This window comes from Streptomyces sp. SID12501, assembly GCF_010550245.1.
Classification (GTDB): Bacteria; Actinomycetota; Actinomycetes; order Streptomycetales; family Streptomycetaceae; genus Streptomyces.
The window spans coordinates 55,659-113,329 of the sequence record NZ_JAAGLU010000013.1; the positions used below are offsets into that span (position 1 = coordinate 55,659).

Annotated in this window: 50 protein-coding genes and 1 pseudogene (2 of these 51 cut by a window edge); 24 read left to right on the forward strand and 27 right to left on the reverse strand. The window is 70.0% G+C overall.

Annotated features, from left to right (window positions below; all coding sequences use genetic code 11):
• The 5 genes in view from G3I71_RS17235 to G3I71_RS17255 are tightly spaced (at most 32 nt apart) and all read left to right on the forward strand, a layout consistent with a single transcriptional unit that may run on beyond the window.
• Positions 1–615 carry the 3' end of an ABC transporter substrate-binding protein gene (locus G3I71_RS17235; RefSeq protein ID WP_164315664.1) on the forward strand. It extends 1,239 nt beyond the left edge of the window, so 615 of the gene's 1,854 nt are visible here — the last part of the coding sequence; its start codon lies beyond the left edge, outside the window; it ends in the stop codon at positions 613–615.
• Positions 616–647: 32 nt separating this feature from the next.
• The gene (locus G3I71_RS17240; RefSeq protein WP_164315665.1) at positions 648–1,715 is read left to right on the forward strand and encodes an ABC transporter permease; all 1,068 of its coding nucleotides are present in this window, start codon (positions 648–650) and stop codon (positions 1,713–1,715) included.
• A complete protein-coding gene (locus G3I71_RS17245; RefSeq protein WP_164315666.1) occupies positions 1,712–2,641 on the forward strand; it encodes an ABC transporter permease in 930 nt (309 codons plus the stop codon). The genes G3I71_RS17240 and G3I71_RS17245 overlap by 4 nt, the downstream gene beginning before the upstream one ends.
• Complete coding sequence (locus G3I71_RS17250) at positions 2,638–3,645, forward strand: ABC transporter ATP-binding protein (RefSeq protein ID WP_164315667.1); 1,008 nt, start codon at positions 2,638–2,640, stop codon at positions 3,643–3,645. The genes G3I71_RS17245 and G3I71_RS17250 overlap by 4 nt, the downstream gene beginning before the upstream one ends.
• 17 nt (positions 3,646–3,662) lie before the next feature.
• Complete coding sequence (locus G3I71_RS17255) at positions 3,663–4,682, forward strand: ABC transporter ATP-binding protein (protein ID WP_203730647.1); 1,020 nt, start codon at positions 3,663–3,665, stop codon at positions 4,680–4,682.
• Here the strand turns inward: G3I71_RS17255 and G3I71_RS17260 are convergent.
• From G3I71_RS17260 to G3I71_RS17300, 9 genes are all read right to left on the reverse strand, one after another.
• A complete protein-coding gene (locus tag G3I71_RS17260; protein WP_164315669.1) occupies positions 4,672–5,070 on the reverse strand; it encodes a VOC family protein in 399 nt (132 codons plus the stop codon). The two genes, G3I71_RS17255 and G3I71_RS17260, sit on opposite strands and share 11 nt — an antisense overlap.
• 88 nt (positions 5,071–5,158) lie before the next feature.
• A complete protein-coding gene (locus G3I71_RS17265; protein ID WP_164315670.1) occupies positions 5,159–6,307 on the reverse strand; it encodes an ABC transporter ATP-binding protein in 1,149 nt (382 codons plus the stop codon).
• Complete coding sequence (locus G3I71_RS17270) at positions 6,300–7,352, reverse strand: ABC transporter ATP-binding protein (RefSeq protein ID WP_164315671.1); 1,053 nt, start codon at positions 7,350–7,352, stop codon at positions 6,300–6,302. Before G3I71_RS17270 ends, G3I71_RS17265 begins: the two co-directional genes overlap by 8 nt.
• Before the next feature lie 11 nt (positions 7,353–7,363).
• Positions 7,364–8,305 (reverse strand): ABC transporter permease, encoded by a 942-nt coding sequence (locus tag G3I71_RS17275; protein WP_164315672.1) that lies wholly within the window; start codon positions 8,303–8,305, stop codon positions 7,364–7,366.
• Entirely contained in the window at positions 8,298–9,230 is a 933-nt protein-coding gene (locus G3I71_RS17280) for an ABC transporter permease (RefSeq protein ID WP_164315818.1), read from the reverse strand. Before G3I71_RS17280 ends, G3I71_RS17275 begins: the two co-directional genes overlap by 8 nt.
• Before the next feature lie 145 nt (positions 9,231–9,375).
• Entirely contained in the window at positions 9,376–11,013 is a 1,638-nt protein-coding gene (locus tag G3I71_RS17285) for an ABC transporter substrate-binding protein (RefSeq protein ID WP_164315673.1), read from the reverse strand.
• A gap of 723 nt (positions 11,014–11,736) precedes the next feature.
• Positions 11,737–13,644 carry a translational GTPase TypA gene (gene typA / locus G3I71_RS17290; protein WP_164315674.1) on the reverse strand — a complete coding sequence of 636 codons (1,908 nt, stop codon included), beginning with the start codon at positions 13,642–13,644 and terminating at the stop codon, positions 11,737–11,739.
• Between the two features lie 156 nt (positions 13,645–13,800).
• Complete coding sequence (locus G3I71_RS17295; RefSeq protein WP_164315675.1) at positions 13,801–14,541, reverse strand: hypothetical protein; 741 nt, start codon at positions 14,539–14,541, stop codon at positions 13,801–13,803.
• 76 nt (positions 14,542–14,617) lie between these two features.
• Positions 14,618–16,909 (reverse strand): ABC transporter family substrate-binding protein, encoded by a 2,292-nt coding sequence (locus G3I71_RS17300; RefSeq protein WP_164315676.1) that lies wholly within the window; start codon positions 16,907–16,909, stop codon positions 14,618–14,620.
• A gap of 409 nt (positions 16,910–17,318) precedes the next feature.
• Here G3I71_RS17300 and G3I71_RS17305 point away from each other — a divergent pair, with 409 nt between their 5' ends.
• Genes G3I71_RS17305 through G3I71_RS17320 form a run of 4 tightly spaced genes read left to right on the forward strand, consistent with a single transcriptional unit; the run spans position 17,319 to position 21,222 of the window.
• Positions 17,319–17,609 (forward strand): hypothetical protein, encoded by a 291-nt coding sequence (locus tag G3I71_RS17305; RefSeq protein WP_164315677.1) that lies wholly within the window; start codon positions 17,319–17,321, stop codon positions 17,607–17,609.
• A gap of 21 nt (positions 17,610–17,630) precedes the next feature.
• Complete coding sequence (locus G3I71_RS17310; protein ID WP_164315678.1) at positions 17,631–18,494, forward strand: hypothetical protein; 864 nt, start codon at positions 17,631–17,633, stop codon at positions 18,492–18,494.
• Positions 18,494–20,434 (forward strand): fumarate reductase/succinate dehydrogenase flavoprotein subunit, encoded by a 1,941-nt coding sequence (locus tag G3I71_RS17315; protein ID WP_164315679.1) that lies wholly within the window; start codon positions 18,494–18,496, stop codon positions 20,432–20,434. Before G3I71_RS17310 ends, G3I71_RS17315 begins: the two co-directional genes overlap by 1 nt.
• On the forward strand, positions 20,431–21,222 hold the full coding sequence (locus G3I71_RS17320) for a succinate dehydrogenase/fumarate reductase iron-sulfur subunit (RefSeq protein ID WP_343240152.1): 792 nt from the start codon (positions 20,431–20,433) through the stop codon (positions 21,220–21,222). The genes G3I71_RS17315 and G3I71_RS17320 overlap by 4 nt, the downstream gene beginning before the upstream one ends.
• A gap of 55 nt (positions 21,223–21,277) precedes the next feature.
• Here the strand turns inward: G3I71_RS17320 and G3I71_RS17325 are convergent, their stop codons facing one another.
• Positions 21,278–21,589: a hypothetical protein gene (locus G3I71_RS17325; RefSeq protein WP_164315680.1), complete on the reverse strand. Its 312-nt coding sequence runs from the start codon at positions 21,587–21,589 to the stop codon at positions 21,278–21,280.
• Positions 21,590–21,699: 110 nt separating this feature from the next.
• On the opposite strand from G3I71_RS17325, the gene G3I71_RS17330 reads away from it, so the two are divergent.
• Positions 21,700–23,328, forward strand: coding sequence for a hypothetical protein (locus G3I71_RS17330; RefSeq protein ID WP_164315681.1), 1,629 nt, complete (start codon positions 21,700–21,702; stop codon positions 23,326–23,328).
• A 143-nt stretch (positions 23,329–23,471) separates the two neighbouring features.
• Here G3I71_RS17330 and G3I71_RS17335 read toward each other — a convergent pair whose 3' ends face one another.
• From G3I71_RS17335 to G3I71_RS17360, 6 genes are all read right to left on the reverse strand, one after another.
• Positions 23,472–26,210 (reverse strand): SpoIIE family protein phosphatase, encoded by a 2,739-nt coding sequence (locus G3I71_RS17335; RefSeq protein ID WP_164315682.1) that lies wholly within the window; start codon positions 26,208–26,210, stop codon positions 23,472–23,474.
• Between the two features lie 310 nt (positions 26,211–26,520).
• Positions 26,521–26,952 (reverse strand): ATP-binding protein, encoded by a 432-nt coding sequence (locus G3I71_RS17340; RefSeq protein WP_164315683.1) that lies wholly within the window; start codon positions 26,950–26,952, stop codon positions 26,521–26,523.
• 147 nt (positions 26,953–27,099) lie between these two features.
• Entirely contained in the window at positions 27,100–27,549 is a 450-nt protein-coding gene (locus G3I71_RS17345; RefSeq protein WP_164315684.1) for a (deoxy)nucleoside triphosphate pyrophosphohydrolase, read from the reverse strand.
• A gap of 38 nt (positions 27,550–27,587) precedes the next feature.
• Positions 27,588–27,779 carry an SPOR domain-containing protein gene (locus G3I71_RS17350; protein WP_164315685.1) on the reverse strand — a complete coding sequence of 64 codons (192 nt, stop codon included), beginning with the start codon at positions 27,777–27,779 and terminating at the stop codon, positions 27,588–27,590.
• Between the two features lie 349 nt (positions 27,780–28,128).
• A complete protein-coding gene (locus tag G3I71_RS17355) occupies positions 28,129–28,881 on the reverse strand; it encodes a GntR family transcriptional regulator (RefSeq protein WP_164315686.1) in 753 nt (250 codons plus the stop codon).
• A 194-nt stretch (positions 28,882–29,075) separates the two neighbouring features.
• Positions 29,076–30,278 (reverse strand): DUF4190 domain-containing protein, encoded by a 1,203-nt coding sequence (locus tag G3I71_RS17360; protein ID WP_164315687.1) that lies wholly within the window; start codon positions 30,276–30,278, stop codon positions 29,076–29,078.
• Positions 30,279–30,427: 149 nt separating this feature from the next.
• Between G3I71_RS17360 and G3I71_RS17365 the strand changes: the two genes are divergently transcribed.
• On the forward strand, positions 30,428–31,543 hold the full coding sequence (locus G3I71_RS17365; RefSeq protein WP_164315688.1) for a threonine synthase: 1,116 nt from the start codon (positions 30,428–30,430) through the stop codon (positions 31,541–31,543).
• Positions 31,544–31,631: 88 nt separating this feature from the next.
• On the opposite strand, the gene G3I71_RS17370 is transcribed toward G3I71_RS17365, so the two are convergent.
• From G3I71_RS17370 to G3I71_RS17375, 3 genes are all read right to left on the reverse strand, one after another.
• Positions 31,632–32,468, reverse strand: a complete 837-nt coding sequence (locus tag G3I71_RS17370; protein WP_164315689.1) for an oxidoreductase — start codon at positions 32,466–32,468, stop codon at positions 31,632–31,634.
• A 151-nt stretch (positions 32,469–32,619) separates the two neighbouring features.
• A complete protein-coding gene (locus G3I71_RS50355) occupies positions 32,620–32,796 on the reverse strand; it encodes a hypothetical protein (protein WP_203730694.1) in 177 nt (58 codons plus the stop codon).
• Positions 32,797–32,942: 146 nt separating this feature from the next.
• The gene (locus G3I71_RS17375; protein WP_164315690.1) at positions 32,943–33,173 is read right to left on the reverse strand and encodes a DUF5133 domain-containing protein; all 231 of its coding nucleotides are present in this window, start codon (positions 33,171–33,173) and stop codon (positions 32,943–32,945) included.
• A gap of 207 nt (positions 33,174–33,380) precedes the next feature.
• Between G3I71_RS17375 and G3I71_RS17380 the strand changes: the two genes are divergently transcribed.
• Both G3I71_RS17380 and G3I71_RS17385 read left to right on the forward strand, forming a co-directional pair.
• Positions 33,381–33,674, forward strand: a complete 294-nt coding sequence (locus G3I71_RS17380) for a hypothetical protein (RefSeq protein ID WP_164315691.1) — start codon at positions 33,381–33,383, stop codon at positions 33,672–33,674.
• 311 nt (positions 33,675–33,985) lie between these two features.
• Positions 33,986–34,534 carry a hypothetical protein gene (locus G3I71_RS17385; RefSeq protein WP_164315692.1) on the forward strand — a complete coding sequence of 183 codons (549 nt, stop codon included), beginning with the start codon at positions 33,986–33,988 and terminating at the stop codon, positions 34,532–34,534.
• A gap of 39 nt (positions 34,535–34,573) precedes the next feature.
• Here the strand turns inward: G3I71_RS17385 and G3I71_RS17390 are convergent, their stop codons facing one another.
• The gene (locus G3I71_RS17390) at positions 34,574–35,986 is read right to left on the reverse strand and encodes a DUF6351 family protein (protein ID WP_164315693.1); all 1,413 of its coding nucleotides are present in this window, start codon (positions 35,984–35,986) and stop codon (positions 34,574–34,576) included.
• 332 nt (positions 35,987–36,318) lie between these two features.
• On the opposite strand from G3I71_RS17390, the pseudogene G3I71_RS17395 reads away from it, so the two are divergent.
• Positions 36,319–37,461 (forward strand): annotated as a pseudogene (locus G3I71_RS17395) (glycoside hydrolase family 3 C-terminal domain-containing protein); the annotation flags it as partial.
• A 111-nt stretch (positions 37,462–37,572) separates the two neighbouring features.
• Here G3I71_RS17395 and G3I71_RS17400 read toward each other — a convergent pair.
• Entirely contained in the window at positions 37,573–39,732 is a 2,160-nt protein-coding gene (locus G3I71_RS17400) for a DEAD/DEAH box helicase (RefSeq protein WP_343242984.1), read from the reverse strand.
• 706 nt (positions 39,733–40,438) lie between these two features.
• Here G3I71_RS17400 and fxsA point away from each other — a divergent pair.
• The 5 genes from fxsA to G3I71_RS52710 all read left to right on the forward strand — a co-directional run bounded on the left by fxsA (position 40,439) and on the right by G3I71_RS52710 (position 49,107).
• Positions 40,439–40,567: an FxSxx-COOH cyclophane-containing RiPP peptide gene (gene fxsA / locus G3I71_RS51130; RefSeq protein ID WP_343242985.1), complete on the forward strand. Its 129-nt coding sequence runs from the start codon at positions 40,439–40,441 to the stop codon at positions 40,565–40,567.
• Positions 40,568–40,728: 161 nt separating this feature from the next.
• Positions 40,729–42,030, forward strand: a complete 1,302-nt coding sequence (locus G3I71_RS17410; RefSeq protein ID WP_164315695.1) for a TIR-like protein FxsC — start codon at positions 40,729–40,731, stop codon at positions 42,028–42,030.
• Positions 42,020–45,988, forward strand: a complete 3,969-nt coding sequence (gene fxsT, locus G3I71_RS17415; RefSeq protein WP_164315696.1) for an FxSxx-COOH system tetratricopeptide repeat protein — start codon at positions 42,020–42,022, stop codon at positions 45,986–45,988. The genes G3I71_RS17410 and fxsT overlap by 11 nt, the downstream gene beginning before the upstream one ends.
• A 156-nt stretch (positions 45,989–46,144) precedes the next feature.
• Positions 46,145–47,350: an FxsB family cyclophane-forming radical SAM/SPASM peptide maturase gene (locus G3I71_RS17420; protein WP_343242986.1), complete on the forward strand. Its 1,206-nt coding sequence runs from the start codon at positions 46,145–46,147 to the stop codon at positions 47,348–47,350.
• Positions 47,347–49,107: an AAC(3) family N-acetyltransferase gene (locus G3I71_RS52710; protein ID WP_164315698.1), complete on the forward strand. Its 1,761-nt coding sequence runs from the start codon at positions 47,347–47,349 to the stop codon at positions 49,105–49,107. Before G3I71_RS17420 ends, G3I71_RS52710 begins: the two co-directional genes overlap by 4 nt.
• A 47-nt stretch (positions 49,108–49,154) precedes the next feature.
• Here the strand turns inward: G3I71_RS52710 and G3I71_RS17430 are convergent, their stop codons facing one another.
• Together G3I71_RS17430 and ychF are read right to left on the reverse strand one after the other, a co-directional pair.
• The gene (locus tag G3I71_RS17430; protein WP_164315699.1) at positions 49,155–49,352 is read right to left on the reverse strand and encodes a hypothetical protein; all 198 of its coding nucleotides are present in this window, start codon (positions 49,350–49,352) and stop codon (positions 49,155–49,157) included.
• A gap of 95 nt (positions 49,353–49,447) precedes the next feature.
• A complete protein-coding gene (gene ychF / locus G3I71_RS17435) occupies positions 49,448–50,536 on the reverse strand; it encodes a redox-regulated ATPase YchF (RefSeq protein ID WP_164315700.1) in 1,089 nt (362 codons plus the stop codon).
• A gap of 217 nt (positions 50,537–50,753) precedes the next feature.
• On the opposite strand from ychF, the gene G3I71_RS17440 reads away from it, so the two are divergent.
• Positions 50,754–51,323, forward strand: coding sequence for a DUF6542 domain-containing protein (locus G3I71_RS17440; RefSeq protein ID WP_343242987.1), 570 nt, complete (start codon positions 50,754–50,756; stop codon positions 51,321–51,323).
• Positions 51,324–51,390: 67 nt separating this feature from the next.
• On the opposite strand, the gene ppgK is transcribed toward G3I71_RS17440, so the two are convergent.
• Positions 51,391–52,137 (reverse strand): polyphosphate--glucose phosphotransferase, encoded by a 747-nt coding sequence (gene ppgK / locus G3I71_RS17445; RefSeq protein WP_164315701.1) that lies wholly within the window; start codon positions 52,135–52,137, stop codon positions 51,391–51,393.
• A gap of 29 nt (positions 52,138–52,166) precedes the next feature.
• Entirely contained in the window at positions 52,167–53,204 is a 1,038-nt protein-coding gene (locus tag G3I71_RS17450; protein ID WP_164315702.1) for a 4-hydroxy-3-methylbut-2-enyl diphosphate reductase, read from the reverse strand.
• Positions 53,205–53,319: 115 nt separating this feature from the next.
• Here G3I71_RS17450 and xseA point away from each other — a divergent pair, with 115 nt between their 5' ends.
• The 3 genes from xseA to G3I71_RS17465 all read left to right on the forward strand — a co-directional run bounded on the left by xseA (position 53,320) and on the right by G3I71_RS17465 (position 55,512).
• Entirely contained in the window at positions 53,320–54,528 is a 1,209-nt protein-coding gene (gene xseA, locus G3I71_RS17455; RefSeq protein ID WP_164315703.1) for an exodeoxyribonuclease VII large subunit, read from the forward strand.
• Between the two features lie 9 nt (positions 54,529–54,537).
• Entirely contained in the window at positions 54,538–54,777 is a 240-nt protein-coding gene (locus G3I71_RS17460; RefSeq protein WP_164315704.1) for an exodeoxyribonuclease VII small subunit, read from the forward strand.
• Positions 54,778–54,921: 144 nt separating this feature from the next.
• Positions 54,922–55,512: a malonic semialdehyde reductase gene (locus tag G3I71_RS17465; RefSeq protein ID WP_164315705.1), complete on the forward strand. Its 591-nt coding sequence runs from the start codon at positions 54,922–54,924 to the stop codon at positions 55,510–55,512.
• An 80-nt stretch (positions 55,513–55,592) separates the two neighbouring features.
• Here G3I71_RS17465 and G3I71_RS17470 read toward each other — a convergent pair whose 3' ends face one another.
• A complete protein-coding gene (locus G3I71_RS17470) occupies positions 55,593–56,132 on the reverse strand; it encodes a DUF4245 domain-containing protein (protein ID WP_164315706.1) in 540 nt (179 codons plus the stop codon).
• Between the two features lie 119 nt (positions 56,133–56,251).
• Between G3I71_RS17470 and glpX the strand changes: the two genes are divergently transcribed.
• Positions 56,252–57,286, forward strand: coding sequence for a class II fructose-bisphosphatase (gene glpX / locus G3I71_RS17475; RefSeq protein WP_164315707.1), 1,035 nt, complete (start codon positions 56,252–56,254; stop codon positions 57,284–57,286).
• Between the two features lie 106 nt (positions 57,287–57,392).
• On the opposite strand, the gene G3I71_RS17480 is transcribed toward glpX, so the two are convergent.
• On the reverse strand, positions 57,393–57,671 hold the 3' portion of the coding sequence (locus tag G3I71_RS17480) for a WhiB family transcriptional regulator (protein ID WP_164315708.1). 93 nt of this gene lie beyond the right edge of the window; 279 of the gene's 372 nt are visible here — the last part of the coding sequence; the start codon falls outside the window, past its right edge — the gene reads right to left on this strand; the stop codon is at positions 57,393–57,395.

Consider the following 57,671-nt stretch of genomic DNA (forward strand, 5'->3'; position numbering starts at 1 on the left):
CCCAACGACAAGGCCGTCGGCCAGTACCTCCAGGAGTGGTGGGGCGACCTCGGCATCGGTGTGACGCTCGACTGCCTGGACAACGTGAGCGATCCCTGGCTCGCGGGCACCTACGACCTCGCCTTCGACGGCTGGTCCGTCAACCCCGACCCGGACTTCGTCCTGTCGATCCACACCTGCGGGGCCCTGCCCGCCACGCCCAAGGACGTGGGCGCGACCGACAACTTCATCTGCGACAAGCAGTACGACGGCCTGTACACGCGGCAGCTCGCCGAGTACGACCCGGCCGAACGGGCGAACATCGTCAAGCAGATGGAGTCACGGCTGTACGACCTCGGGTACATGAACGTCATGGCGTACCCGAACGCGGTCGAGGCCTACCGCACGGACCAGATCAAGTCGATCACCACCATGCCGGAGAAGGCGGGCAACATCTACGGCCAGGACGGCTACTGGAGTTGGTGGTCGGCGGTTCCCGCCTCCGCCGACAGCTCGTCCGGCGACTCCGGCTCGACGGGGGTCATCGCGGGCACCGCTGGCGTTCTCGCGGTCGTCGTCGGCGCCGTGGTGTTCTTCGTGATGCGCCGCCGGGCCGGTGCAGAGGATCGTGAGTAGCCGATGAACGACCTCGCGCCGAAAGGCTGTTGATGACCGCTGACGGAGTACCGGCGCCGGTCGCGCAGTCCGACGGGACGGCGGCCCTCGCCACCCCCTCGGACCGCGGTCACCGCCGCGACCGGGCCGCCTATCTGCGGTACGGGGCGGGCAAGCTGGGCGGCGCCGTCGTCTCCCTGCTCGCCGTCCTCGTCACCAGTTTCTTCCTCTTCCGGCTGATCCCCGGCGACCCGGTCAGGACCATGACGGGCGGCCGTCAGGTGTCGGCCGCTCAACTTGCCTCCTACCGAAGGGAGTTCGGCCTCGATCTGCCGCTGTGGCATCAGTTCACGGACTACTGCGGCAAGGCCCTCACCGGCGACCTCGGCACGTCGTACCAGTTCCGGGCGCCGGTCATCGACAAGATCACCGAGGCGCTGCCGAACACACTGCTCCTCACCGTCACCGCGTTCGTCCTGTACACCGCGCTCGGCGTCTTCCTGGGCACCCGCGCGGCGTGGCGGAGCGGCGGACCGGGCGACCGGTTCAACACCGGTCTGGCGCTCGCCCTCTACTCGATTCCGTCGTTCTGGCTCGGGCTGCTGCTCATCATCGTCTTCTCGGTGGGCATGGGCCCGATCCCCGGGCTCTTCCCGACCGGCGGCATGGAGTCGGGCGGTGAGACCGGCTTCGCGTACGTCCTCGATGTCGCCCACCATCTCGCCCTGCCGGTGGTGACGCTGGTCGCGGTCGAGTACGGGCAGACCCTGCTCGTCACGCGCTCGGCGCTGCTCGACGAGATGGGCGGCGACTATCTGACGACCGCCCGCGCCAAGGGCCTCAGGGACGACCTGGTCCGGCGTCGGCATGCCGTGCCGAACGCCATGCTGCCGACCATGACGCTGATCTTCGTCAACCTCGGCCGGACCGTCGCGGGAGTGATCCTCGTCGAGACGGTCTTCTCCTGGCCGGGCCTCGGCGGGCTCTTCTACCAGGCGCTGAGCGTGCCCGATCTCCCGTTGGTACAGGGGCTGTTCTTCGTCTTCGCCGCGGCGGTGATCGTGATGAACACGCTGGCCGACCTGCTCTATCCGCTCCTCGATCCCAGGGTGGGCCGATGACCGCCGAAGTCACTCCCCCGGCGGCGCGGGCTCCGGCCGGTCCGCGGCAGCTCGCCCGGCAGCGGCGCCGCGCCTCCGCCGGCCGGTTCTGGAAGCGGTACCGCGGCCACCGCGCCGGCCTCCTGGGCCTGGCTCTGCTCGCCCTCTTCGCGCTGGCCGCGCTGACCGCGCCGCTGACCGTCGGCTCGGACGTCGCGTCCGTGACTCAGGCGCCGGGACAGCCGATGGAGAGCCCGAGCGGGGAGTTCCCGCTGGGCACCGACCGGTTCGGGCGCGATCTGCTGGGCCTGCTCGTCTGGGGCACGCGGGTCTCGCTGCTCATCGGGCTGCTCGCGGCTCTGCTCTCGGTGCTGATCGGCACTCTGGCCGGGGTCACCGCCGGGCACTTCCGTGGGTGGTACGCCACCGTGATGATGCGGGTCACGGACTGGTTCCTGGTGATGCCGACGCTGGTGCTCGCCATCGCGCTGGCCACCGTCATGTCCCGCTCGCTGGGCACGATCGTGCTGGCGATCGGCGTGACGTCCTGGCCGACCACGGCCAGGCTGGTGCGGGCGCAGACGCTGGCGGTGGAGTCCCGGCCGTACATCGAACGCGCGAAGGCTCTCGGCGGCGGGCACTGGCACGTCATGTCCCGGCATGTGCTGCCCAACGTGATGCCGCTGGTGCTGGCACAGGCCACCCTGATCATCTCCTCCTCCATCCTCGCCGAGGCGACCCTCGCCTTCCTCGGGCTCGGCGATCCGACGGTCGTGTCCTGGGGTGGCCTGCTCCAGGAGGCACGCGAGGCGGGCGCGGTCAGCTCCGGCGACTGGTGGTATCTGGTACCGCCGGGCATCGCGATCGCCGTGGTCGCGCTGGCGTTCACGCTGTGCGGGCGCGCGGTGGAGTCCGTACTCAACCCCAGGCTGGGGGTGGCCCGTTGACGCTGCTGGAGGTCCGGGACCTCAAGGTGACCTACGCGACCGGGGCAGCCGCCGTACGCGGCGTGGATCTGTCACTGGAGGCCGGCCAGAAGCTCGGCATCGCGGGCGAGTCGGGCTGCGGCAAGTCGACGCTGGCGCTCGCGCTGCTCAGGCTGCTGCCGGCCGGGACCCGGATCGGCGGGGAGATCCTGCTGGACGGCGAGGACATCCTGACGATGCGGTGGGGGCGGGTGCGGGCGGTCCGCTGGGCAGGCGCCTCGATCGTCTTCCAGGGGGCGATGCACTCGCTCAACGCCGTGCACCGCGTGGGCGACCAGATCGCGGAGCCGATTCTGCTGCACCGCCAGGCGACCACGGCCGCGGCACGGAGGAGGGCCGGTGAACTGCTGGAGCACGTGGGTCTGCCATCGGCGCGGGCTTCGGCGTATCCGCACGAACTCTCCGGCGGCCAGCGCCAGCGCGTCATGATCGCCATGGCGCTGGCCTGCGACCCGAGACTGATCATCGCCGACGAGCCCACGACGGCCCTTGACGTGATGATCCAGGCGCAGATCCTGCGGCTGATCCAACAGCTCGTCACCGAGCAGGACCTGGGCCTGATCATGATCAGTCACGACCTGGCGGTCCTCGCCGACACCTGCGACCGCCTTGCCGTGATGTACGCGGGCCGAGTCGTCGAGGAGGGCCCGGCCCGGGAGGTGCCCGGGGGCGCCCGGCACCCCTACGCGGAGGCCCTGTCGGCGGCGTTCCCCCGCATCGGCGACCCGGCGTCGCGGTTCGCGCCGCGTGGCCTGCCGGGCGATCCACCGGATCCGGCCGCGCTGCCTTCCGGCTGCGCCTTCCACCCGCGCTGCCCGGTGGCACTGGAGTCCTGCGCCGTGCAGGACCAGGAGTTGCGGGAGGCGGGCCCGGGGAGACGGGCCGCGTGCGTGCACGTGGCGGCGGACACGGCGGTACCCGGACAGACACCCGAGGGGGAAGACATGAGGAGCGGAGCGCCGTGACCGAGGACCAGGAGACCCTGCCGGAGGACCGGCACGCGCCGGCCCCCGCGTCCCCGGACACCACCCCGCCGCTGCTGGCCGCCGAGGGCCTCCATGTCGCTTTCCCCGGCCGGCACGGCGCTCCGACCGCCCGTGCCGTCGACGGCGTCGACCTGGACATCCGGCAGGGCGAGATCATCGCGCTGGTCGGTGAGTCCGGCTGCGGCAAGACGACGCTGGCCCGTTCGCTCCTCGGCCTGGTACGGCCGACCGCGGGCCGCGTCAGCTTCGGCGGGAAGCCGCTCGAGTACTCCTCACGGGCGCTGAAGGCGTACCGCGGGCGCGTCCAGCTGGTGTTGCAGGATCCGACCGGATCACTGAACCCGCGGCACACGGTGTACGACGCCGTGGCCGAGGGACTGCGCATCCACGGGTACGCCGGAGACGAGCGGGCGGCGGTCGCGGGGGCCCTTTCCCGGGCGGGCCTGCGACCGCCCGAGCGCTTCTTCCTGAGCTACCCGCACGAGCTGTCCGGAGGCCAGCGTCAGCGCGTGGTCATCGCCGGTGCCCTGGTCCTGGAGCCCGAACTCATCGTCGCCGACGAACCGGTGGCCTCGCTGGACGCCTCCGTGCGCGGCGAGATCCTGGCCCTGCTGCTGCGCCTGCGGGCCGAACTGGGCCTGTCCGCCCTGGTGGTGACCCACGATCTGGGCCTGGCGTGGAACATCGCCGACCGGGTCGCGGTGATGTACCTGGGCCGGATCGTGGAAACGGGGGGCGTCGAACAGGTCCTCTCGGCACCGCGACACCCGTACACCCAGGCCCTGTTGTCGGTCCTCCCGGAGGCGCCGGGCGACCCCGTGGTACTCACCGGCGAGCCCCCCGACCCCTCCCGTGTCCCCACCGGCTGCCGATTCCATGTCCGCTGCCAGATCCTGGCGAGCGGGGAAGCGGAACGCGCGGGCGTCGCGGACGACTGCCGAACCCAGGATCCGGAGGTGCTGGGCGGCGGCAGCGGGGAGCAGGTGGCGTGCCACTGGGCACGGGTCAGGACGTGACATCGGCGTCGGCCGCCACCAACTCGACCTCGAATCCGTCCGAGTTGGCGAGATAGGCCGCGTAGTGCTCAGGGCCACCCGCGTGCGGATACCTCTCCGCGAAGAGCGGCGCCCACCCGTGGCGAGGCGCCTCGGCCGCCAACGCGTCGACCTGGTGGCGGCTTCCGGCGTGGAACGCGAGGTGGTTGAGGCCTGGGCGCATCCGATCGTGGTGACCGCCTGTCATCGCCGACGACTGTTCGACGACGAGATACGCGGTCCCCTGCCGCCAACTGCGGCCGTGCGGCCATTCCTGGTACGAGTCGTAGCCGAGCCGGCCGAGCAGCCAGCCCCATTCGTGTACCGCGCGCCGCAGGTCAGGGACCCAGAGCTCGACGTGGTGCAGCATCTCTTTCTCCCGTGCGAGTTCCCCCGTGCAAACGCCGGTTCCCAGCACCTGAAGCGGTACCGGGAACCGGGAACATGCCTTGGAGACGTCAGGCCGCGTGGACGACGTCCTTCTCCTCGGCGAAGTGGCACGCCGACTCGTGCGCGGCCTCGGAGTCCGAGCCCCTGAAGCGCTCGGGGACCGCCAGCAGCGGCGTCTCCTCGGCGCACTTGTCCTGCGCCTTCCAGCAGCGGGTCCGGAAGCTGCAGCCGGACGGCGGGTTGGCCGGGGACGGCACGTCGCCGGTCAGGATGATCCGCTCCCGGCCCTCACGGGCATCCGGGTCCGGCACCGGGACCGCCGACAACAGCGCCTGGGTGTAGGGGTGCGTCGGATGGTCGTAGATCTGCTCGTCGGTGCCGATCTCGGCCATCCGGCCGAGGTACATCACCCCGACCCGGTCCGAGATGTGCCGGACGATCGACAGGTCGTGGGCGATGAAGATGTAGGAGAGGTTGAACTCGTCCTGCAGTCGCTCCATCAGGTTGATGACCTGCGCCTGGACGGACACGTCGAGGGCCGACACCGGCTCGTCGCAGATGATGATCTCCGGGTTGAGGGCAAGGCCGCGCGCGATACCGATGCGCTGACGCTGACCGCCGGAGAACTGGTGCGGATACCGGTTGATGTACTCGGGGTTGAGACCGACGACGTCGAGCAGCTCCTGCACCTTGCGGCGCCGGTCGCCCTTGGGGGCCACCTCGGGGTGGATGTCGAAGGGCTCCCCGATGATGTCGCCGACCGTCATACGCGGGTTGAGCGAGGTGTACGGGTCCTGGAAGACCATCTGGATGTTGCGCCGTACGGCCTTCAGCGCGCGCCCGGACAGCTTGGTGATGTCCTGGCCCTTGTAGAAGACCTCGCCGGCCGTCGCCCGCTCCAGGTTCATCAGGAGCTTGGCGACGGTGGACTTGCCGCAGCCGGACTCGCCCACGATGCCCAGGGTCTCGCCCTGGTACAGGTCGAAGGAGATGCCGTCGACCGCTTTGACGGCGCCGACATGCTTCTTGAACAGGATGCCCATGGTGAGCGGGAAGTGCTTCACCAGGTTGCGCACCTGGAGGATCGGCTCGCCCCGCTCGACGGGCGCCTCGATCGCGGCGACCGACTCCTCGCCGGACCGGGCGTCGACCACCTCGACGTCGGAGACGTTCGGCGTGACGTCCTGCGGCTCCTCGTTCCTGCTGGGCTCAGCCATGGATCGTCTCCTTCCAGAAGTGGCACGCCGAACCGCGGCCGGCCAGCTCGGTGCCGTCCGGCTCCGTGACCTGCAGCAGGTCGGGGACCTGGGTACGGCAGACGTCCTCGGCCTTGGGGCAGCGCGGGTTGAAGGCGCAACCGGCCGGAACGCGCAGCAGGTTGGGCGGCAGCCCCTTGATCGCGTACAGCTCCTGGCCCTTCTGGTCCAGGCGCGGGATCGAATCCAGCAGGCCGCGGGTGTACGGGTGCGCCGGACGCTTGTACAGCTCGTGGACCGGGGCACGCTCCACGATCCGGCCCGCGTACATCACCGCGATCTTGTCCGCGACGTCGGCGACCACGCCCAGGTCGTGGGTGATCAGGATGAGACCCATGTTGTACTCGCGCTGCAGATCGGCGAGCAGGTCCATGACCTGGGCCTGGACCGTCACGTCGAGGGCCGTGGTGGGCTCGTCGGCGATGATCAGATCCGGCTCCAGGGCCAGCGCCATGGCGATCATGATGCGCTGGCGCATGCCCCCGGAGAACTGGTGCGCGTAGTCGTTCACACGGGCGGCGGCGGCCGGGATCTTCACCCGGTCCATCAGCTCGATCGCCTTGACCTTGGCGTCCTTCTTGGACATGCCGTGGTGGACGCGGAACATCTCGCCCAGCTGGTACCCGACGCTGAGCACCGGGTTGAGCGAGCTGAGCGCGTCCTGGAAGATCATGGCGATGCGCTGACCGCGGATGCGGCGGCGCTGCTCGGCGGACATCTTGAGCATGTCCTGGCCCTGGAAGAGGATCTCCCCCTGGGGGATCCGCGCCGGCGGCATGTCGAGGATGCCCATGATCGCCTGTGCGGTCACCGACTTGCCGGAGCCGGACTCACCGAGCACGGCGAGCGTCTCGCCCGCGTGCACGTTGTAGCTGACACCGTTGACGGCTCGTACGACGCCCTCACGGGTGACGAACTCGACGTGCAGGTCGCGCACTTCGAGCAGGGCGGCGTCCTCGCCGTCGCGGGGCCCCGGTACCGGAGCTACTTCTTCGATGGTGGTCATGAACGCCTCCCTCAGCGTGTCTTGGGGTCAAGGGCGTTGCGGACCGCTTCGCCGAGCATGATGAATGCCAGCACCGTGAGGGTGAGCATGAGCGACGGGTAGAGCATGATCCACTGGGCCACCCGGATCTGGGCGCCGCCGTCGGAGATGTCGTTGCCCCAGGAGACACCGTTCAGGCCGAGGCCCAGGAACGACAGGGTGGCCTCCGCGCCGATGTAGACGCCGAGCGAGATGGTCGCGACGACGATCACCGGAGCCAGGGTGTTCGGCAGGATGTGCCGGAACAGGATGCGCGGGGTACTGGCACCCAGTGCCTTCGCCGCCTGGACGTAGTCGGCCTGCTTGGTGGTGATCACCGCACCGCGCATGACGCGGGCCAGCTGGGTCCAGCCGAAGAAGCCCAGGGCGCCCATGACGACCCAGATCGTCCGGTCCGGGAAGGAGTTGAGGACGACCATGGTGCCCAGCAGGAACGGGATACCGAAGAACACGTCCACGATGCGCGACAGGACGGAGTCGAGGACACCGCCGAAGTAACCGGCGATCATACCGACCAGACCGCCCGTGACCGTCACGATGAGCGTGGTGCCGAAGCCGACGGCTATGGAGGCCCGGGCACCGTAGACGAGCCGGCCGTAGACGCTGCGGCCCTGCTGGTCGTAGCCCAGCCACTCGGCCGTGAAGACCTTTCCGAGCTGCGGCTTCTGCAGGTAGTGCTTGGCCAGGTCGCCGTAGGCCGGGTTGGCGCTGGTGAACAGGCCGGGGAAGAACGTGATCGTCAGCAGCAGCAGGATCAGCACCGACGAGACGATGAAGATCTTGTTGCGGCGCAGGTCCTGCCAGGCGTCGCCCCACAGGCTGCGGGCCTTCTCGGCCTTGACCGGTTGCGGGGCGGGGTCGGGCGCGCTCTCGTCGTCCGGTGCGGCGACGTCGGTTTTGGTCAGGTCAGGCATAGCGAATCCTCGGGTCAAGGACCGCGTAAAGCAGGTCGACAAGGAGGCTGGCAACGAGGTACACGAGCACGAGGATGGTGACCAGGCCCACGAGGGTGGTGCCTTCCCGACGGATGATCGACTGGTAGATCGTGCCGCCGATGCCCTGGATGTTGAAGATGCCCTCGGTGATGACGGCACCGCCGAGCAGGCCGCCGATGTCCGTGCCCAGGTAGGTGACCACGGGGATCATCGAGTTGCGCATCAGGTGGACGGTCACCACCCGGCGCCGGGGCAGACCCTTGGCGATGGCCGTACGGACGTAGTCGGCGCGCATGTTCTCCGCGATCGACGTACGGGTCAGCCGGGACACATAGGCGAGTGACGCCGTGGCCAGCACAATGGCCGGCATCAGCAACTGGCCATAGTTCGTAGGGTCGTTGACGTTCGGTTCCAGCCACTGGAGTTCGTCGGCGAAGATCCACTTGAGGAGGAAGCCGAGGACGAACACCGGGACCGAGATCAGCAGCAGCGTGATCAGCAGCACCGCGGTGTCGGCGGCGCGTCCGGCGTGCAGGCCGGCGAAGACACCGAGGCTGATCCCGACGACGATCTCGATGGCGAAGGCGAAACCACCCAGCCGCAGGGTCACCGGGAAGGCGTCGCCGAGCACGTCGGTGACGGGGCGTCCGCTGGCTATCTGCGTGCCGAAGTCGGCATGCAGGATGATGCCCTTCATGTAATTGAAGTACTGCACAAAGATGTTCTGATCCAGGCCGTACTCGTGCCGCAGCGCGGCGATCACCTGCGGGCTGCCGCCCTTGTCGCCGAACAGCCCTTGGACCGGGTCACCGGGCAGGGCGTAGACCATCAGGAAGATCAGCAGGGTCGTTCCGAAGAACACCGGGATCATCTGGAGCAGTCGTCGTGCGACGTAGCGCCCCATCATGCCTCCAAAAAAAGTCACAGCGGCAGCAGGCGGGCCCTTCCCCCGCGCACCGCTTCGCGATGCGTGTGGAAAGGGCCCCCCGACCGCTGGCGCTGCTGTCCGGGACTCGATGTGGGCGCCCCGGACAACGGGCTGTCTTCGGTTACTTCTTCTTGACCTGGACGCCGGTCAGGATGGGGTCGCCGTCCTGCCCGAACTGGACGCCCGAGACCTTCTCCGAGTAGCCCGCGTTGACCTTGTAGTACCAGAGCGGAATGCTCGGCATGTAGTTCGGGAGCTGCTTCTCGATCTCCTGGTACTTCTTCACCGACTCGTCCAGCGTGGCGGCACCGTCGGCTGCGGCGATCTCCGCGTCGAGCGTCTTGTTGGAGAAGCCGCTCTGGTTACCGTCCGACTTGGTGCCGTACAGGTCGCGGATGAAGTTGGCGTTCATCGGGAAGTCCAGCACCCAGCCCGAGCGGTACAGGGACTTGACTTCCTTCGCCTTACGGGCCTGGAGGTCGGCCTGGAAGTCGGCCTTCGAGTCGCCGGAGCACTTGACACCAGTGGCGTTGGTGATCGAGTTGCAGACCGCCTCCACCCACTCCTTGTGACCGCCGTCGGCGTTGAACTGGATGGTGATGGCGTTACCCGGAACGCCGCCGCCCTCCTTGATGAGCGCCTTGGCCGCGGCCGGGTCGTACTTGGTGGCGTCACCCGCGGCGTCCGGCTCGTAGCCGAGAACACCCTTGGCGACCCAGCCGGTGGCGGGCTCACGGGTGCCCTGGAGCACGGTCTTGGTGATGGTGTCGCGGTCGATCGCCCTCGACAGGCCCTCGATGACCTTCGGGTTGATGTCCTTGAACTGCTTCGAGTAGAAGGCCGGGGCGATGGACTGGATCGCGGAGTAGGCCTGGTCCACAGCGCGGTCGCCGAGGTCCTGCTTGTAGACCGGCAGGTCCTTCGGGGCGATCTGGGTGATGACGTCCAGGTTGCCGGACTTCAGGTCCTCGTACGCCGTCTCGGGGGTGGAGTAGTTCTTGAAGACCACGCCACCATTCTTCGCCGCGTTCGAGCCCTTGTAGTCGGCGTTCTTGGCGACCGTGATCGCCTTCTTGTGGTCCCAGCTGACGAACTTGTACGGGCCGTTGCCGATCGGCTTCTGACCGGCGGCCGCGGGGTCCGCGTAGAAGGACTCGGGAAGCGGGGAGAAGACCTGGTAGCCGAGCTTGTAGACGAAGTACGGTATCGCCTTGGTCAGCTCGATGGTGAACGTGGAGTCGTCCACGACCTTCAGGCCGGACAGCTCCTTGGTCTTGGGGGTGCCCGTCTCGGGAGCGACCGCGTCGTAGCCCTTGATGTCCGAGAACCAGAAGCTGTTGGTCTGCTTGTTCGCCGGCGCTGCGGCCCAGTTCCAGGCCTTGACGTAGGACTCGGCGGTGACCGGGGTGCCGTCGTGGAACTTCCAGCCGGACTTGAGCTTGACCGTGAAGGTCTTGCTGTCCTTGGTGTCCACCGACTCGGCGTTCATGTAGACGATCTTGCCGCTCGAGTCGTAGTCCACCAGGCCGGTGAACAACGAGTTGATCACGATGCTGCCGTAGGACTCCATGGTGTTGGCCGGCTGCAGCGGGTTCTCCGGCTCGCCGGACTCGACCGTGAACGTGCCGTTCGGGTCGATCGCGGACTTGCTGCCGCTGTCGCTGTCACCGTTGCTGTCGCTGCCGCCACCGCAGGCGGTCGCACTCAGTGCCACAACCGCAGCTATCGCGACCCACTTGGCGCTTCTGGCACCGCGCATGGGTTCCTCCTCATGAGTCCATTGGTTCACCGCAAAAAAGAGAGCAGACGACACACCACCGCCACCGTTGCCGGTACCGAGAAAGCCAATGCCCCCCACGCTCGCGAGTCGGCACAGTTTGCTGTGCGTGACCCGTTGATCCGAGCTCTACGCGCCTAACTATCTGCCATGCGACATACCCGAACCACACCCAACAGGTCTCGGTTCGATCACACCTGCCACATACTTCTTCCAAAATCCGGACAAACAGTTTGCCGAAAGATCCCTGCGAAACGGACTTGTTACACATCTATCGGAAACGTCTGTCCGTATTCCGGACATGGTGGAGCAGAAAATGAGTTGCGTATGCCATGTCCACCGTGCGTACTTCCTCGGGTGGCGCCCACAGGCCTTGAACGCGGGGAGTGACATCTGACCCGTCATCAGCGCACTGCCGCGACAGGGTCTCCCGATGGCCGAAGCCTCTTGGGCCCCTCCACCGGTAGGCCGGCGACGGCACAGCGGGTGCACAGACACATGCCCCACGACCGCGGTCGATCCCCATCCAGCAGCAGGGTAGTGCGGGCAGCGCATGCGGGAGAGCCCACGTCTTCAATTGAAGGGTTTTCCCCCTATGCCCCTACGACGACACCGGGCACCCCCGCCGGTGAGCGGGCGTGCCCGGTGCGTTCGGCGAAGGCCCGGCGTCAGCCGCGCTCGCCCGTGGTGGCCGTACCGGCCGTACTAGCCGTTCTTGGCGCGGCTGGCGGAGCGGGCGCGCACGCGGGCGTCCAGGTTCACCTTGCGGATGCGGACCGCCTCCGGGGTGACCTCGACACACTCGTCGTCGCGGCAGAACTCCAGGGACTGCTCCAGGGAGAGCTTGCGCGGCGGGACGATCGCCTCGAACGAGTCGGCCGCGGCCGACCGCATGTTGGTGAGCTTCTTCTCCTTGGTGATGTTCACGTCCATGTCGTCGGAGCGCGAGTTCTCGCCGACGATCATGCCCTCGTACACCTCGGTGCCGGGGTCGGTGAACAGCACACCGCGCTCCTGGAGGTTCGTCATCGCGAAGGCGGTGACGGCACCGGCGCGGTCGGCGACCAGCGAGCCGTTGTTACGGGTCGTCAGCACACCGAACCAGGGCTCGTGGCCCTCGTGGATGGAGTGCGCGATGCCCGTGCCACGGGTACCGGTCAGGAACTCGGTCCGGAAGCCGATGAGCCCGCGCGAAGGCACGACGAACTCCAGGCGCACCCATCCCGAGCCGTGGTTGGACATGTTGTCCATCCGGCCCTTGCGGACGCCCATGAGCTGCGTGACCGCGCCCATGTGCTCCTCGGGCACGTCGATCGTCATGCGCTCGACGGGCTCGTGGACCTTGCCGTCGATCTCCTGGACGACCACCTGCGGCTTGCCGATGGTCAGCTCGAAGCCCTCACGGCGCATCTGCTCGACCAGGATGGCGAGCGCCAGCTCGCCACGGCCCTGGACCTCCCAGGCGTCGGGACGCTCGGTCTCGAGGACACGCAGCGAGACGTTACCGACCAGCTCGCGGTCGAGACGGTCCTTGACCTGGCGGGCGGTGACCTTGCGGTCCTTGACCACGGCCTTGTTCTCGGCACCCTTGCCGGTGCCGCCGCGGCCGACCATCGGCGAGGTGTTCGTACCGATGGTCATGGAGATCGCCGGCTCGTCGACCGTGATGAGCGGCAGCGCGATCGGGTTCTCGGGGTCGGCGAGGGTCTCGCCGATCATGATGTCCGGGATACCGGCGACGGCACAGATGTCACCCGGGCCGGCCATCTCGGCGGGCCTGCGGGTGAGCGCCTCGGTCATCATCAGCTCGGTGATGCGGACGTTGGACATCGTGCCGTCACGCTTGATCCACGTGACGGTCTGGCCCTTGCGCAGCTCGCCCTGCTCGACGCGGAGCAGCGCGATACGGCCGAGGAAGTTGTCGGCGTCCAGGTTGGTGACGTGCGCCTGGAGCGGGGCGGCCTCGTCGAACTCGGGGGCCGGGACGTGGGACAGGATCGTGGAGAAGAAGGGCTCCAGGCTGTCGCTGTCGGCCGGGACCGTGCCGTTCTCCGGCTTGGTCAGCGAGGCGACACCGTCACGCGCACACGCGTAGACGATGGGGAACTCGATCTGCTCCTCGTCCGCGTCCAGGTCCAGGAAGAGGTCGTACGTCTCGTTGACGACCTCGTCGATCCGGGAGTCCGGGCGGTCCGTCTTGTTGATACAGAGGATGACCGGCAGACGCTGCTGGAGCGCCTTGCGCAGCACGAACCGGGTCTGCGGCAACGGCCCCTCGGAGGCGTCGACGAGCAGCACCACGGCGTCCACCATCGACAGACCGCGCTCGACCTCGCCACCGAAGTCGGCGTGGCCCGGGGTGTCGATGATGTTGATGGTGATGACGTCCCCCCCGTCCTTCGGGTGGTACTTCACCGCCGTGTTCTTGGCGAGGATCGTGATGCCCTTCTCACGTTCCAGGTCGTTCGAGTCCATCATGCGGTCGTCGAGCGACTCGGCGGCGTGCGCGGCGAAGGCACCGGCCTGCTTCAGCATGGCGTCGACCAGTGTCGTCTTCCCGTGGTCGACGTGGGCGACGATGGCGACGTTGCGGATGTCGTGGCGCGTGGCCATATTGCGGCGTACTCCCGGCTTGAGTGGATGGCCTGCGCGTACGTCTGTGTTACGCGGACCCTGCCGGGCTGAACATGCCACGGCCTTACCCCATGGTACGGGGCCCCGCAGGAGTCGGCCCCCGCAGGGCCTCGGCAGGCGCCCGGAGCGGTGGGGTCAGGCGGCCTTCGCGGCGGCCGAGTCCGCGCCGCAGGAGAGGCGGGCGGCCTCACGTACGGTGGCGCTTCCGTCCTTGGTACCGCACTCGAGGAGGCCGTCGATCGAAGTGGTCCAACTCTCGGCGTGCCCGGTGCTGGTCCTGCCCCCGGGGCAGGAGTGGCGAAAGTCGGCCTCGACCACACGAACCGCGGCGTACATCACGAACCGCCCCGATCCGTACGGCGCCGCGCTGCCGTCGTTCAGTTCCGGCCCCTTGCCGCCGACCTCCGTGAACCGCCACGACTCGCCTCCGGCGTCCTTCAGGGAAGCGGCATCGGAGTCGATCTCGCCGATCTTCTTGCCCAGAGAGAAGAGGACCTCGTCCGCCGCCGGGGCACCGCTTCCGGCCTGGACCGAGATCTCCACAGTGGCCAGCCGCTTCAGCTTCTTCTTCAGCTCGCCGCCACCCTTGCCCAGGGTCTCCACGTCGGTGACCCCGAGCAGCCGCGTCGGCTTCTCGATGTTGAACCAGGTGTAGGTGCCGTTCGCGCAGGCTGTGTCCGCAGCCGCGGCCGGCGCCCCTTTGGCCCCGGCCGTAGCGCTGTCGCTCTTCTTCGCGGCGTCGCCGGACCCGCTCGAACAGCCCACGGCCCCGGCGAGCAGCGCCGCGAGCACGAACCCCACGGCCGAGATTTGACGCGTTCCCCCGTGCATGGCCACCCCGTCGTCCTCGCATGTACTCGTGAGATCCACCGTCATCAAGAGTGTGTTCACAGTCACGGAGCGCGGCGGGCAAGGCAAGGGATTTGAGGTACCTCAGAGCCTTCCGGCCGGATCAGTTCCCGGTCGACGCACTCGCGCCCTTCTTCAGGAACCCCATGTCTTCGTAGAGAGGTGTCTGGAAACCGAAGGCGCCCAGGTTGGCGACGTTCTTCTTCGCGGCCGTGAGCTGGGGCCGCTGGAAGAGCGGGATGGACCCGCCGGCCGCCCAGATCCGGGCGTCGGCCTTCCGTACCAGGGAGGCCGACCTGTCCTCGTCGAGGGTGGCAAGGGCCTGGTCGAAGAGCTGGTCCACCTGGTCGGTGCCGACGCGGGTGTAGTTCTGCTCGACGTTCAGCGACCCGTCGGCGGCGGGCACCGGCTTGGCGTAGATGGGCCGCGCGTCGGTGGCGGGGAAGGCGGACGCGGGCCATGAGTACAGAGCCAGGTCGTACTGCCCGCTGGCGATGTGGTCCTTGAAATAGCTGTCGTCGGACACCTTGGTCACGGCGGTACGGATACCGACCCGGTCCAGCATCCGCGCGATCCGCTCGCCCACGGCCCGCAGTGTGGCGGAACCCGGCCCCGAGGGGAGCACGAACCTCAAGGTCAGCGGCTTGCCGTCCTTGGCGAGCACCCCGGCTGCGGCGCCGGCGGGAGCAGGGGTGCCCTTGGGCGCGTAGGCACCGGCGGGCGCACCGCCCTGCTCGGGGTGCTTGTGCAGGGACTGCTTGCCGTCCTGGGCGAGGTTCTTCTTGCCGGAACCGTCCCGGTGATCGCGCTGGTCCCGGTGGTCCCGGGGGTTCTGGTGGTCCTCGCGGACGGGCTCCCCGTAAGGCTTGTCATCGTCCCCGACGACATAGGTCCCGTCGTCGTCGCCACTGCCCTTACCGGCCTTGCCGGCCTTGGGGGACGCCTTCGAGGACGCTTTCGGCGCGGCGGACTTGCCGCCGGCCTTCTTCCCCTCACCCCCGGCGACCTTCTCCGCGTCGCCGTCCTTATTCTTCGGCTGCCCGAGCGGACCGCCGTGCACCCACCCGGCGTCGGCGAGGAGCGCCTCGGCCTCGCCGGTGTCCTGGCCGCCGAGCGCGCCGCTGTTGTCGGCGTAGGCGGCCTGCCCGGAGAGCGCGAGATGACTGCCGACGGGTACGGCGGGCAGCCCCAGCGGCTTGAGTACGAGGCCGGCGATCTCCTCGCGGTCCAGCGCACGGGCGACCGCACGGCGGACGCGCTCGTCGGCCAGGGGCCCGTCGGCGCCGTTGAGGGCGAGCTGGGTGTAGGCCGGTTCGAGAGACCTGCGCACCTCGAACGCGCTGAGCGACTGCTGCTGCTCGGCGTACTTGGTGGCCGCCGCGCGCTGCTTGCGCCGGGCGCTGGTCTCCTCCCCGGCGGCCTCGTCGTCGGAACCGTGCGCGAGGGCCCAGGAACGCAGGGCGCGGGCCGGGGTGAGGGCGGCGCCGGGGCCCTGGAGGGGGGTGGACTTGCCGCGCGCCGCGAGGACGATGCGCTCGGCCTCGGCGGGGTCGATCTCGGCGACGTCCACCTTGCCGCCGGCGAGCGCCTCGGCACGCTTGTCGCGCGGTACGGCGTGCAGCACGATCCCGTCGAGCAGGGGGGTACGCCCCCACCAGCGCGGATTGCGTACGAGGACGACATCGCCCTCCGCCTTGGCGACCTTCTTGAGACCGAAGGGCCCGGCGGTGACCTTGAGCTTGCGCCGGGCCCCGTCGTTGAAGGAGTCCGGGGTGCCCATGACGTCCTTGGGATACAGCGGCGAGAACAGCGACTTCCAGTCGGCGTAGGGCCGGCTGAAGGTGACCTTGACCTCAAGATCGTTCGCGCCGCGCTGCACCTTCTCGATGCGGTCGTACCCGGCGTTGCGGGCGGTCCAGTACGCGGAGTCCTTGCCGGACAGGGCGCGCCACTGGGCGGCGAAGTCCGCGGCGCCGATCTCCCGGCCGTCGCTCCAGACGGCCTGCTGGTGCAGCTTGTAGAGGACGACCTGCCTGGGCTCGGTCTCGACGACCTTGGCGGACTCCAGGAAGTCGGCGTTGCGCTGGGGCCGCCCGTTCACATCGAGCCGGAACATCGACGGCAGCACGGCCTGCGCGACACGGGTGGTCGTCGCGTCGGCGTCCGCCTGGAAGGTGTTGAGCGTCTCCGGTACGGAGTCCACGGCCCAGCGCAGAGTGCCGCCGTCCGCGAGCCGGTCGCGGGTGGCGGGCGCGATGTCCTGCCCGGCGAGCGGCTTGCTCTCTTCGTCCTGGTCACCGCCGCACGCCGTGACCAGGGGCACGGCGAGTACGCCGGCGGTGAGGAAGGCGACCGAGCGCGTTACCGCGCGCAGTCCGACGCCGTGGTGGGACATCAGGTCTACCTCCGGTGGCCCGTTAATTGGCTGATCAGATGTACGGCCACTGAAGAGGAAAGGGTTCGGCAGCGGGGGTCGACACGGCGGCGGGGCACGCGAAGCCCAACCGTTTGGCGGAACGGACATTTCCACTCACTCGTCTCGGCCCGATCACCAGCCGACCTTGAGGCTCTGGCACCGGCCCGCGTTTCCAGCCCGTCCGGCGATTGAGGACAAGCGCCTTCAGCGCGGCCGGGGGTTTGGGGGCGGAGCCCCCAAGGACGCGCACCCCAACGCACCCCCCGCGCCCCCCTTCCCTCAGCCAATCCATGCACACCGCTTCCCACCGGCAGGTGTGACGCGCAACACTCTCAGGCGCATGAACGTCTCCACCCAGGGCCCGACCGCCCGGAAGTGAGGTCACGTCATGTCCGTGCACGACGAACTGACGTCAGTACAGCGCTGTCTGGACGACCTGTTGCGTTCGATGGGCCGCCTGGAACAGCAGATCGGCAAGGGCGGCCTGGAAATGCGCCGCCTCCGCAGCGACGCCAACCACCTGCGCGAAAGCCTCGCGCTGCTCCGCGAGGCCGCCCCCGCGCTCGCCCAGCCCCGGCGCCCCGACCTCGTGACGATCCCCGACACCCCGTACGACAACAGCCTGTGGACGGACTCGGACGACGAAGGACTCGGCGCCCACGACCGTCACGCACCCTGAGAATCCGACCGGAGTTCTCCTTTGGCCACTGAAACCGGTACCGACAGCGGTACCGATCCCGATTCCGATTCCGACACGGACTCCCATCCGCAGCGCGGCGGCGTACGGACCCGTACGCGCGCCGCCATCGACGCCCCGCATCTGCGGACCGACCGCTGGTGGCTGGCGCCCGCCGCCACGGCCGCCGGTCTGCTGGCGTTCATCGTGTACTCGACCTGGCGGGCGTTCGCCAACGCCGACTACTACGCGGCCCCGTACGTCTCGCCGTTCTACTCGCCCTGTCTGGCGGACAACTGTGCCCCCATGCGGCACGGCCCCAACGCCGATCTGTTCGGCGGCTGGTGGGGCATCTCCCCCGCGATCATCATCCTGATCTTCCCGCTGGGCTTCCGTCTGACCTGCTACTACTACCGCAAGGCCTACTACCGCGGCTTCTGGGCGTCCCCGCCCGCCTGCGCGGTGGCCGAGCCGCACAAGAAGTACACCGGTGAGACGCGCTTCCCGCTCGTCCTGCAGAACATCCACCGCTACTTCTTCTACGCGGCTCTGCTGGTCGCCTGCATCCTCACCTACGACACGGTGCTCTCCTTCCGCGACGAGCACTACAACTGGGGCCACATGGGCCTCGGTTCCCTGGTCTTCCTGCTCAACATCACGCTGATCTGGGCGTACACGCTCTCCTGCCACTCCTGCCGGCACATCGTCGGTGGCAAGCTCAAACACTTCTCCAAGCATCCCGTGCGGTACCGCGCCTGGCAGTGGGTCGGGAAGCTGAACGCCCGTCACATGCAGCTCGCCTGGGCGTCGTTGGTGAGCGTGGGGCTCGCCGACTTCTACGTGTACCTGGTCGCCTCCGGCGCTTTCGATGATCCGAGGTTCTTCTGATGTCCGTGGTCGACCGGCAGGAATGGGACGTTGTCGTAGTCGGCGCGGGCGGCGCGGGACTGCGCGCCGCCATCGAGGCACGCGAGCGTGGCGCCCGTACGGCGGTGATCTGCAAGTCCCTCTTCGGCAAGGCGCACACCGTGATGGCCGAGGGCGGGATCGCCGCCGCCATGGGCAACGTCAACAGCCACGACAGCTGGCAGGTCCACTTCCGCGACACCATGCGCGGCGGCAAGTTCCTCAACCAGTGGCGGATGGCGGAGCTGCACGCCCAGGAAGCCCCGGACCGGGTCTGGGAGTTGGAGACCTGGGGCGCCCTCTTCGACCGTACGAAGGACGGCCGGATCTCGCAGCGCAACTTCGGCGGCCACGAGTACCCGCGGCTCGCGCACGTCGGCGACCGCACCGGACTCGAACTCATCCGCACCCTGCAGCAGAAGATCGTCTCCCTCCAGCAGCAGGACAAGAAGGAGACCGGCGAGTACGAGTCCCGGCTGAAGGTCTTCCAGGAGTGCACGGTCACCCGCGTGTTGAAGAGCGGCGAGCGGGTCTCCGGTGTCTTCGCCTACGAGCGGGAAACGGGCCGTTTCTTCGTCCTTGAGGCGCCTTCCGTCGTGATCGCGACCGGCGGGATCGGCAAGTCCTTCAAGGTGACGTCGAACTCGTGGGAGTACACCGGCGACGGCCACGCGCTGGCGCTGCTCGCCGGGGCGCCGCTGCTCAACATGGAGTTCGTGCAGTTCCATCCGACGGGCATGGTCTGGCCGCCGTCCGTCAAAGGCATCCTCGTCACGGAGTCGGTGCGGGGCGACGGCGGGGTGCTGCGCAACTCCGAGGGCAAGCGGTTCATGTTCGACTACATCCCGGACGTCTTCAAGGAGAAGTACGCCCAGTCGGAGGCCGAGGGCGACCGCTGGTACGAGGACCCCGACAACAACCTCAGGCCCCCCGAACTGCTCCCCCGGGACGAGGTGGCCCGCGCCATCAACTCCGAGGTCAAGGCGGGCCGCGGCTCCCCGCACGGCGGCGTCTTCCTGGACGTCTCGACGCGGATGCCGTCGGAGGTGATCCGGCGCCGACTGCCCTCCATGTACCACCAGTTCAAGGAGCTGGCGGATGTCGACATCACCGCCGAGGCGATGGAGGTCGGGCCCACCTGCCACTACGTGATGGGCGGCATCGCGGTCGAGTCCGAAACCGCCGCCGCACGCGGGGTACCGGGCCTCTTCGCGGCCGGTGAGGTCGCGGGCGGGATGCACGGCTCCAACCGGCTGGGCGGCAACTCCCTCTCCGACCTGCTGGTGTTCGGCCGCCGCGCGGGCCTGCACGCGGCCGAGTACGCGACCTCGGTCGCCGATCGCCCAGCCGTGGACGAGGACCAGATCGCCACGGCGGCGGCGGAGGCCCTGCGCCCCTTCTCGGCGGAGGAACCGACCCCGGGCGGGGAGAGCAGCCGCCCGGCGGAGAACCCGTACACCCTCCACCAGGAGCTCCAGCAGGCCATGAACGACCTGGTCGGCATCATCCGCCGCGAGGCCGAGATGGAGCAGGCGCTGGAGAAACTGGCCGAGCTGCGGGTACGGGCCCACCGCGCGGGCGTCGAGGGGCACCGCCAGTTCAACCCGGGCTGGCATCTTGCCCTCGACCTGCGGAACATGCTGCTGGTCAGCGAATGCGTGGCCCTGGCGGCGCTGGAGCGCACGGAGTCGCGCGGCGGCCACACCCGCGAGGACCATCCGGTGATGGACCGTCAGTGGCGCAACGTGAACCTGCTGTGCCAACTCTCCGATCCCGCCAGCGGGTTGGCGGCCGCGGACCAGGTGAACGGCCTGATCGCCCTCACCCGCGAGACCACCGAACCCGTCCGCCCCGACCTGCTCGCCCTCTTCGAGAAAGAGGAGCTGGTCAAGTACCTCACCGACGAGGAGCTGTACGAGTGAGCACCAGCGTGAGCAGCAGCTACGAGGCCCGCTTCAAGGTGTGGCGCGGCGATGTGAAGGGCGGCGGGCTCAAGGACTTCGCGGTCGAGGTGAACGAGGGCGAGGTCGTCCTCGACATCATTCACCGGCTCCAGGCGACCCAGGCCCCCGACCTCGCCGTCCGCTGGAACTGCAAGGCGGGCAAGTGCGGTTCGTGTTCGGCGGAGATCAACGGGCGTCCCCGGCTGCTGTGCATGACCCGGATGTCGGTGTTCACCCGCGAGGAGACGATCACGGTGACTCCCCTGCGGGCCTTCCCCGTTGTCCGGGACCTCGTCACCGACGTCGGGTTCAACTACGACAAGGCCCGCGAGGTGCCGTCCTTCGTGCCGCCGGACGGCGTGGGACCCGGCGAGTACCGGATGATGCAGGAGGACGTGGACCGGTCGCAGGAGTTCCGCAAGTGCATCGAGTGCTTCCTGTGTCAGGACACCTGCCATGTGGTCCGCGACCACGAGGAGAACAAGCCCGCGTTCGCCGGCCCGCGCTTCCTGATGCGCGTCGCGGAACTCGACATGCATCCCCTGGACGCGGCGGCGGAGTCCGGCCTGGACCGCAAGCGCACTGCCCAGGACGAACACGGCCTCGGCTACTGCAACATCACCAAGTGCTGCTCGGAGGTGTGCCCGGAGGGCATCCACATCACGGACAACGCCCTGATCCCCTTGAAGGAACGGGCGGTCGACCGCAAGTACGACCCGCTGGTGTGGCTGGGCTCGAAGATCAGGAGGCGCTCGGAGAGTTCATGAGTTCCGTGAACTCGTTTCGCCGGAGCGGTGAGTTCCTCGCGGGGCGTGCCGACGGTCAGCCGTCGACGCGCTCCCGCGTGGCCAGCAGCTGGAACCAGGCGCCCGCGACCAACAGCAGCACGCTGGTGACAAAGACCGCGGTACCGATGGTCTGCGAGTTGTCGAGCTCGTCCACCGCCCCGTACGCCATCTGCAGGAGCAGGCCCGCGCTGCCGAGCATCGCTCCGTAACCCCACAGCTCGGGGCGCAGGGTACGGCGCCGCAGCCACGGGAGCAGCCAGCCGGTTCTGACCGCCACCCCACCGCACGCGCCCACTCCGCTCGTCATCAGCGCAGCCGTCCCCAACAGATACCAGTGCCAGTACATCCCCGGCCCCCTTCGAACACGTCTGCGGGGACCTTACCCATTCCGCCTCTTCCGCCACCCCTGCCCCGTCCCGGTCGCGCGCCCGCGATCACCCCCATACGCTCACAAACGTGACGCCCTCCCTCAGCAGAGGCCGGCCGCGGCGAGCCGCCTCCCACATACCCGTGCGCGTGGCGCACACCGCGCTCGGCGGTGTGATCGGGGTGATGTGGCTGGTGCTGCCCGGGGTGACGGCGGACCACGAGAGGTACGAGGGGTACGAAGTGCCCGCGGTGGCGGTCGGCAGCGTGCCGGCCGTGTCCGACGGCTCCGAAGCCTCGGATGTCGCGGCCCCGGACGAGGAGTCCTCCACCGGCGATCTGGTCCTGCCCCTCGTGGTGGCGGGCACGGCGGTCGCGGTGGCCGCGTACGGCTACGGCCGCCGCAGACGCCGTACCAGGACCCGTACGACTCCCGCCGCCCTGCCTCCGGTCGCGCGGCCCACGACCCCGGAGCTCGACCGGCAGGCCCGCAAGTCGCTGGTCGCGGCCGACGACTGTGTACGCACCAGCCGCGAGGAACTCGGCTTCGTGGCGGGGCTGCTCGGGGCGGAGACGGTCGCGCCGTTCACGGAGGCCGTGCGCTACGCCGAGGCCGAGCTGTCGGCCGCCTTCCAACTGCGCCAGGCGTACGACGACAACCCGACGGACGCCTCCCGGAGCGCCCTCGACGAGATCGTCGCCCGGTGTGTGGACGCGGGGCGGCGGCTGGACGCGGAGGCCGTCGGCTTCGACCGGCTGCGCGCCCTGGAACAGAACCTGACCGGCGCGCTCAGACACGCCGAGGTGCGCTTCCGGGACCTGACCGGCCGTACGGGGGCCGCCGAGGCCACTCTCGCCGACCTCGGCGAGCGGTACGCGCCCGCCGCCTCCCTTTCCGTCGCCGGCCAGGTCGAACAGGCGAAGGACCGGCTGGTGTTCGCCACGACCGGGCTCAACAGGGCCCGTCAGTCCGCCGACCTGGGCGAGCCGGACAGGGCGGTGCTGCATCTGCGTGCCGCCGAGGGCGCGATCGCCCAGGCCGAGGTGTTCGTGGACGGCGTCGACCGCCTCGCGTCCGCACTGGCCGCCGCCGCACAGGCGGTTTTGGACACGCTGGACGAGGTGGAGGCGGCGGTCGTGGAGGCCCGCGGGCGAGTGGCCGAGGGGAAGCGGGCGGGGGTGCCCGACGGCGCGCTGGAGGGGCATGTCCGTCGCGCCCGGGCCGCGCTGGCCGCCGTACGGAAAGAGGCCGCCGCCGGGCCCTACGACCCCCTGGACGCCCTGCGCCGGGTCGCGGTGGTGGCCGCGCCCCTCGGAACGGCGCCCGATGCCGCGCGGGTCGGCGCGCGCCTGGCCACCGACGCCGCTGACGGCTTCGTCGGCACGCACCGGGGCGCGGTGGGCGCCGAGGCCCGGACCCGGCTGGCCGAGGCACGCCGACTGCTCGACGGGGACCCGGCGGAGGCCGACGCCTTCGCGCTGCGGGCCCGCGAACTGGCCGAGCGGGACGTGCGCGCGCACGGGAATCCGTACGGCGGGCGGCCCGAGCACACGAACGGGGTCGCCGGAGCGGTCCTCGGCGGAATCCTGCTCGGCGATCTGCCGGACGCTGCGGCCGAGACACTCACCGGCGGCACGCCGGGGTCGTTCGGCGGTCCCGCCACGCGTGCGCGGCGGGGTCTGGCCTCGCCTCGTAAGAACTCGCCGGGAATTCCGTAAGAGGGCCTGAGCGGGCCGAGGCGATGGGGCCGCAGGCCCCTCCAAGGGGCGCGGGGCTGCGACATTTGCGGCTCCGCCGCGTGGGCGCGACAAGCCACGACGAACCCGCAGGTTCCATACAGTCGAACCCCGGCAGGGCCTCGTCAGAACAGACTCAGCAGCGCCTCCGCCGGGTCCGCGAGGACCGTTCCCGCGTCCGGCAGCGGCAGCTCGAACCACACCGTCTTCCCCCGGGGGGTCCTGCGGGAGCCCCAGGCCGCGCTGAGCAGACCGACCAGTTGGAGTCCGCGTCCGCCCTCGTCGGTGTCGCGGGCGCGGCGGCGGCGTGGCTGGACGAGGCCGGCGTCCCAGACCTCGCACACCAGCATGCGGTCGAGGAGGAGGCGGAGCCGGATCTCGCCCTCGCCGTAGCGCAGGGCGTTGGTGACCAGCTCGCTGACCAGCAGCTCCGTGGTGTCTATGAGGGCTTCGAGACCCCAGGCGGTGAGCTGGGTGCGGGTCAGCTCGCGGGCGCGGCCCACGCTGCGCGGCTCGCGCGGCAGGGTCCAGTCGCCGACGGAATCGGCGGGCAGCCCCTGGACGCGTGCCATCAGCAGGGCGATGTCGTCCTCGCCGTGGTGGGTGTCGAGGGTGCTGAGGACGTGGTCGCAGACGTCCTCCAGCGGCTGGGAGGGGTCGCTGAGGGCGCCGACGAACGCCTGCAGGCCCTCGTCGAGGGGATGGTCGCGCGATTCGACCAGTCCATCCGTGTAGAGCGCCAACAGCGAACCTTCTGCCAGTTCGACCTCAACCTCCTCGAACGGCTCGCCGCCGACGCCGAGCGGCATGCCCGGCGGCACGTCGAGCATCAGCGCGTCCTCGCCCGGTTCGACGAGCACGGGCGGCAGATGGCCGGCGTTGGCGAAGGTGCACCTGCGGGTCACCGAGTCGTAGACCGCGTAGATACAGGTCGCGAGGTACACCTCGGCGAGGTCGGCGTCCTTGGGCTGGCGGGCGGCTCGGGTGGCCTGCTGGACACCGCCGGGGGTGCCGAGGCCGCGCGCGATCTCGTCCAACGCCGAGAGGACCTCCGCCGGTTCGAGGTCGAGAAGCGCCAGGGTACGGACGGCGGTACGGAGTTCACCCATGGCGACGGCGGCGCGCAGCCCCCGTCCCATCACGTCGCCGACCACCAACGCGGTGCGGTTGCCGGGAAGTTCGATGACGTCGAACCAGTCACCGCCGACCTCGGTTGCGGCGTTGCCGGGCAGGTAGCGGCAGGCGATGTCGAGGCCGGAGGCCTCCGGGTCGCCCGGGGGCAGCAGGGAGCGCTGGAGGATCAGCGCCCGCTCGTGCTCACGCCGGTACAACCGGGCGTTGTCGATACAGACGGCGGCCCGCGCGGCCAACTCCCAGGCCAGCGCCCGGTCCCGCTCCCCGAACGGCTCGCTGCCCTTCGTACGGGAGAACTGCGCGAGGCCGACGACGGTGTCGTGGGCGACCATCGGGACGGCGAGCGTGGACTGGATGGCGCCGTTGCCCTCGGCGGGGACGAACTGCGGGCGGGCGGTGCGCAGGGCGTCCGCGCAGGGTGAGTTGAACGGGAAGTGGTGCACGGCGCCGACGCTCACGGGTTCCTGGCCGCCGGCGAAGGGCGCGTCGGAGACGGCGCTGGCGAAGGCGACACGGCGGAGTTCGGCGCTGCCGTCGGCGAGCCCCGGCGGGGTCTCGTCACCCGCCAGCAGTCCCTGGTAGAGGTCGACGGTCGCGAGGTCGCAGAAGCCGGGGACGACGACGTCGAGGAGTTCGCGCGCTGTCGTTTCCAGGTCCAGGGAGTTCCCGATGCGGGAGCCGGCCTCGTTCAGAAGGGCGAGATTGCGCCGTGCGGCGGCGGCCTCGCGGGCGGCGGCGCGGCGGGCGGTGATGTCGGTGCCGAGCCAGGCGACACCGATGGGGCGGCCGGTGCCGCTGTGCACGCGGTACAGGTTGATCGACCAGTGCCGGCGCTCGTCGGAGCCGGGCACGAGGCCGGTGATGTGCATGTCCGTTATCGAGTCGCCGGTCTCCAGGACCCGGCGGAGTGTCGCCGAGACCCGCTCGGCCTCGGGAGAGTGCAGGTAGTCGTACACACCGCGGCCCCGGTGGTCGTCGACATCACCGCCGTAGATCGAGGCGAAGCGCTGGTTGGCGCGCCGGACCCGGAGATCGGTGTCGATCAGCAGGAAGCCGAACGGAGATTGTCCGAAAATCGCCTGCGAGGCTGCGAGGTCGGTCTCGATCTGCCTCAGCGTCCGGACATCGACGACGATGCACACGGCGGCCCTCTCGCCCTCCTCCGTGCGCGTCGGCATCACATAGACCTCGGCGAGCCCCTCCCGGCGGCCCTCCTCACCCAGTTCGGGATCGCGGACGCGGAACGGGACCACGCCGGTCCACTCCCGGCCGTCGAGGATCTCCGCCATCTTCCGCTGGCCGCGCTCACGCAGATCGGGGTCGATGAAGGCCTCGATGGGATCCATACCCACGGCCCGTGCGGCGGGGATGCCGAAGATCTTCTCGGCGCGCAGGCTCCACTGGTCGACAAGGCCGTCGGGACCGATGGAGAAGGACGCCACCTTGATGTAGTCGTAGATCGAGCCGGGAGGGCTGCTCTGCCACATGGGGTCACCTGTCACATCACGCGCGTGGTCCTGCGCGGTGTCACGTGTCGTGTCGTGCACCGGATCGCCCATGGTGTCACGCGTGGTTTCACGTGTCGCATCGCGTATCGCGTCATCGCCGACGGAGTCCCCGGCACCCGACGCACGGCGTGACGCACCGGTCGCGGCATCACCCGCACCCCCCGCACTCGCGCCGCCCGACGGGTCCTTGGACTCCGTGGCCTTCGCTGGTATCTCGCTCACGCGAACCGTCCCCTCCAGCTCACCGCGTCCGGCACCGGTCACCGGGGGCGGCTGCCCGCAGTATCCAGCACTACGGCGCCCCACAACACGGTGTTCACGATCACAGGACAATCCCGATGCTTTTCGGACCGGCCCGCGACAACACTCCCAGTCTTCTAACCAGGGGACCACCGGTCGAACCCCTATTGGCGACAACTGCCAGTGGCCTGAACCACATGGTCGGCAGTGCGGGGGCGGGCGGAAAGCCGCAGTTCACCCCGGCGCACGGTTCGTGGTGGTCAGGACGCCGGGTTCCCCGTCCGGTCGGGTCTCATCCCGGTACCGACAATTCGAACCACACCGTCTTGCCCGCGTCGGCGGGGCGGGTGCCCCAGCGGCTGGACGAGTGGGCGACGAGCTGGAGCCCCCGGCCCCCCTCCTCCTCGGGGCCGGCGGCGCGCTCGCGGGGCGGGTCGGGCAGCGGGTCGGAGACCTCGACCAGGAGCGTGGCCACGCTCCCGACGGGCCTCACCAGCCGTACGCCGATGGGCCCCGTGGCATGCCTCAGGGAGTTGGTCACCAGCTCACTGACCAGCAGCGCGGCGATGTCACCGAGGGCGTCGAGCCCCCAGCCGCGCAGTTGGCCACGGACGACCGCGCGGGCTCCGCGGACGGCGCCGGGCTCCGCGGGAAAGCTCCACTCGGCACAGTCGCCTTCGGTGTCGATCACGCCGATCACTTCCCAGGCAAGCGACCCACCCATGTCCGGTTTCGTGGGGTTAATGGGCACATACCCGGTATTCGGTGCCAATTACCGCCTCCAAGGGCGCACTGTGGCACGAACGGCGTACGGGGCGCGCGCACCGGGCGCCTCACAGGTCCCACGAGCCGCCCGTCGGCCCCGCGAGCCTCACCCCAGCCGGGCGACCGCTTCCCGTACCGCCGGCACGTCCTGATCCAGCCAGTCGACGTCCCAGATCTCGGCCGGGGTCAGCCAGCGAAGTTCGTCGTGGTCCTGGAGGGGCTTCGGCTCGGCCGAGCCGGCCGGAAGCCGCGCGGTCCAGACCCGCAGGACGTACGGCGCCCGCAGGGGCCACTCCCCCGGGATGCGCTCCACGGGTTCCGCGTCGACGCCCAGTTCCTCGCGCAGCTCGCGCACGAGGGCCTCCTCCGGCGCCTCACCCGGTTCGACCTTGCCGCCGGGAAGCTCCCAGCGGCCCGCCAGTTCGGGGGGTGCGCTGCGGCGGGCGGCGAGAAGGCGTCCGCCGCGCAGCAGGGCCGCGCCCACGACCACGACGCGCCCCTGGGCCGCACGCTCCGAACCCGCCGCCGGTTCCGTCCGTTCCGACCGTTCCGTCATGGGCCGAAGCCTACGGGAGCCGGATCACTCGGCCCGGGTCACCCGGATCCCCTGGTTCCGTTCTGCCCGATCCGCTCGACCCAGTAGAGCTGCCTGTGTCCGCGGTCGTCGAGGCTGTCGGCGATCTTCTGAGCCTCCGCACGGGTCGCGTACCGGCCCACGCGGTAGCGATTGCCGTTGTCGTCCTGCCGTATGACGAGCCAGGGAAGAGTGATCGTCCCGTCGCTCATGGAGCCCCTCCACTTCCCGCCCCCGGCTTGCGCCGCGCCCGCTAAGGAAACCGCAATCCGCATATGCCCGACCCTACGCCTTACCTTCACGCAGCGAACACGGATTTTCACAAAGAGGTACGGCAACCGGCCAGCGGCGAGGGGCGCGCGACATCGAACGCGCCGCCGAAAGAGCACGGTGTGTCCGGTCAGCGGCCCGCCGCGCCCCTCGGGGCGACCTGCGAAAACGGCCAGAATCCAACGGCCATGCGGAAGGCGGCGGTTGGCGGGGCAGCGATGAAGGGGGAGCGTTCGGGAGGTCAACCGCCCCTGGATGTGGGCTACTTCACTGAATCCAGGGGCGGCGGGGCTACTTCACCGGCAGGTGGTACGCCACCTGGTAGCGGTCCGCGGAGATCACGATGTCGGCCGTCTCGACCGGGCGCCCCGAGGCGTAGTACGTGCGCTGCACGACGAGCACCACATGCCCGGGGACACCGCCGAGGGCCTGCAGTTCCTCGGCGAGGCCGGGGCGGGCGCCGACCTCCTCCGTGACGTTGTCCACGATCACGTCGATGGCCGCCATGCGCTCGACGACGCCCATCCCGCCGAGCGGACCCTCCTCGGGCAGCATCACCGGCGTACGGCCGGTGACGGCGAGGGGCTCGTAGGAGGTGGACAGCATCATCACCTCGCCGGCGTCCCGGAAGACGTACTTCGTGCGCATCACACGGTCGCCGGGCAGGAGGGAGAGCCGCTCGGCGATGGCGCCGCTCGCACCGGCCTGCGCGCTGCTGGACTCCCAGGTGCCGCGCGCCTCCGCGTCGGACTGCTCCTGGCGGAACGGTGTCGCGCCGCCGTCCGGACGGAAGCCGGAACGGGCGATCCGGCGCGGCACGGGCCGCTCACGCACATACGTGCCCGAACCGGAGCGGCCCTCGACGAGGCCCTCGGCCATCAGCACCTTGCGAGCCTCCAGCGCGACCGTGTCCGAAACGCCGTACTCCTCCCTGATCCTGGCCTGGGAGGGGAGGCGGGTGTGCGGTGGCAGTGAACCGTCGACGATCTTGTTTCGTAGATCACCCGCTACACGCAGGTAGGCCGGCTGTTCACCGAATGTCACGGGCCGCTCCCATCAGGTTGTACAGACAGCAACAGCGTGGCAACCATGGGTTGTGACATGCAAGCAAAGGCCAGAGAATCACTCGATGTGATGACTTGCGTGGCCGGAGGCCATTGCGCGGGCAGGACAGCAGGCACGGGCGCACGTGCGACGCAGGCAGGTTCTCCCCGTTCCGGCAGCCGTCACACCCTCGTTCACGCCTCGATACGGTCCCCTCCCCCGGCGCCCCCGGTATCCCCGGCGCCCCCGCCGCTGCCGCCCTCCAGGTCGTACGGGGGTGGGGTCGTCGCGAGCCCCAGAGCCTTGCGCGGGGCGACGGTACGGTCGGCGTCGAGCAGCGCGCTGCCGGCGTCGTAGTGGTCGTAGAAGGTGTCGACGTCGGTGGCCTCGGCAGCCTTCGCCCACTCCTGGCGCGCACCGCGCAGGTCCTTCACGACGGCGGCGACACCGGGCGAGGCGGCGGCGTCGAACCGGTGTTCGGTGAGCAGGCGCGTCTGCTCGTCGAGCGCGTCCGTCACCCGCCCCGCCCAGGCCCTGTACCCGGGCAGGTCGTCGTCGACGTACTCCTCGTCGGGCGCCGTGTCCATCGCCGCGTTGAGGACGTGGGCCGCCTTCAGGTACGCGAGCTGGTCGGGGTCGAGCGTCGTCTCGTCCTTGCGCAATGAGCCGGTGAGGGTGCCGTACGGGTCGACGCTGCCGAAGACGCAGGTGACCTCGCGGTCGCCGAGGCGCCAGCTCTGGCTGGTGGGGGTGAGGTAGTAGACGTCGGCTTCGTCGGGCAGGGCCCAGGCGTCCATCGCGTACTGGTCCTCAAGGGCGTAGCACTTGTCGTCGGCGGCCTCGGTGACGCGGTCGTCGCCCGGGTAGGCACCGGCCGGCAGCTTGAAGGCGGCGAACACCTCGCCGTCGTGCTCACCGGCGCAGGGGACCTTGTCGACGTCGTAGGTGAAGCCCTCCAGGGAACCGTCCGGCGAGTCGAAGCAGTCGCCCTTGACGAGGGAGAAGCTGCTGTTGTTCTCCTTGGCGGCGTCCTTGAAGCCGTCCCAGGCCTCGGAGAGGCCGCCGGTGCCGAGCAGCAGGGCCCACAGCGCGAGACCGACGGCCGACAGCACGGATCCGGCGATCGCCATGCCCTTCCCGCGCTCGCCCTTCTTCCGGATCTCCACGAGTGCGACGATCCCGAGGATGAGGCCGAGGGCGGGCAGGAAGCAGAGGATGCCGAGCACGAGCGAGGCGATGGCTACGCCGTTGACGGGGGTCGGGCGGTTGTACGGGGAGTAGCCCTGGGGCCAGGGGGCGTAAGGGCCCTGGGGGTACTGCTGGGGTTGGCCCGGATACGAGGGGTACGGCGACGGCGACGGTGGCTGGTCGGGTCCGGGGGGCGGTGGTATGGCCACGAGTGCCGGGCTCCTCGTCGGGTGATGTGAACTGGCGTGCGACTTCGCGCATGGTAAGGGAGTTTCGCCCCCGGCGCCCCTACCTCCCGCCCCCTGGGGGCTGAGCAGGCAGCTGGGTGGAAACCCTCGTACGCAACTACTCTGCGTACATGACCCCACTGCCGGACTGTTACTGCCCCGCGGACGGCACCCGCGTCCCCGGAGGCACCCTCACCTGGTGCTGCCCCCTCTGCCGAGGCCCCCTCGACCTCGACTTCGCACCCACCCCGGCGCCCCTCAAGTCCCTCACCGGCAGGGTCAACTCCCTCTGGCGCTACGCGGAGACGCTCCCCCTCCCCACCCCCGCCACAAGCCTCGGCGAGGGCCGCACCCCCCTCGTGGAACTGCGCGACGGCATCTCGGCCAAGCTCGACTTCCTGATGCCGACGCTCTCCTTCAAGGACCGGGGCGCCGTGCTCCTGGCCGAACTCGCTCTGCGTCTGAACCCGGCTCAGGTCGTCGCCGACAGCAGCGGCAACGCGGGTACGGCCATCGCCGCGTACTGTGCCCGCGCCCGGCTGCCCTGCACGGTGTACGTCCCCGAGGGCACCTCCGCGAAGAAGCTGGAGCAGATCGAGGCGCACGGCGCGAGGGTGCGGGTGATCGAAGGCGACCGGGAGGCCGCGGCGGCTGCGGCCCGCGAGGCGGCGGACGCCCCGGGCACGTTCTACGCCTCCCACGTCTACAACCCGTATTTCCTGCACGGCACGAAGACGTACGTCCACGAGCTGTGGGAGGACATGGGAGGCCGGCTCCCGGACGTCATCGTCGTGCCGGTCGGCAACGGCACCCTGCTGCTGGGCGCGGCACTGGCCGTCGCCGAACTGCACTCGGCGGGCCTCATCGACCGGCGCCCCGCGCTGTACGCCGTACAGGCAGCGGCGGTCGCCCCGCTGGCGCACGCCTGGACGGAGGGCGCACTCGACCTGACCGGCATCGCCCCGCCCCCGATGTCACCCACCCTCGCGGAGGGCATCGCGATTCCCAGCCCGCCCCGGGCCCGCCAGATCCTGCGCGCGGTACGCGACTCGGGCGGCACGTTCCTGACGGTGACGGAGGATCAGATCCGGCACGCGCAAAGGGACTTGGCGTCCCAGGGGCTGTACGTGGAGTCGACCGGCGTGGCCTGCTGGGCGGCGGTACGGGAGGGCGCGCTCGGGGCCCGAACGGCGGTGGTGCCGTTGTGCGGGGCGGGACTCAAGACAGGCCTGGCGCCGCCGGTCTGACGCCGACTCGGCGTCCGGCCCGACGTCCGGCTCTGCGTCCGATCCGACGCCGGCCCGAGATCCGGCCCGGCGTCCGGTTCAACCGGCCTCAGGCGCCGTCGAACCCCGTCGCCCGCGCGCGCTTCTCCCAGCCGGCGACATCGCCCCGTACCTGCTCGAGACGGCCGAGTACGCCGGTGACCGCGTCGTCGCCGAGGGGCAGCCGCAGCGGTGTGTCCTGGGCGTCGAGGGCGGCGAGGATCAGGGCCGCCGCCTTCGCCGGGTCGCCGGGCTGGACGCCGTCGCCCTCGGTGACCATCCGGCGGGTCGCGCCGACCGTGCGGACGTAGACGCCCAGATCCCGGCTGACGCTTGCACGGCCGCTGTCGAACAACTCGGTCCTGAAGGCCCCCGGTTCGACGATCAGTACCTTGATCCCGTACTGCCGGACCTCCGCCGCGAGCGCCTCGGACATGCCCTCCAGGGCGAACTTCGTCGCGCTGTAGGCCCCGAAGCCCGGCGCGGAGATCTGCCCGCCCAGGCTGCTCATCTGCACGATCGCGCCCGAGCCCCGCTGCCGCATGTGCGGCAGCACGGCCCGCACGAGCGCGGCGGGCCCGAACACATGTAGGTCGAACAGGCTGCGCAGTTCGGCGTCGGTCGTCTCCTCGACGGCACCGACGTGCGTACGCCCCGCGTTGTTGACGAGCACGTCGATCCGCCCGTGCCACGCGACGACATCCTCCACGGCGGTCCTGACCGCGGCCAGGTCGGTGACGTCCAGGCGCAGCGCCTGGACCTGTTTGGGGTGGGCGGCCACGAAACCGTCCAGGGCGCCCGTCCGTCGTGCGGCACCGACGACCACGTCTCCCGCGGCGACCGCCGCCTCGGCGACGGCCCGCCCGAAGCCACTGCTCGCACCGGTGATGAACCAGACCCTGCTCATGAGGTCAGCCCCCTCCCCTAAACCACTGTCCGTAGACCACTGTCCGCTCACTGCGCCAACCCGCTCAGACGCTCCGGCAGCAGCCTAGACGGACAGCCGCTTCCACAGGGGTCGCACGCCTCCACCCGGCCGAAACGGGCCCCGTCCGGCGTCAGTCCTCGCCCCTGACGACGTTCCCCTCGGCCCCTCGCCAGGTCTCCCCGGCGTCGCCGTCGAACGTCGCCCGCACCCAGGTACGTACGCCGTGTCCGCGCAGTCGGCGGGCCCTCGCCCAGCCGGTCTCGGCCCTGCGGACAGTGGTCCTCGTCTTCCTGGCTTTGGCACTCACGGTGCTCCATCTTCCTTCTGCGTCCGGCCCGTTGGGGGTCCACGTCGATCTTCTGACACCGGTTTGCCCGGTTGTGTCTCCGGGTCCCCGTCCCAGGCCGCGGGAAACATGCCCGGCGCCGGCCGACCCTCGCCTCGCGCTCCGCGTCAGGCGTCGGCTCCGACCGGGTGGCTCTCCGCTCGGGCGCCCTGGAGCTGGTCGCGGGCGACTGTCAGTGCGGCGGCGACGTCGCGGGTGCCGGTGGCGACGCACAGGGTGTAGGAGACGTCGTTCAGCCGCTGGAGCAGCTGGGCGTCGTTCTCCTGGCCGTGCCGGGCCCGAAGGGTTTCGTACCGGTCGAGCAGGTCGGCGAGGACGGTGGGGTGGGCCATCAACATGAGAGCTCTCCCTGACGAGTGACGGGGCGGGGGTTGCTGCGGGAGCGTTCCGGGCGGCGCGCACCCGAGGCCGGCCGCTCAGCGACCGCTCCCGCGGTGGGCCTGTGATCCCAAGCACCTGCGAACCAGGTGCCCCGGCTCTCACGGCTCAAACAGGCCCCCGCCAGGCAAGGTGCTGTCATCACGCACCTGCTCACGTGACTCGTCGTGAGGCCGGACCGTCCGTGTGGATCACTCCCGCAGGGGCACTCCGAGGAGTGGCTCGACACGCCCCTCCACAAGTGGGCCGTCCGCGCCGCACCCCGCCGAGTTCGGCGCCACGGGCGGCATCCCTCTCCCGAGAGCGCCGACATTACCGAGGCCGGGCCGGAGCGCGAGGCCGCCGTGCAGTCCCTCAAGGCGGCGGACACCCAACGCCTCCTGGACGACCTCGCACCACTCGCCACGACGCGCCACGAGGCGGCCCGCCGCACAGCCGGGGAAGCCCCCGCGCCCTCCTGACCGATGCCCTCGACGGCCCACCAGCCCGGGCGCAGACCGTCCCGACACCACATTCGTGACACGTCCGACCATCCCGGCGCCACGGACCAGACGCGGCGGGCAGGAGAAGGGCGTCAGCCGGCCAGGATCTTTCGAGGGGGCACGTCCGGCCGGGGTCCGCCGGGGTCCGGGGGCAGCCAGGGAGTCGCGACCGGCGAGGCGTCTCAGCTGTCCGCGACCCGATTCCGGGCAGTGTGACCGGACGTCGCGGGGTACTCGGCGGACGTCGCACGTCACGCCGGCGTGCTTTCGATCCCGAGGGAAGTGGTCCCATGTACGACCGCCCGAACCGAACGGACACGGATCTGCTCGGCATCTACCTCAACGACCATCTCGCCGGAGCCACCGTCGGCACGGACCGGTCCCGGTCGCTGGCCGAGTCCGAGTCCGAGCGGGACCCGGCGCTGGCGGACGCCGTGGGGCCGATCTCCGACGAGATCGCCGAGGACCGTGCCGACCTGTTGCGGATCATGCGGTCGCTCGACATCCCCGTACGCCGATACAAGATCGTCGCGGGTCGGCTGGCCGAGCGGGCGGGTCGCCTCAAGCCCAACGGGCGGATCGTCCGGCGTTCTCCGCTCGCCCCGATGCTGGAACTGGAGCTGCTGCGGCTGGGCGTGGAGGCGAAGGCCGCCGTCTGGCGGACGCTGCGCCGCCTTGCCGACACCGACGCGCGCCTCGACCCGGTACACCTCGACGGCCTTCTCGGCCGCGCCGACCGGCAACTGGACATCCTGGAACAGTTGCGCCTGCGCCAGGTCGACGAGACCTTCCAGCCCCGGGCCGAGGCACTGACCGCGGCCCAGGGGGCGAGCTCCTGAGCGATCGGTGCCCCGGCCCACGCCGTCAACGCTGAGCCGTCAGCGCTGAGCCGCGTGCGCCGACGCGTCGCGGCCGACCGTCAGCGGCGCCGGGCGGTACGGGACGTACGCCGCCCCGTCCAGGCCGAGCGCGGTGGCGGACCGCTGGAGTTCGGCCGGAGTGGCGACGGCGTCCCAGCGGCCGGTTTCGACGCGGTGTTCGAGGGCGTGCAGGGCGGCCACGATCTCGGCGGTGGTGAAGTTGCAGTGGCCCTGCCGCTCGACGTAGGCCTGCTGCAACAGCGCACCGTCGCCCGAGGCGCGCACCCGGGCGGCGAAGCGGGTCTCCTGCTCCACCGGCACGAGGTTGTCGGCGGTGGTGTGGATGTCGAGCAGGGGCACCTCAAGTCCCTGACCGGCGGAGGACGTTCGCTGTGCCGTACGGACGGCGGCCGGATCGGCGGTGATCGTGGCGCCCTCGGTCAGCGTGCGCAGGTCGGCGCGCAGATCGAGGCCGGCCGCCCGGTACAGGGCGCGGACCTGGGGGGCGTGTACGGAACCGGCGAGCAGTCGGCCGTAGTCGACGCCCCGGTTCCAGGAGTTGTTGCCGCCGACGGACTGCTCGATGGCGTACCGGCCGAACTCGACGAACGACAGGATGCCCCGCGCGAACCACGCGTACTGCTGCTCCTGCTGGTCCGCCCAGTCGGTCGGGGCGGGCCGGTCCTTCCCCAGCGCCCAGGCGGGCAGGTTGAGGAAGGCGGCGGCCATCGCGACGCGGGCGCGGCCCTGCGGGGTGGCCTGGGCGGTGTTGACCGCCTTGGTGAGCAGGTCGGCGGTGGCGGCGGCTTCGGCCGGGGTGCCGAACCGCACGAGCTTCACGTCCTGTTCGGGCAGCAACAGACGGGCGATCGTGTACTCGGCGTCCAGCTGATAGTTGTCGAGGTCCGTGGCGCCCGCGACCAGGCCGCACGTGCCGAGCGCGCCGTCGATACGCCCGTCGGCGTCCCGGGCCAGCTGCGCGTTGACGAGCCCGCCCATCGAAATGCCCATGGACAGCGTGCGCGACGGCTCGCCGATCTTCGCGGTGACGGCGTCGATGGTGGCGAACTGGTCCCGTGCGGCACTCTCCAGGGCCCACATCGAGCCGTTCGGATCGTACGACGACCCGGCCAGCGCATAGCCCTGGGCGAGCAACTCGACGCGTACGGCCTCGGTGGGGGCGTTCTGCGCGATCTGCGGGCTGAAACCGTGGCTGAACACCACCAGGGTGCCGTTCCAGTCGTCGGGGACGTCGGCGATCCAGGTCGCGCCGTCGGCGAGGGTGCCGGTGAGGTGACCGGCGACGGCCGCGTCCGGCTGGGCCGCCGATGAGGGGAGGGTGGTGAGCGCAACCGAGGTCAGCGTGGCCAGGACGGCCAGGGCGATACGCGAACCGGTGCGGCGGGTGCGGGTGCGGGTGCCTGCGGGCATGGAGCGGCTCCTTGTGGGGGGCGGTTAACGGAGCGGGACCGGACAGGTGCTCAGTGCACTGAGCGAGGACGTGGAGGAATGTAGGGCTTATTTCTTGCGACCGTCAAGATAATGCACAACATTAATGATGCGAGTGGGCCAGTCGGTGCCGAACTCGCCCGAGAGGCCCGGAATCGTCTCGCGTACGACGACGCCGACCCCGGTGACACCGAGGGCCGGCGAGGCAGGCAGGGCAGGCAGCGTCGCCCGGCGCCGCGGGGAAGCCGATCGTCGTCGGCGACCTCTACTTGCCGAAGCCCGCCGTAAGGCCCCCGATCAGCTGGCGGCGGCCGAAGCAGCGCGTCGTCCTGCTCGACAACCGCTCCGGCACCCTCCCCCTGCCCGCCGGCACCGCCTCCATCGCCCTCGTCGGCCCCTGCGCCGACGACCCGAACGCCTTCTTCGGCTGCTACTCCTTCCCCAACCACGTCCTCCCCCACCACCCCGGCCACGACACCGGCATCGAGACCCGCTCGCTGCTGGACGCCCTGGCCACGGAGTTTCCCGGGACCCGGATCACGTACGAGCAGGGCTGCCCCGTCAAGGACGCCGACCGCGACGGCATCGACGCGGCGGTGGCGGCGGCCCGGCAGGCGGACGTCTGCGTCGCGGTCGTCGGCGACCGCGCGGGCCTCTTCGGTCTCGGCACCTCCGGCGAGGGCTGCGACGCCGAGGACCTCTCCCTGCCCGGCGTCCAGGGCGAGTTGGTCGAGGCGCTGCTCGCCACCGGCACCCCGGTCGTACTGCTCGTCGTCTCCGGCCGCCCTTACGCACTCGGCGCCTACACCGGCCGGGCGGCCTCGCTCGTCCAGGCGTTCTTCCCCGGCGAGGAGGGCGGACCCGCCCTGGCCGGCATCCTCTCCGGACGCGTCGTCCCGTCGGGCAAGCTGCCCGTACAGGTCCCGCGGACCCCGGGCGGCCAGCCTGGCACCTATCTGCACGCGCCTCTGGGCGGCAACACCGAGGGCGTCAGCAACCTCGACCCGACGCCCGCCTACCCCTTCGGCCACGGACTCTCGTACACGACCTTCGCGTACGAAGGTCTCGAACTGAGCGCCGCCGACGTGCCCACCGACGGCGAGGTCGACATCAGCTGCCTGGTCCGCAACACCGGCGACCGCCCCGGCACGGAGGTCGTCCAGCTCTACACCGCCGACCCGGTCGCCCGGCTCCCGCGTCCGGTGACCCAGTTGACCGGCTTCACGCGCGTACCGCTCGCCCCCGGCGAGCAGCGCCGGGTCACCTTCCGCCTCCACACCGACCGTCTCGCCTACACCGGTCCCGAGCTGCACCGCATCGTCGAACCCGGCGACATCACCGTCATGCTCGGCGCCTCCAGCGCCGACATCCGCCTCACCGGCACCCTCCGCCTCACCGGCCCGGTCCGCAGGGCAGGCCACGACCGGGTCCTGGACACGCCGGCACACATCGGCTGACCCCCGGTTCCGGCCACGACGTGGCAGGCCCGCCTCGTTCCGCACCGCCGGAGCACGGCCGGCCTGTTCGCCCGGCCCTTCCCGTCACCACAGAAACAACGCTCCCGCTGCTCACACGGTCATGCCCAGACGCTCCTGTTCCTCCTCGACGATCCGGCGCGCCAGCTCGGAGTCCGACACGTCGATCGCGTCCGGGGTCGCTTCGGCGACGGCGCTGCGACGGGCGTACGCGTCGAACAGCCGCGTCTTGGCCTCCAGCATCTTCACCATGCGCTCGTCCACTCCGCCGGTGGCGAGGAGACGGTGCACGCTGACCGGCCTGACCTGCCCCATCCGGTGGGCCCGCGCCACCGCCTGGTGTTCGATGGTCGGCTTGATCTGGGGTTCGCAGATGACGACGACGGAGGCAGCCTGCATGTTGAGGCCGATGCCCGCCGCCTGGATCTGTGCCAGGAGCACCGCGGGGCCCGGGACACCGGCGAAGTCGTCGACGGTTCGCTGCCGCCGCCCGGCCGGGACGCTTCCGGTGAGGGGACCGAACACCGGAGTGCCGTCGGCTTTTCCGGCCGCGAGTGCTTCCTCCACCACTCCCAGTACGTCCTTGAAATAGGAGAAGACCACTGTCTTCTGCCCGTTCTCGCCGGCCTCCTGAACGATCTCCCGGAGCCGCTCCAGCTTCGCCGACTTCCCGGGGCGCAGGTACGCGGCCCTGCGCATCGCCATGAAGTTGCCGGCGTGCACGGCTTCGCGGTAAGCCTCCTCGTCCGACGCGCTCAGTTCCTCCCACTCGTCGGTCTGCTGCAGACTCGGGAGTTCCGTGAGTACGTCCTCCTGGTTGCGCCGCAGGTAGACCGGGGCCACGGCCTTGCGGAAGGCGACCGATCCGGCCAACGCGTCCCGTTCGCCCAGGGAGTCCGCGACGTCGGCGTCGAGCATCCTGACCAGGTCGCGGAACTCGACGACCCGGTTCTCCATCGGGGTTCCGGTCATGAACAGGGCGCGCCCGCAGCGCTCCGTCCACGAGGCGACCACCTGGGACCGCTTGGCCTTCGGGTTCTTCACGAAGTGCGCTTCGTCGACGACGAGCAGTCCGACCTCTCCGCCGCCCGGTACGGGAAACCCGCGCAGCGCGTCGAACGTGGTCACCGCGACCCCGCCCCGCCCCTTCCAGTCGGCGAACGCGTAGTGCCGATCGGGGCCGTGGAGCACCATGACCCGCAGAGCGCTGCGGGCCTCGACCTCCCGTGTCCAGTTGACCAGGACACTCGCCGGGCAGACGACCATGAAGTGGCTCTGCCCCTCGGCGGCCAGGTGTGCCAGCACGGCGATCGCCTGGATGGTCTTCCCGAGGCCCATCTCGTCGCCGAGGATCACCTTGCGTTGCGCGAGCGCGAAGCGCGCGCCGAACGCCTGGTAACCGCGCAGGGAGACCCGCCGGTGGGCGTCGTCGAGGTGTTGGGTCCGTACCCGCTCGGCGATCTCGTCCGGCAGGAAACCCTCGGCGGCGGCCGCGTCCGGCAGCCGCCCGGAGATCTCGGCGAGCAGGCTGTAGTACTCGGCGGAGCGGAGTTCGAAGTCCACCCAGGCCGCGATGTCGGACGAAGGCCCCCGGAGCAGGTCCACCGATGCCTGGGCGAACAGCCCGGGCAGGCCCGCCCGTTCCGCCTCGTCCGCCAGCGACCGGATCTCGGTGACCGCCGCAGACGCGCGAGCCTTCTTCTCCTGGCCCGCCAGGAACATCCGGATCCGTCCGGCGGCGGGCCTGGCGTCGGCGAGCGACGGACCGAGCTGTTCCGACAGGACGGCGGCCCTGTCGACCGCACGGCGAGCGTCCGGGCCGGCCTCCACCAGCACGTGCAGGGCCGTGACGAGCGCGGTGGTGCTCGGTTCCGGCCGGTCCACGTCGATATGGACGGCGACGGTCTGGTGCACGGCCTCGGAGAGCCGGCGGGCGGCGGCGAGCATCTGGTCGACGGTGCGCTGCCCGACACCGGGAATCTGCCGCAACCGGTACGGTCCCGCTTCGAGAACACTGCCCAGCGTGCGCAGCCCGCTCTTCTCGACGCTCCCCAGCCGCAGCCGCCCTTCGGTGACGTCCTGCAGCCGAACGACAGGGATGGCGTCGAGCTCCCGCTTCACCGCCGCGTCGTGGATCGACTTCAGCGCCGCCCGCGCAGCCTCCACGGCCCGCCCGTGGTCACCGACCACGGCCTGCGCCGCCTCGTACAGCCGCGCTCCCCTCGCAACCGTCTCCCGCTCGCCCCGCCCCACGCGTCCCGCCCCTCTGCCGCCCTCGCCCGCAAGTCGCCCCGGCCGGTCACGGCCCCCGCTTCCGACCCCGAGGACCGGACATTCGCGTGCGGCCCTTCAGACCTGTGCCCGACCCGCCAACAAGCGGATCGGGCACGGTTCCTGATGAATCGTCAGCCGCCCTCGGACGTTGAAACGGAACTCTGCCACAAGCCTCTGAACTGCGGAAACGCGGCGCCGTCCCAGCACCGTCCGAGCACAGGCGCCGCGGCGAGGTACGAAAGACCCAAGGCGGCCAACGCTACCCCGCAGCGCCGCACGCGTATGAAGGTTGTGGGACTTCCACGCAGGCCACGTCGGGCTCATGAGCCGGCGCCCTCGTGTCGTCCCGCTGGAGGAGCATCAGGCGGCCCGCCGAGCGCCCCGCCGGCCCGTTCACCCCGCTCGACCTCCAGCTCGTCCGGAGGGAGGCGTCGGCGGAGTTCACGTGGGGGTTGCCGCGGCGGGTCGCTGTCACCGATCACCATTGACGAACGGCACGACTTTCCCTGGTTACTGAGCCCCTCCCGGCTTCGTGACACCTGGTCTGCCACTAGTCTTGTCCCGTCGCCCGGTGCCCCGGCGTGGCACCGGACAACAAGCACGCCCCATCAGTCGGCGCGTGCGGGGTAGAGAGGCACTGCAGGTGCTGAGAGAGACAAGCGGTCCCGAGTACGTTTCGGACCTGGTGGACATCACCGACCTGCCCATGGACGCGCTGGAAGATCTGCCGGACACCGTGCTGGCGTCGGTGCTCCACGATGTGCGATTCCCGTCGGGCGAGAGCTACGCCGCGTTTTCCTCGGCACTTCTCTGACACGCCGGGAACTCTTCTCGCCACCTTTCGGCCAACTACGATCCGTCCCCCCGCTGTGAGTTGAGCCCCGGCCCATCGGGGTATCACGTTGCCACGCACATATCCCGGCTCAAAGGCGCGGTGAAACGCCTGCGGCCGAATACGGCAGCCGGGGGGGTGCTTTGGAGCGAGAGCCGTACTTCTTCCTCAGCTATGCGCGTCGGGACGACCGTGGCAGCGCCTTCGTAGGCCGTTTCTACGACGACCTGGTCGAGGAGCTGGACCGTCTGGGCGCGGACTGCAGCGGACAGCAGCCGTTCCTCGACGTCGAACGCATCGGCCTGGGCATGGACTGGGAGAGCACGCTCGGCAGTGAGATCGGGCACTGCCGGGCCTTGGTGGCCCTGTGCTCGCCCTCGTACGTCAACAGTCTCTACTGCGGCAAGGAATGGGCCGCCTTCGAATCCAGGCTGCTGAACTACCGCGAGCAGACCGACATAGAGGTACCGGCGCTCATACCGGTCCTGTGGGTCCCCCTGCACCATGCGATGCCGTCGGAGATCAGCAGGTACCAGTACTTCGAACCGGCGATGGGTCAGGAGTACCTGGAGCAGGGTCTGATGGGGCTGCTGCGTTCCGCTCCCGGGGGCCGGGCCTACCGGGCCGTCCTGGAACTCGTGGCGAAGCGGGTGCGGCACGTCGCCGATCTCTTCCGGCTGCCCCGCGCGCAGGACCTCGACCTCCGTACCGTGCGCAGCCCCTTCGAAGGACGAGAGCCCGCGGGGCCGGGAGGGCGTACCACGGGGCACGTCCGGGTGTTCATCGCCGCCGGCGTCACCGACCCCCTGCCCACGGGCCGACAGCGGCGAGAGTACTACGGGCCCTCACCACTCGACTGGACCCCGTACCACCCTCCGGTCCACCCCACCGTGGCCTACCGGGCTCAGCGCGTGATCATAGACGAGGGGTGCACGAGCAGCCTCGAGGTCGTCGACGGCGGCCTCGGCGAGAAGCTCGACGAGGCCATGCACCACAACCAGACGTCCGTACTGCTGGTCGATGCGTGGGCCGCCCGGGAAAGCCAGTACCGCGCTCCGCTGTCCGACTACGACCGGCAGAACCATCCCGTCACCGGAGTGCTCGTCCCGTGTCACGACACGGACGAGGAATCCGGCGACGAGGAGCTGTGGACCGACGTTCAGCAGGTCTTCAGACGCAACTGGATGCGACGCAACGATCCCTACGATCCGCTGTTCCAGGTCCAGGTCGAAAGACACCGGTTCGAGGACCGGCTGGCCCAGATGGTGGTCGTCGCCCAGAACCGGCTCATGGAGAAGGCCGTCCCGCGCCGGCTGCCGGCCGGGCTGTCGGCACCGCCCATGCCGGGACTCAGCGTCCCGTTCACACCACCGTCCCGCACCGACGACCCGACCGATCCGCCGGGTCGTACGCCCCTGCAGAAGGATCAGGACGATGAGCACTGAGGCCGAGGCTCAGGACACCGGCAGGATTGTCACCTTCTACTCCTACAAAGGTGGCACAGGCCGCACGATGGCCCTGGTCAACGTCGGCTGGATCATGGCCAGCAACGGCAAGAGGGTGCTGCTGGTGGACTGGGACCTGGAGGCCCCCGGACTGCACCGCTACTTACGCCCCTTCCTGCTCGATCCGAAGCTGCGGGACACCGACGGCCTGATCAACATGGTGAACTCCTTCGCCGGACAGGTGATGCGCCCCGGGCCGCTGGAACCCGGCGCCGGGACCACCGTGATGAGTGACGAGGAACTGCGTTCCCACGCACGGCTCGGCCCTCGCACCACCGGCCTGGACCTGCGGTTCCCGGCGGGCGGCCGGCTCGACTTCCTGCCTGCGGGGCGGATGTCCCCCTCGTACTCCGCGGACGTCACGAGCTTCAACTGGCGCGCGTTCTACGAGCGTCTGGGTGGCGGCTCGTTCCTTCAGGCGCTGCGGGAGGAGATGAAGGCGTCGTACGACTACGTCCTCATCGACAGTCGCACGGGCGTCAGCGACATCTCGGGGATCTGCACCACCCTGATGCCGGACATCCTCGTCGACGGGTTCGTCCTGAACCACCAGAGCATCGAGGGCGGCCTGGATGTCGCCCAGTCCGTGGCGGCGGAGGTGCGCCACCCCGTGCGCATCCTCCCCGTGCCCATGCGCGTCGAGGACGGCGAGCAGGAACTGCTCGAATGGGGCCGCGACCTGGCTCGCGCGGAGTTCGGACCGTTCCTCTCCTGGCTGGTCGAATCGGAGCACGACCAGTACTGGGGAGATGTCGAGATTCCCTACAAGAAGTACTACGCCTACGCCGAGATCCCGTCCACGGTCCGGGACCGGCCCTCCCAGCCGGGCAACCTGCTCGCGGCCTTCGAGCGGCTCACCGCATGGATCACCGACGGCCGGGTGCGCGCCCTCGTCCCCCATCCGGAGGAGGAACGGCTGCGGATGCGTGCCGTCTACCTCGACCCCAGGACGTCGTGGCCGCGCATCCACGTCAGCTACGCACCGGCCGACCGCATGTGGGCGGAATGGGTCGCGGCCCGCCTGGAAGCCACCGGATACCAGGTTTCGCTGCACAGCACCGCCGAACCGGGCACCGGGACGCTGCCCGAGGTCGTCCCGGTGCTGAAGGGACGGGGAAGGCTGCTCGCCCTGCTCTCCCCCGAGTACCTGGTGCAGCGGCGCACCCAGGACGTCTGGACCCAGTTGAAAGGCCACGAGAGCGCCAAGGGGGCGCTGCTGGCGGTACGCGTCCAGGAGTTCGAACCCACGGCCCGGGACCCCTTCAGGGGTCGCTTCGCCGCCGACCTCACCCACTGCTCTCCCGAGGAGGCGGAGACGCAGTTGCTGTCGGCCGTCGGCCCGGTCCGCCGCGCGCGCGTCCCGGGCAGCGGCGTGACGGTCACCGGCACAGCAGCACCACCGTTTCCCGGTACGTCCCCCACGGTCCAGCGTGTTCCCTCCAGGAACGTCTCGTTCACCGGCCGCGGCTACCTGCTGGAGAGGCTGCGCAACGGCTTCACCTCCGGCAGTACGACACAGGTCCTCTACGGGCTCGGCGGGGTAGGCAAGACCCAGATCGCCCAAGAGTATGCACATCGATTCAAAGCGGCCTATGACGTGGTCTGGTGGGTCACCGCCGCGCAACCCGGCCTGATCCGCCCGGCCCTCGCCGATCTCGCGCCGCGCCTCGGCCTGGAGGTCGGCGAGGACATGACGAGCACGGCGGAGTCGGTGCTGAGGGCGCTGCGACGGGGTGAGCCGTTCGACCGCTGGCTTCTGGTCTACGACAACGCCGGACGCCCCGAACAGCTTGCGGAGTTCATCCCGACCGGGCCGCCCGGCGGGCACGTCCTGCTCAGTTCCCGCGACCGGACCTGGGTGAACGACGCGGGGCTGGTCGAGGTCGAGGTGTTCCAGCGTCAGGAGAGCACCGACCTGCTGCACCGCCTCAACACCGGGCTCACGGCCTCGGACGCGGAGGAGGTGGCCAGGGAACTGGGCGACCTGCCTCTGGCCGTGGCCCAGGCCGCGGTCTGGCTGAGCGAGAGCAGCATGCCGGTGGCCACCTATCTGGCGCTGCTCAAGGACCGCCTCACCGAGGTGTTGCAGACCACCCAGTTGCCGGCACGGGACTATCCCCACTCCGCCGCGGCGACCTGGCATCTGGCGGTGGACGAACTGCGCCGGGTCAACCAGGCGGCGGCCGAGATGCTGGAGATCTGCTCCTTCTTCGGACCTGACCCCATTCCCCTGCGGCTCCTGTACAGCAAAGCCGTCACCAAGGCGCTGACCCTGCCCTCGGGTGAGCCCCGCGACGAGATGGCCGTCGCCCAACTGGTGCGTGCGATCAACCGGTTCGGCCTCGCCAAGAGCGACCAGAGCAGTGCGACCCTCACGGTGCACCGGCTGGTGCAGGCCGTCATCCGCGAACAGGTCGACGACGAACGCAAACCGCAGGCCCGCGATGTGGTGCACGCGGCGCTGGTCGACGCCGACCCGGGCGACCCCGACATACCCGGGGACTGGGACCGCTATGCGGAACTGTTGCCCCATCTGCGGCCCAGCCTGGCCGCCGAGAGTCCGGACCCCGAGGTGCGCAAGTGGGTCACCGACTCAGTGCGCTACCTGTGGAAACGCGGCCTGCACACCGACGGCCAGGAGCTCGCGGAAAGCACACTGGACCGCTGGGAGGAATGCGGCATCGGGCACCCCGACGACCCGCAGACCCTGATGCTGCGCATCCAGCTCGGCAACCTCCGCCGCTCGAGAGGGCAGCTGGGAAAAGCCTACGAGACCGACCAGGACACCTTCGAGCGATTCCACCGCACCAAGGGCCCGGACTACGCGCACACGCTCGCGGCCGCCGGGAACGTCGCCGCCGACCTGCGCGCGCTGGGCCGCTATCTGGAGGCCAGGGAACTCGACCGCCATACCCTCGACGGGGCCCTGCGGACACTGGGTGACGACCACCCGCGCACCCTCATGTACACCAACAATCTCGGTATGTCGGAGTACCTCGCGGGCGATCGCCGGGCGGCCCTGGCCCTCCACGAACACGCCCACCGGCAACAGAGCGAGACACGCGGCCGGGACAACTTCTACTCCCTGCTGTTCGCCAGCAACTACGCCCGGGACCTGCGCGAGACGGGCAGTCTGAGGGAAGCGCTGGAACTGCTGCGCACCACCGTCCAGTTGTACGAGCAGACCCTCGGCGAGGGTCACATGGAGACGCTGAGGACGCGCCGCAACCTCGCCGTGGCCCTGCGCCGGGGCGGAGACTACGAACAGGCGAGAAAGATCGACGAGGACATCCACTCCCGATACGTCGAGGCACACGGCACCGAGCACACGGACACACTCGCCGCGGCCGTCGGTCTCGCCTGCGATCTGGCGGCGCTCGGCGAGCCGGAGCGAGCACGGCAGCTGGCCGAACGGGCGAAGGACCGCTACAGCACCTACCTGGGCGCGGAACATCCCGTAACTCTGGCCTGTTCCACCAACCTCTCGGTCTACCGGCGGTTGACGGGCAGTCCGGACTCCGCACGCGAGTTGTCCCACAGGGCTCTGCACCAGATGGCACAGATCGTCGGGGAGAGTCACCCGTACAGCCTCAGCTGCATGATCAATCACGCGAACGACCTCGCCCTGGCCGGCGAACTGGAGGAGGCGGCCGGGTGTGACCGGCGTGCGCGGCGGTTCTTCCTCGACATCCTGGGCCCCGACCACTACGACACCATCAGCATCACCGCCAACCTGGGTCTGAGCCTGGGCGCGATCGGACAGACCGAGGAGGCGGGGCGGTTGGCGGTGGAGGCCGCGCGAAGGGCCCGGGACAAGCTGGGCGAGGCACATCCCACGACCCGGACAATACTGTCCGGAAAACGGCTGGACTCCGACATCGAACCGCCAACCACCTGATCAGGCGCCGTCATTCGCCCCAAGAGCCACACGGTCCTCACGTGGTACCTATGATGGGCCCCTTCCTCCGCCGCCGTACCAGAGCGATCGATGCCGATGTCCGCCACCAACGCCCCGCCTGCCGCGCCAGCCGCGCCGGACAGCGGGACGGAGTCCGTGCCCTTCCGACAGTTCCTGCTGAAGATCCACAGCCGGTGCAACCTGGCCTGCACGTACTGCTACATGTACGAGGCTGCCGACCAGAGTTGGCGGCAACAGCCCAGGAGCATGACTCCGGCGACGGTGCAGCGGGCGTCGCGGCTGATGGCCGAACACGCCGCGGAGCACGGGCTGTCCGAGGTGCACGTGGTGCTGCACGGCGGCGAGCCCCTCCTGGTCGGGGCGGAGCGCCTGGAAGCACTCCTCGGGACCGTCACGGACGCGCTGGCCGGAATCGCCGCGCCGCGCTTCACCCTGCAGACCAACGGCATCCGGCTCGCCGAGGACCCGCGGCTGCTCCCCGTTCTCGACCGTCACGGGGTCCGGATCGGGGTGAGCCTGGACGGCACCCCCGCCGGACACGACCGGCATCGCCGACGGGCCGACGGGGGAGGCAGTCACGCCGCCACCGTCCGCGCGCTCGAACTGCTGATGGAACCGGCCCACCGACACCTGTTCGCCGGACTGTTGTGCGTGATCGACGCCACCACCGATCCGCTGGAGACGTACGACGCTCTGCTGCGGTTCGCTCCGCCCCGGCTGGACCTGTTACTCCCCCATGGGACCTGGCAGGCTCCGCCGCCCGGGCTCGCCGCTCGGATCTCTCCGCCCACGGCTCCGCCCGCACCGGGCGCGACCACGCGTCCCGCCCCGTATGCCGACTGGCTGCGCGTGGTCTTCGACCGCTGGTACGGCGCCCCGAGCCGGGAGACCGGCATCCGGCTGTTCGAGGAGATCATGGTGCTGCTGCTCGGCGGTACCGCCCGTAGCGAGGTGGTCGGTCTTACACCCGTCGACCTAGTCGTCGTGGAGACCGACGGGGCGATCGAGCAGGCCGACTCGCTCAAGGTGAGCTACCCCGGGGCACCCGAGACCGGGTTGCACGTGTTCCGCGACACCTTCGCCGACGCCGCCGCGCATCCCGCCTTCCGCGCCCGGCAGCGCGGCTTGAACGGGCTCGGCCCCGTCTGCCGCTCCTGCGCCCGCTCCCGCGTGTGCGGCGGCGGCCTGTACGCCCACAGATACTCTCCCGGAGCCACCCCGGTCTTCTCGGCTCCCTCCGTCTACTGCGACGACCTGGCGGTACTGGTCGACCACATCGGCGCCCGGCTGCGCCGGGACGTCGCCGCACTGACCGTGCCCCGAGGGAAGGCGTCCCGATGAGGGCAGCGACGGGGCAGGAGGCTGGTGTCGCAGCACGACCCGGCCAGGATCTCGTCCCGCACACCGTCCCCGCCCTCGTCTTCAGAGCCCTGGCCCGCGCCCGTGGCGGTGCGCCCGCCGTGGACCTGCTTCGGAGCGGGCAACTGAGCAAGCGCATGCTGATGGCGCGGGCCCTGCGCCAGGCGGCAGACGGGCATCCGGAGAAGGACACGGCAGAAGCGGCGTACCGCGGCCTGGTCGAACTGAACCGGCGGGACCGCGCGGCTTGGCGCGAGGTCATGCTGCACCCCTACCTGGACGAGGGACTGACCCGCGCTCTCACCGCGCTGGAGCACGGACTGCCCGCTGATCTGCGGTGGCTGGAACAACTGACGGCGGACCCGGGTCGGCGGGCATGGCACCGCGTCGACGCCGTCTGTGACGGCATGGCACTCGAACTGCGGCTCGCCGACCACGGCCCCTTCCGCGAGGCGCACGGTCACCAACTCGCCGGACCGCTCACCGCCGGACAGATGCAGGAGTGGACACAGGCGTTGCATGCCGCCTGGACCGTGCTCGTGCGGCGGCACCCCTGGCACGCGCAGACCATCGCCGCCGGCCTGACCACAGTGGTCCCGCTGCTTCCCGACCCCGGCGGCACCGAGGTGAGTTCGGCGGCCCGTCGCGCCTTCGGGGCTGTCGCCACCTCCCTACCCGACGACCCGGAACTTCTCGCGCTGACCCTCGTGCACGAGTTTCTGCACGTCCAACTCGGCGCGCTGCTCGACCTGTTGCCGCTGCACGGCCCTCCGACGGACGCCCGCTACCACGCCCCGTGGCGGCTCGATCAGCGGCCCGTCGGAGCGCTGCTCCAGGGGACGTACGCGCATCTGGGCGTGACGGACTTCTGGCGCACCGAACTCGCCTCCGGGACGGGAGGCGAGCGTGCCCGACGCGAGTACGACACCTGGCGCGAGCACACCGACACCGCTGCCCACACGCTGCTCGAAAGCGGCGAACTTCTGTCCGCGGGCAGGCGGTTCGTGACGGAGCTGCGCGAGGCCGTGCGTCGTCGGCTCGTGCCGGCAGGGGCGCTGCGCGGCAGGGCGGACCTCGTCCATGACCTTCGCGCACTGGGGCTCCGGGACGGGGACACCGTCCTCGTGCACTCAGCCCTGAGTACCGTCGGGCCCGTCTCCAACGGCGCGGAGACCATGGTGAGCGCGCTGTCGGAAGTCCTCGGACCCAGCGGGACGCTCGTGATGCGCACCCCGGCACCTGACGACACCCGCGCCCGGACGCCCTCGTCCGCCCCGTACACCGCACCGGGCTTCGGCGTCGGTGTCCTGGCCGAGACGGTACGGGCCCGGTCCGCCGCCCTGCACAGCGCTCATCCGCGGAGTGCCTTCACGGCGCTGGGCGCCCAGGCGGACCACATCACCTCCGACCACTCCCCCGACTGCTCCCTGGGCGAGGAGTCACCGCTGGGCAGACTGGAGAAGCTCGACGCCCGGGTACTGTTGATGGGCGTCGGTTTCGAGGCGTGCACCGCGTTCCACCTGGCGGAGTACCGCATCCCGAGCCGTCTTACGGGCTCGCACGAAGGTGCCGAAACACTCCTGGACTCCTCCCCGTTCGCGGCAGTGGGGGCCGCCTACGAAGCGACCGGGGCGGTGCGCTCCGGCCGGGTCGGTCATGCCCACTGCCGGCTGTTCGACCTCGCTGACGCCGTCGCGTTCGCCGTCGGCCGGCTGGCGGACAGGGCCGCCGGGGAGTGACCGTGCGGGCAGGGGCACCAGCGTTCACCGTGCCCTCGCCCGCCCCCTCACGAGCGGCGTGCCGCCGCCACAATCCCGTCCCGCACCCCCGCCACCCACCCCGAATGCAGGTACAGGTACAGGTACAGGTACAGGTACAGGTACAGGTACAGGTACAGGTACAGGTACAGGTACAGGTACAGGTACAGGTACAGGTACAGGTACAGGTACAGGTCCGGCTCAACCAGCTCCAGCTCCAGCTCCACAGAACGGGAAAAAAACCAGGGGCCCGACCCCGAAGAGTCGAACCCCTTCTGAACCAGGAATCTGCTGGATCAGTGACGTGGCGCTACATCGCCCGCTACACGTTGAACCTGAACTCCACCACGTCCCCGTCCTGCATCACGTACTCCTTGCCCTCCATACGGGCCTTGCCCTTGGCGCGGGCCTCGGCCACCGAGCCCATTTCCACCAGGTCCTCGAAGGAGATGACCTCCGCCTTGATGAAGCCCTTCTGGAAGTCGGTGTGGATGACTCCGGCGGCCTCGGGGGCGGTGGCGCCCTTCTTGATGGTCCAGGCGCGGGATTCCTTGGGGCCGGCCGTCAGGTAGGTCTGCAGGCCCAGGGTGTCGAAGCCGACGCGGGCCAGGGTCGCCATGCCGGGCTCCTCGACGCCGACCGACTCCAGGAGCTCCATCGCTTCCTCGTCGTCGAGCTCGGCGAGGTCCGCCTCCAGCTTGGCGTTGAGGAAGATCGCCTCGGCGGGGGCGACCAGGGCGCGCTGCTCGGTCTTGAAGTCCTCGTCGACCAGTTCGTCCTCGTCGACGTTGAAGACGTAGATGAACGGCTTGGTGGTGAGGAGGTGCAGGTCGTGCAGGAGTTCCTCGTTACCGGAGCCCTGGACGATGCCCGCGGAGAACAGGGTGTCGCCCTTGTCCAGGATCTCCTTCGCCGCCTCGATCGCGGCGACCTTCGGCCCGACGTCCTTCTTGATGCGCGACTCCCGCTGGAGGCGCGGCAGGACCTTCTCGATCGTCTGGAGGTCCGCGAGGATCAGCTCGGTGTTGATCGTCTCGATGTCGTCCTTCGGCGAGACCTTGCCGTCGACGTGCACGACGTTCTCGTCCTGGAAGGCACGGATGACCTGGCAGATCGCGTCGGACTCACGGATGTTCGCGAGGAACTTGTTGCCCAGGCCCTCGCCCTCCGAGGCACCCTTCACGATGCCCGCGATGTCGACGAAGTCGACGGTCGCCGGAAGGATCTTCTGGGAGGAGAAGATCTCGGCCAGTTTCGCCAGGCGCGCGTCCGGGACGCCGACCACGCCGACGTTCGGCTCGATCGTGGCGAACGGGTAGTTGGCCGCCAGCACGTCGTTCTTGGTCAGGGCGTTGAACATGGTCGACTTGCCGACATTCGGCAGACCGACGATTCCGATCGTGAGCGACACGTTGCGACTTCCCGTACGAGAGGAGGGTGAGGACGGTGAGGGGGTGGAGACGATCCCTCAGTCTAAGGGCTGTCGTAGCCCCCGACCGGCGGCGTATCGAACGCTTGGCCAAGGGCGGACCGTCGACGAGTCATGGTCGTTCGCCGGGCGTGGGTTCGGTATCTGTTCGGCGTGTCTGAGGTGCTGTTCCGTGTACAGGCCCACCTAGGTTGGTCCAGTGGAGCAACACAGGATCCGACACCGTCCCCCGCACTCCGGCCCCGCCCGGCCCGGCCGCGGCGCCTCGCCGGAACCGCTCGGCGACCGTGTCACAGGGCAGGCGGCGGCCGGATCCCGGCGTCCCCCGGCCACCGCCCGGCGGTCCGCCCCGCCGTTCGTGCAGGCTCTGCGGCGGATGCCCAACCCCCGGCTCACCGGTCTCGGCGGCGGGCTGTTCTGCTCCGCGGTGATGTTCGCGCTCGGCTGTCTCGACCAGTTGCTGTTCGGGGCGTCCCTGACGGCGTACGGGGTGCTGTTCCTGCCGGTGTGCGTACTGACAGCCGCCTGGGTGCGGAGCGCGGACCTGGTGATCGCGCCCGTCGTCGTACCCATCGCCTTCACCGTGGGCCTGCTGCCCGTGGCCGACGGTGACGGCGGGATCTTCTCCCACCTGATGGGCATCGTCACCGCTCTCGCCACCGAGGCCGGTTGGCTGTACGGGGGGACGCTCGTCGCGGGTGTCATCGCGACCGTGCGGAAGGTCCGCCTGATGAACCGGCGGCCGGGACGGGCCCGTATGCCCGTGTGAGGCACCGGGGTCGCCGGCCCCCCGTCCGGCTCCCGTGGGGCCGCCCGTCCCGCGTCTCCCCGCCCGGTCACGCCTCCTTGGACGCCCGCATCGCCGCGCCCACGATCCCCGCGTTGTTCTGCAACTCCGCCGGGACGATCTCCGCCTTGATGCCCTCGATCAGCGGCAGGAACTTCTGTGACTTGCGGCTGACACCGCCGCCGATGATGAACAGCTCCGGGGAGAACAGCATCTCCACATGGGCCAGGTACTTCTGGACGCGCTGGGCCCAGTGCTCCCACGTCAGCTCGTTGTCGTCCTTGGCCTTGGTGGACGCCCGGGTCTCCGCGTCGTGGCCGTGGAGTTCCAGGTGGCCCAGTTCCGTGTTCGGGACCAGGACGCCCTCGACGAAGAGCGCGCTGCCGATGCCCGTACCGAAGGTGAGGAGAACGACCGTGCCTCTGCGGTCGCGGCCGGCGCCGAACTGCATCTCGGCGACGCCCGCCGCGTCCGCGTCGTTCAGCACCGTCACCGGGAGGCCGCCCAGCCGGTCGCTCAGCAACGCGCGCGCGTCCTTGTCGATCCAGTTCTTGTCGACGTTCGCCGCCGTACGGATCGTCGAGCCGCCCGTGACCACGCCCGGGAAGGTGATCCCGACCGGGCCCGTCCAGCCGAAGTGGTCGACGACTTCCTTCACGCCGTCCGCCACCGCGTCGGGTGTGGCCGGTTGCGGGGTCAGCACCTTGAAGCGCTCCTCCGCGAGGTCGCCCCTGTCCAGGTCCACAGGGGCGCCCTTGATCCCTGACCCGCCGATGTCCACGCCGAAGATGTGCATGGCTCTACGTTACGGCGTAGGACTGACAGTCACTCGCCCGAGGGGGTCGTAACGGCCTTGGGTGCGGTGGTGCCCGTGCGCTGGGCCATCAGCTCCGCCGCCTCCGCGCGCAGGTCGCGGCGCAGCTCCTTCGGCAGGGAGAACGTGATGGACTCCTCGGCCGCCTTGACGAGCTCCACGTCCTCGAAACCGCGCTGCGAAAGCCACTCCAGGACCTGCTCGACCAGGATCTCGGGGACCGACGCGCCCGAGGTGACGCCGACCGTCGACACGCCGTCCAGCCATGCCTCGTCGATCTCGTCGGCGAAGTCCACGAGGTACGCCTCGCGGGAGCCGGCGAGCTTCGCGACCTCGACCAGCCGGACCGAGTTCGAGGAGTTCTTGGAGCCGACGACGATCACCAGTTCCGCCTCCTCGCCCATCTGCTTCACCGCGAGCTGGCGGTTCTGGGTGGCGTAGCAGATGTCGTCGCTGGGCGGGGAGATCAGCTGCGGGAACTTCTCCTTGAGGGCGTCGACGGTCTCCATCGTCTCGTCCACGGAGAGGGTGGTCTGGGACAGCCACACGACCCTCGACGGGTCGCGGACCTCGACCTTGGCGACATCCTTGGGGCCGTCGACCAGCGTGATGTGGTCCGGGGCCTCGCCGGAGGTGCCGATGACCTCCTCGTGGCCCTCGTGACCGATCAGGAGGATGTCGTAGTCCTCGCCGGCGAAGCGGACGGCCTCCTTGTGGACCTTGGTGACGAGGGGGCAGGTGGCGTCGATGGTCGCGAGTTTGCCCGCGGCGGCCTCGTCGTGCACGACCGGGGCGACGCCGTGCGCGGAGAACATGACGATGGACCCCTCGGGGACCTCCGCGGTGCGCTCGACGAAGATCGCGCCCTTCCTCTCGAGGGTCTGTACGACGTATTTGTTGTGCACGATCTCGTGCCGGACGTAGATGGGGGCCCCGTACTGTTCGAGGGCCTTCTCGACGGCGATCACGGCGCGGTCCACTCCCGCGCAGTAGCCCCGGGGGGCGGCGAGCAGGACACGGCGGCCAGGCGAAGCGGTCATGGGAACCATCGTAAGGCCGCGCTCGGTGCGGCAACGATTGCGCGGGTTTCGCCCCCGCGGGCCGAGACGCGGGCGGGACGGGGACCTGCCCCGTGTTGTCAGTCCCGGCCGTTAGTCTCGCGGTATGGGTCTCAACACGTCCGCTGACGCTCCGCTGCCTGTCGGTGAGGTGTCGCGCCTCATCGGGGGGTGGATCGACCGGCTCGGTGCCATCTGGGTCGAGGGGCAGATCACCCAGTTGTCGCGGCGGCCCGGCGCCGGCGTGGTGTTTCTGACGTTGCGTGACCCCTCGCACGACATCTCGGTCGCCGTCACCTGCTATCGGCAGGTGTTCGACACCGTCGCCGATGTGGTGAGCGAGGGCGCCCGGGTCGTCGTACTCGCCAAGCCCGAGTGGTACGCGCCCCGGGGACAGTTGTCGCTGCGGGCCACCGAGATACGGCCCGTGGGGGTCGGGGAACTGCTCGCCCGGCTGGAGCAGTTGAAGAAGGCCCTGGGCAACGAGGGGCTGTTCGCCGCCGAGCGGAAGAAGGCGCTGCCCTTTCTGCCGCACCTCGTCGGGCTCGTGTGCGGGCGGGCCTCCGCCGCCGAGCGGGACGTCCTGGAGAACGCCCGCCGCCGCTGGCCCGCCGTCCGCTTCGAGGTGCGCAACGTCGCCGTGCAGGGCGTGCACGCCGTACCCCAGGTCGTCCAGGCGGTGAAGGAGCTGGACGACCTGGACGAGGTGGATGTGATCGTCGTGGCCCGGGGCGGCGGGAGCGTGGAGGATCTGCTGCCCTTCTCCGACGAGCAGCTCGTCCGCGCGGTCGCCGCCTGCCGTACGCCGGTCGTCTCCGCCATCGGGCACGAGCCCGACCACCCGCTGCTCGACTACGTGGCGGATCTGCGGGCCTCCACCCCCACCGACGCCGCCAAGAAGGTCGTACCGGATGTGGGCGAGGAGTACGAGCGGGTGCGGTTGCTGCTCGACCGGGCCCGGCGGTCCGTCCACGCCTTCGTCGAGCGGGAGGAGCGCGGGCTCGCGCACGCCCTCGCCCGGCCCGCCATGGAGGATCCGCACCGGATGATCGACGAACGGGCCGACCATGTCGTCTCCCTCGTCGACCGGGCGCGGCGCACCCTCGGCCATCTCCTCGACCGCGCCGACTCGGAGCTGTCCCACACCCACGCGCGCGTGGTGGGCCTCTCCCCCGCCGCGACCCTGCGGCGCGGGTACGCGGTGCTGCAGCGGGCCGACGGGCACGTGGTCCGGGATCCGGCCGAGGTGGCGGCCGACGAGACGTTGCGGGCGCGGGTCGCCGAGGGTGAGTTCACTGTCAGAGTCGATGTCTAGGGTGGGCGCATGACCAGCAAAGTGAGTGAGTCGCTCGGCTATGAGCAGGCGCGGGACGAGCTGATCGACGTCGTACGGCGACTGGAGGTGGGCGGGACGACGCTGGAGGAGTCCCTCGCCCTCTGGGAGCGCGGCGAGGAGCTGGCCAAGGTGTGCCGGCAGTGGCTGGAGGGCGCGCGCAAGCGGCTCGACGCGGCCCTGGCCGAGGAACCGTCCGAGGCGGGGAGCGACGAGGACGGCGCCGAGTGACCTGACCGGGGTTCGCCACATGTCGCTTCCTGTGAAGCGGATCACCATCCACCGCATTTTGTTGAACTTTGAACTTTCAATTTGTAGTGTCGATGCCGTCAGCCGATCCCGCCGGATCCGACGCACGTCTACAGAAGGTCTTCCATGTCCCTCGTTCTTGACCCCGCCGCCCAGGACCTGCTGTTCCGCGAGGCCCGTACCGCGAACACCTTCACCGACGAGCCGGTGTCGGACGAGCAGGTCCAGGCGATCTACGACCTGGTCAAGTTCGGCCCCACGGCCTTCAACCAGAGCCCGCTGCGCATCACCCTGGTCCGCTCCGCCGAGGCCCGCGAGCGCCTCGTGAAGCACCTGGCCGAGGGCAACCAGGCGAAGACCGCCGCGGCGCCGCTGGTCGCGATCCTCTCCGCGGACAACGAGTTCCACGAGGAGCTGCCGGCCCTTTTCCCGGCCTTCCCCCAGGCCAAGGACCTCTTCTTCAGCGAGCGTTCCGCCCGTGAGGGTGCCGCCGGGCTGAACGCCGCTCTGCAGGCCGCGTACTTCATCATCGGCGTGCGTGCCGCCGGCCTCGCCGCCGGCCCGATGACCGGTGCCGACTTCGCGGGCATCCAGAAGGAGTTCCTGGACGACGACCACACCCCGCTGGCCGTCGTCAACATCGGCAACCCGGGCGCCGACGCCTGGTACCCGCGCTCCCCGCGTCTGGCGTACGACGACGTCGTCACCACCGTCTGAGGCACACCGACGCGGTCATGACGGAGGCCCCCAGCTTGCGCTGGGGGCCTCCGTCATGACCGCGTCACCCGGCTGGTTTCCTACGTCGTCCTCAGGGCCTGGGCCATCTTCGTCAGGCGGTCGAACGACGCCGTGCCCGCCACCACCGTCGTGGAACCCTTCTCGCGCAGCACCAGCGCGTCGTACTTCTCGCCCTCGTACCGCGTCCACGTCGCGTCCCCTATGCGCTGGGTGACCTTCGTCTCCCGGGCGCTCTGGGTGGCGTCGTCGATGAAGACGGACGGCTTCTGAGCGGACTGCTCCACCGCCACGTATTCACCCTCGGAGTCATGGAAGCCGAGATGCCACGTGTCGAAGTCCTCACCGGAGAAACGCACCGAGGTGGCCTTCCAGTCGGCCGACAGGCCCTGGGGCGCGGCCACCGGGTAGCTCGCGGCGCGGCGAGCCGTCAGCAGCTCGACGCGGTAGTCGACCCGTTTGAGGTCGGGAGCGGAGTCGTCGTGCGGGATGAAGAGATAGATCACTCCCGCCGCGAGACTGATGAGGCCCAGGGAAAGGATCATGTCCCGGGCCGACTTCTGCTTGCCGTTCTTGCCGTTCGAACCTGCCACGCTCCCCATCGTCGCAGGTGCACCGGCCCGCTCATCCGTGGGGCCCCCTGCTCATTTTGTCTGCCTGGCGATAGAGTCGGGGCCAATACCCTCATCCGGCCGTCGCCGTATCAGAAAGGTGCGTCTCGATGACCGAGCATCATCATCTGCCGTCCGAACTCGAAGTCCCCTCCGAAGCTCCCGACCGCAACCTCGCCCTCGAACTCGTCCGGGTGACCGAGGCCGCCGCGATGGCCGCGGGCCGCTGGGTCGGCCGCGGTGACAAGAACGGCGCCGACGGTGCCGCGGTACGCGCCATGCGGACCCTCGTCTCGACCGTCTCGATGAACGGCGTCGTCGTCATCGGTGAGGGTGAGAAGGACGAGGCGCCCATGCTCTTCAACGGGGAGCGCGTCGGCGACGGGACCGGGCCCGAGTGCGACATCGCCGTCGACCCGATCGACGGTACGACCCTCACCGCCAACGGCATGACGAACGCCATCGCCGTCCTGGCGGCGGCCGACCGCGGGTCGATGTTCGACCCGTCCGCCGTCTTCTACATGGACAAGCTGGTCACCGGGCCGGACGCGGCCGACTTCGTCGACATCAACGCGCCCGTCTCCGTGAACATCCGCCGGGTCGCCAAGGCGAAGCGGGTCACGCCCGAGGACGTCACCGTCGTCATCCTCGACCGGCCTCGCCACGTCGGCATCATCAAGGAGATCCGGGAGACCGGCGCCCGGATGAAGCTGATCTCCGACGGCGATGTCGCCGGTTCGATCCTCGCCCTGCGTGAGGGCACCGGCGTCGATCTGCTGTTGGGCATCGGCGGTACTCCCGAGGGCATCATCTCGGCCTGTGCCGTGAAGTGCCTCGGCGGCACCATCCAGGGCAAGCTGTGGCCGAAGGACGACGAGGAGCGGCAGCGGGCGGTGGACGCGGGCCACGATCTCGACCGCGTGCTCATGACCGACGACCTGGTCTCCGGTGAGAACGTGTTCTTCGTCGCGACCGGGATCACCGACGGCGAGCTGCTGCGCGGGGTTCGTTATCGGTCGGAGACGGCGACGACGGAGTCGATCGTGATGCGGTCGAAGTCGGGGACCGTCCGGCAGATCTCGTCCGAGCACCGGCTGAGCAAGCTGGCGGCCTACAGCGCGATCGACTTCAGTCGCGCCAAGTAGTGCTCCTCGCGCCCACGCGGCAAAGCCGCACGATGTCATAGCCCCGCGCCACTGCAGGAGGCGCCCCTTGTGCGGAGGGGCGCCTCTTTTTTCATGACCGGACGGGTCAGCCCGCCGCCGCTATCGTGCCGTGGGCGGCCTTCGTGAGTTCCACTTCGCGGCGGCGGCGCCTGGCCAGGACCACGCGGCGTTCGGCGGCTGTGAGGCCGCCCCAGACGCCGTACGGCTCGGGTTGCAGCAGCGCGTGTTCACGGCACTCGACCATGACCGGACAGCCACCGCACACCCGCTTGGCCGCCTGCTCCCGGGAGAGCCGGGCCGCGGTCGGTTCCTTCGAAGGGGCGAAGAAGAGACCCGCCTCGTCGCGTCGGCACACCGCCTCGGT

Excerpts from the sequence above, each read along its gene's own strand:
- G3I71_RS17345 (WP_164315684.1), bottom strand. The coding sequence starts at position 27,549 with ATGACGGAACGGTCGGAACGGACGGAACCGGCGGCGGGTTCGGAGCGT.
- G3I71_RS17295 (WP_164315675.1), bottom strand. The coding sequence starts at position 14,541 with ATGACGGTGGATCTCACGAGTACATGCGAGGACGACGGGGTGGCCATG.
- G3I71_RS17460 (WP_164315704.1), top strand. The coding sequence starts at position 54,538 with ATGACCAGCAAAGTGAGTGAGTCGCTCGGCTATGAGCAGGCGCGGGAC.
- G3I71_RS17370 (WP_164315689.1), bottom strand. The coding sequence starts at position 32,468 with ATGAGCAGGGTCTGGTTCATCACCGGTGCGAGCAGTGGCTTCGGGCGG.
- G3I71_RS17470 (WP_164315706.1), bottom strand. The coding sequence starts at position 56,132 with ATGGGGAGCGTGGCAGGTTCGAACGGCAAGAACGGCAAGCAGAAGTCG.
- G3I71_RS17245 (WP_164315666.1), top strand. The coding sequence starts at position 1,712 with ATGACCGCCGAAGTCACTCCCCCGGCGGCGCGGGCTCCGGCCGGTCCG.
- G3I71_RS17265 (WP_164315670.1), bottom strand. The coding sequence starts at position 6,307 with ATGGCTGAGCCCAGCAGGAACGAGGAGCCGCAGGACGTCACGCCGAAC.
- G3I71_RS17270 (WP_164315671.1), bottom strand. The coding sequence starts at position 7,352 with ATGACCACCATCGAAGAAGTAGCTCCGGTACCGGGGCCCCGCGACGGC.
- G3I71_RS17450 (WP_164315702.1), bottom strand. The coding sequence starts at position 53,204 with ATGGTTCCCATGACCGCTTCGCCTGGCCGCCGTGTCCTGCTCGCCGCC.
- G3I71_RS17365 (WP_164315688.1), top strand. The coding sequence starts at position 30,428 with ATGACCCCACTGCCGGACTGTTACTGCCCCGCGGACGGCACCCGCGTC.
- G3I71_RS17240 (WP_164315665.1), top strand. The coding sequence starts at position 648 with ATGACCGCTGACGGAGTACCGGCGCCGGTCGCGCAGTCCGACGGGACG.
- ppgK (WP_164315701.1), bottom strand. The coding sequence starts at position 52,137 with ATGCACATCTTCGGCGTGGACATCGGCGGGTCAGGGATCAAGGGCGCC.
- G3I71_RS17385 (WP_164315692.1), top strand. The coding sequence starts at position 33,986 with ATGTACGACCGCCCGAACCGAACGGACACGGATCTGCTCGGCATCTAC.
- fxsT (WP_164315696.1), top strand. The coding sequence starts at position 42,020 with ATGAGCACTGAGGCCGAGGCTCAGGACACCGGCAGGATTGTCACCTTC.
- G3I71_RS17305 (WP_164315677.1), top strand. The coding sequence starts at position 17,319 with ATGTCCGTGCACGACGAACTGACGTCAGTACAGCGCTGTCTGGACGAC.
- typA (WP_164315674.1), bottom strand. The coding sequence starts at position 13,644 with ATGGCCACGCGCCACGACATCCGCAACGTCGCCATCGTCGCCCACGTC.
- G3I71_RS17260 (WP_164315669.1), bottom strand. The coding sequence starts at position 5,070 with ATGCTGCACCACGTCGAGCTCTGGGTCCCTGACCTGCGGCGCGCGGTA.
- G3I71_RS17315 (WP_164315679.1), top strand. The coding sequence starts at position 18,494 with ATGTCCGTGGTCGACCGGCAGGAATGGGACGTTGTCGTAGTCGGCGCG.
- G3I71_RS52710 (WP_164315698.1), top strand. The coding sequence starts at position 47,347 with ATGAGGGCAGCGACGGGGCAGGAGGCTGGTGTCGCAGCACGACCCGGC.
- xseA (WP_164315703.1), top strand. The coding sequence starts at position 53,320 with ATGGGTCTCAACACGTCCGCTGACGCTCCGCTGCCTGTCGGTGAGGTG.
- G3I71_RS17285 (WP_164315673.1), bottom strand. The coding sequence starts at position 11,013 with ATGCGCGGTGCCAGAAGCGCCAAGTGGGTCGCGATAGCTGCGGTTGTG.
- G3I71_RS17325 (WP_164315680.1), bottom strand. The coding sequence starts at position 21,589 with ATGTACTGGCACTGGTATCTGTTGGGGACGGCTGCGCTGATGACGAGC.
- G3I71_RS17300 (WP_164315676.1), bottom strand. The coding sequence starts at position 16,909 with ATGTCCCACCACGGCGTCGGACTGCGCGCGGTAACGCGCTCGGTCGCC.
- G3I71_RS17275 (WP_164315672.1), bottom strand. The coding sequence starts at position 8,305 with ATGCCTGACCTGACCAAAACCGACGTCGCCGCACCGGACGACGAGAGC.
- glpX (WP_164315707.1), top strand. The coding sequence starts at position 56,252 with ATGACCGAGCATCATCATCTGCCGTCCGAACTCGAAGTCCCCTCCGAA.
- G3I71_RS17375 (WP_164315690.1), bottom strand. The coding sequence starts at position 33,173 with ATGTTGATGGCCCACCCCACCGTCCTCGCCGACCTGCTCGACCGGTAC.
- G3I71_RS17390 (WP_164315693.1), bottom strand. The coding sequence starts at position 35,986 with ATGCCCGCAGGCACCCGCACCCGCACCCGCCGCACCGGTTCGCGTATC.
- G3I71_RS17465 (WP_164315705.1), top strand. The coding sequence starts at position 54,922 with ATGTCCCTCGTTCTTGACCCCGCCGCCCAGGACCTGCTGTTCCGCGAG.
- G3I71_RS17340 (WP_164315683.1), bottom strand. The coding sequence starts at position 26,952 with ATGGGTGGGTCGCTTGCCTGGGAAGTGATCGGCGTGATCGACACCGAA.
- G3I71_RS17280 (WP_164315818.1), bottom strand. The coding sequence starts at position 9,230 with ATGGGGCGCTACGTCGCACGACGACTGCTCCAGATGATCCCGGTGTTC.
- G3I71_RS17350 (WP_164315685.1), bottom strand. The coding sequence starts at position 27,779 with ATGAGCGACGGGACGATCACTCTTCCCTGGCTCGTCATACGGCAGGAC.